The sequence below is a fragment of the Lentzea flava genome (assembly GCF_014648475.1).
GTDB classification, from domain to species: Bacteria; Actinomycetota; Actinomycetes; order Mycobacteriales; family Pseudonocardiaceae; genus Lentzea; species Lentzea flava.
Map to the genome: position 1 here is coordinate 1 of NZ_BMRE01000054.1, position 50,909 is coordinate 50,909.

Consider the following 50,909-nt stretch of genomic DNA (forward strand, 5'->3'; position numbering starts at 1 on the left):
CCAGGGTGTGTCACTTGCTCCGCGACACGAACTGTGTCAACTCAGCTGAGACTGAAGACGTCGAGCCTGGTCAAGACCGCGCCCCGCGAGGACGGTTAGTCAGGGACTGACGCGAGCACGCATCAGGAACGCCACGCCCGCCGCCAGCGTGGTGAGACCGCGCTGGTCGTCCTCGGTCACGGGCAGGCCGCTGCGCTTGCTCAGTTCCGCCGCGTAGGCCTGGAAGTCGATGGAGTCGAGGTCGAGCTCCTCGCGCAGGTCCGCGTCCGGGGTGACGTCGCCGAGCTCCGCGTCCGGCGCGACGGTCAGCAGGGCGGCCTGGATCATGTCGCGGGCTTCGTCGGGTGTCATGGCTCCTCCGGTGTGGTCAGCAGTTTCTCGACGATCTCCAGGTAGCGGGCGCCGGTGTGCCCGTCGGTGGCGCGGTGGTCGGCCGACAGCGTCACGGTGACGACGGGACGCACGCCGAGCAGTCCGTCGACGGCCCAGGGGCGTTCGAGCACCTTGCCGACGCCGACGAGGGCGACCTGGGGCGGGTGGATCACGCCGAAGACGGACTCGACGCCCCGGTCGCCGAGGTTGGTGACCGTGATGGTCGCCTCGGTCAGTTCGCTGCCGCGCAGCCGTCCACCGCGGGCGCGGGTGACGAGGTCGCGCACCCGGTCCATCATCTCGACCGGCCCGAGGCTGGTGGCGTCCGCGATCACCGGGACGATCAGCCCGCCACCGCGCAGCGACACGGCCATCCCGAGGCGCACGCCGTCGCCGGGCTCGAACCCGTCGCTGTTCCAGAACCCGTTGAGCTGCGGCACTTTCTCCGCCGCTCGCGCGCACGCTCGCAGCACCAGGGCGACCGGCAGGACACGGCGTTCGACCGGCAGGTCGCGGTTCAGCTCGGCCAGCCGCGCCATCGCGGTGGTCATGTCGATCGTGGTGCTCAGGTAGTAGTGCGGGATCTCGCGCTTCGACCGCGCCATCAGCTTCGCGGTGGCCAGCCGCGTGGTCGCGGCTCGATCGACGACGGGCGTGGCCGGTTTCTCGGCCTGCGGTGCGGGTTTCACCGCACGGACGTCGGCCGCGCGAACGACGCCGTCGCGCGTCGAGACATGGGTGAGGTCGACACCGAGCTCCTTCGCGAGACGCCGTGCGTAGGGCGTCACCGCGGCGCGCGCGGGCCGCGGGGCCACAGGTCGTGGCCGAGCGTCGCGTTGCACGTCGGCTCGGGTGATCGCGCCGCTTCTGCCGGTGTCGTGCACGGTCGTCAGATCGACCCCGAGCTCCGCGGCCAGTTTGCGCACCATCGGCCCGACGACGGGAGGCCGCGGTTTCGGTGTCGGCGCGGGTGCCGCCGGGACGGGAGCGGGCGCTCCCTGCTTCTGCTCCGGCACGGGCTTGGGCTGCGCGCCGTCCGCGGTCCCGATGGTGGCGAGCGGCGTGCCGACCGGCACCGTCTTTCCCTCCGGCACCAGGATGTCCTCGATCACGCCGCTGTCGAAGCACTCGACGTCGACCGCCGATTTCGCGGTGTCCACGACCGCGACGACGTCGCCTCGCGCGACGGTGTCCCCCGGCTTCACCAGCCACTCGATCACCGTGCCCTCGTCCATGTCCGCACCGAGCGAGGGCATCCTGAACTCAGCCACCGCGCACCACCTCACGCGCCGCGGCGGCGATCGACCCCGGTTGCGGCAGTGCCGCTTCCTCCAGGTGCTTGGCGTACGGGATCGGCACCTCCGCGCTGCACACCCTCCGCACCGGGGCATCGAGGTCGTACAGCGCCTCTTCGGCGATGCGCGCGGCGATCTCGGCCGACAGGCTCCCGCTGCGCCATCCCTCGTCGACGACCACGGCATGGTGCGTGCGCCGTACGGAGTCGAGGAACGTGTCCGCGTCCAGCGGGCGCAGCGTGCGCAGGTCGATCACCTCGGCGTCGATGCCCTCGGCGGCGAGGTCGTCGGCCGCCGCGAGGGTCTTGGCGAGGCTGCCGCCGTAGGTGATGAGCGTGACGTCCTTGCCGGGCCTGCGCACCGCGGCGCGGGTGATGTCGACCGGGCCGGCGTCGTCGGCCAGCTCACCGGACAGGTTGTAGAGGGCGTTGTGCTCGAAGATCAGCACCGGGTCGGGGTCGCACAGCGCGGGCCACAGCATGCCGCGCGCGTCCTCCAGCGTCGCGGGCGCCAGCACCCGCAGGCCGGGGATGTGCGCGTACCAGCCCTCCAGGCTGTGCGAGTGCTGTGCGGCGAGCTGCCGCCCGGCACCCGTGGTCATCCTGATCACGAGAGGCACCGGGAACTGGCCGCCGGACATGTGCAGCAGCGTGGCGGCGTTGTTGAGGATCTGGTCGAGCGCGAGCAGGCTGAAGTTGACCGTCATGATCTCGACGATCGGCCGCATGCCGTTCAGTGCCGCGCCGATTCCCGCGCCCACGAACGCCGACTCCGACAGCGGGGTGTCGCGGATCCGCTCCTGGCCGAACTCCTCCAGCAACCCGAGGCTGACCGCGTAGCAGCCGCCGTAGCTGCCGACGTCCTCGCCCATCAGGAACACGCGGTCGTCGCGGTTCATCGCGTCGCGGATCGCCTCCCGCAGGGCCTCGCGGTAGGTGGTTTTCACGTGGTCACCTCCGAGGTGACGAACCGGGTGAGGTCCGCGACCGGCTCGAGATCCGCGGCGTCGGCGGTGGCCACGGCCTGGTCGATCTCCACCGACACCTCCGACTCCAGCGCCGCCCGGTCGTCGTCGGTGAACTCCGGCCGCATCACCTCGACGAGCCGGTCGATCGGGTCGAGATGGCGCCACTGGGTCACCTCCGCCTTGTCCCGGTAGCGCTCCGGGTCGTACATCGAGTGCGCGCGGAACCGGTACGTGCGCAGCTCCAGCAGGCAAGGGCCGCCGCCGGCCCGGATCGACTCGGTGGCGCGGCGGGCCGACTCCTTCACGGCGAGCACGTCCATGCCGTCCACCGACCAGGCCGCCAGTCCGTACGACGAAGCGCGCAGCGCGAGGTCACCGGCGGCGTGCTCCTTGGCGAACGCCGTGCCCATCGCGTACAGGTTGTTCTCGCAGCAGAACAACACCGGCAGCCGCCACAGCGCGGCGAGGTTCAGCACCTCGTGGAACTCGCCTTCCGCGGCCGCGCCCTCACCGAAGAAGCACGCCACGACACGGGGTTCGCCCCGCAACACGTGCGCCAGCGCGAGTCCCGCCGCGACGGGCAGCCCGCCGCCGACGATCGCGTTGCCGCCGAAGAACCGGTGGGTCGCGTCGAACAGGTGCATCGAACCGCCCCGTCCCCGGCTGCACCCTGTCGCCTTGCCGAACATCTCGGCCATCACGGCGTCCATGGGCACCCCGCGGGCGAGCGCGTGCCCGTGGTCGCGGTAGGTGGACACGACCGCGTCCTGCGGGTCCAGTTCGGACAGGACACCGGCCGCCACGGCCTCCTCGCCCACGTACAGGTGCAGGAAGCCGCGGATCTGACCGGAGCTGTACAGCTCGGCGCACCGCTCCTCGAACCGCCGGATGCGCACCATCTCGCGCAGCAGGTCCAGATGCTCTTTCACCGTCCCACCTCCAGCGTGGACGTGTCGCCTTCCGGCAGTCCCAGTTCGCGTGCCTTCAGCAGCCTGCGCATGACCTTGCCGCTGCGGGTGTGCGGCAGGTGCTGGTCGAACGCGATCTCCTTGGGCGCCACCGCACCCAGCCGCCTGCGGCCGAACGCGGTCAGCTCGGAGCGCAGATCCTCTGTCGGTTCGTGACCGGGGCGCAGCGTGACGAACGCCTTCACGACCTCGCCGACGACCTCGTCCGGTTTGCCGATCACTCCCGCCTCGGCGACCGCCGGATGTTCCATCAGCGCGCTCTCCACCTCGAACGGCCCGACCAGGTGACCTGCCGACTTGATCACGTCGTCGGCACGGCCGACGAACCAGTAGTAGCCCTCCGCGTCGCGCCGAGCGAGATCACCACTGAGGTACCAGCCGTCCACAAAGGACTTGGCGTAGCGCGCCTCGTCGTGCAGATAACCGCGGAACATCGACGGCCAGCCCGGCCGCAACGCGAGCTCACCGACCGCCTCCGGATCGGTGACCTCGACGAGACGGCCGTTCTCGGTGGCGACGATCCCTGCCTCGACGCCGGGCATCGGCCGGCCCATCGAACCGGGCAGGACGTCCTCCGCGGCGTAGTTGCTGATCATGATGGCGCCGGTCTCCGTCTGCCACCAGTTGTCGTGCACCGGCAGGCCGAGCGCTTCCTGGCCCCACACCACGACTTCCGGGTTCAGCGGCTCACCGACGCTGGCGACGAACCGCAACGCCGACAGGTCGTACCGCTTGGCCAGCTCCGCACCTGACCGCATCAGCATGCGCAGCGCGGTCGGCGCCGTGTACCAGACCGTGACGTGTTCGTCCTGCAACACCTCGTACCAACCGTGCGCGTCGAAGTCCGACGCGTCCACGACCATCGTCACACCGTGCGTGAGCGGCGCGATGATGCCGTACGACGTTCCCGTCACCCAGCCTGGATCGGCTGTGCACCAATACACGTCGTCGGTGTGCAGGTCGAGCGCGTACGCGGCCGTGACGTGGTGTGCCAGCACGGCGCCGTGCACGTGCACCGCGCCTTTGGGCTTTCCCGTGGTGCCACTGGTGAAATGCAGCAGCGCCATGTCGTCCGGTGATGTCGGCGGAATCGTGAACTCGTCATCAGCCGTTGCCATCGCCTCGGAGAAAGACCGCGTGCCGGGCAGCGCGTCACCGATCACCAGCACGTGTTCCAGCGCCGGCAACGACTCCCGCAGCTGCTCGACCCGTTTCCGGTACAACTGTGGCGTCGTGACCAGCACCCGCACGTCGCCCAGACGCAGGCGTTCCCGCACCGGCTCCGGACCGAACGCGGAGAACAACGGCGCGTACACGCTCGTGTTCTTCACCGTGCCGATCGCCGTGACATACAGCTCCGGCACCCGGCCGAGCAGCGTCGCCACCCGATCACCCTTGCCGACCCCCAGTGACCGCAACACGTTCGCAAATCTGTTGGTGGCCCGCCTGAGTTCGTCGTAGGTCAGCTCCGCGGTGTGCCCTGCGCGATCCCGGCAGCGCAACGCGACCTTGTCCCGCAACGGACCGGCCGCGTGCCGATCCACCGCCTCGAACGCCATGTTGAGCCCGCCACCGGGCAACCCGGTGAGCTGCCGCCGCGCGCTCTCCCAGCTGAAGTCCGCGCGCGTTCGCTCGTAGTCCAGCAGGTTCGGCGTGACAGTCCCGGCGGGACGTTTCCTGATCGGATCCCAACCCATACCTCCAGGCTGGAGCGGCACGGGTCAGGGCAGCAGGGACGAAGGTCCTCGGTGTGCCTGACATCGGTCCGCGGAACCCCGCACCCGCGTCCGGCGGTCCCGGCGAGACAGGGACGTACGACCCACTCCACGCGCGATCACCCGAACCACCATGACCACCGCAGGTGTTGCCGCCGAGCCAGCCGAATCGGCGGGCTTGCTCAGCGACAGGAGCCTGCGTCGGTACCGTTCCCCTCGGCGCAGCAATCAAGGCTCTCGTGCTCCGGCTCGCGTCCGAGAATCCAGTGTGGGGACATCGACGGATCCAAGGTGAGCTGGCCCGGCGCGGCCACCCCATCTCATCTGAGCGGCCCACGAACCAGGCAAACGGTCGATCTGGGCGGGATTGGCCCCTTGGGCAGCCACCCGAGCACTCGCCACACTCGATCCGCACGGGAACACCCGCCCGGGCACTGAGGCATTGACACGATCGCGACCGCCTCGTCTCCTGCTCGCAATGGCGAGATCCTTCCCACCGCCGACACCCGGAGTGCGTAGCTGTGGCCTGCGCGCGACGGGAAGGTGTTCCGCGAGGTACGAAGGTCGACCGCGACGCGATGTCCAGATTCGTGCAACACCCAGATCACGAGCAGCGTGCACTCAGCGACGTCACAGGTCACATGGTGGGCACGCGCAACGTCGAAAGCCCTCAGCCGAGTGTTTCGGTACCGGCCAGGTCTTCCGCGACCTCCTTCGCCCACGTAGCTGTCGCCCCCAGTGACGGAGCTCGCCGAACCGGGCACCCATCGCGCGCAACACCCGTGTACGACCTTGCCGAAAGCCTCGGCCGCTCGAACGCATCCCTCTTGTGGCGGGGGTTGATTCCCAAATGGTGAGCACGATGATGAGAACAGCGGCCGCACTGACCACGGACAGCTCGACGCCGGAGCCCGACTATCGGCCAACCACGAGGCCAACGCGGAGACAATGCGGTTGGCCGAGTCGTTTTTCGGCACCGTCAAGGCCGAGCTGTTACACCGGCATACCTGGTCCACCAGGGCCAAATCGCACGTGATCTTCGAATACATCGAGAACCGGTACAACATGCGCCGCAGACGCTCGACCGGCCGAGCCCAGCCCCGCCCGACTACGCGGCTAACTGCGATTCCTCGTGCCTCAGGGCCCTTGTCGACGACGCCCTGCCGAACAGGGCAAGGCCGGATTGAGCGGAATCGATCTCGGTTCTGTGCAGCAATCGGCAGACGCTCCAGTTGTTCTGGAAGAAATGTTGCACACAAGACTTGATGGCCCCTCCCGCAGCGCTCAGCCGCTTGTAACGTGGCGACTATCCCGGAAAGCGCGGTCACTCGAATCGTCAACGTGGCCGTGGGGTCACGAACAATTCGTGGCGAAACCGCTCAAAGGAGGCACGAGATGTTCGTGAACCGCGGCACCCTCGGCGGCGATGGCGCGTCGGACACCGAGCAGGCCCTCACCGAGATCCTGACGGACGTCCTGCGCGTCGAACAGGTCGCGGCGGACAGCCACTTCTTCGACGACCTCGGCGCCGACTCGATGGTGATGGCCCAATTCTGCGCGAGGGTGAGGAAACGACCGAACCTGCCGTCGATTTCCATCAAGGACACGTACCAGCACCCGACGATCGGGAGTCTCACCGGCGCGCTCGCGCTGCGGAGCCGTACCTGCGTCGAACAGGTGGCGGCGCCGGTGCAGGCGGCCCCGCGGGTCGGCACGCCTCAGTACGTCTTCTGCGGAATCCTGCAGGTCCTGATCCTCCTCGGGTACGTGAGCCTCGCCGCGTTCGCCATCGAGCACGGCATCGAGTGGGTTGTCGCCGGGGCGACCCCGCTCGACGTCTATCTGCGCACGGTGCTGGCCGGCGGGGCGGGACTGCTCGGCGTGTGCGCACTCCCGGTCGTGGCGAAGTGGCTGCTGATCGGGCGGTGGCGGCCCCAGCGGATCCGCATCTGGAGCCTCTCCTACGTCCGCTTCTGGATGGTCAAAACGCTCGTCACGCTGAGCCCGCTGGTCCTGTTCGCCGGTTCGCCGCTCTACGTGTGCTACCTGAGGGCACTCGGAGCGAGGATCGGACGCGGCGTCGTGGTCTTCTCGCGGCATGCACCTGTGTGCACCGATCTGCTCACCGTCGGCGACGGCACGGTCGTCCGCAAGGACGCGTTTCTCACCTGCTACCGAGCCTGCGCCGGGTGGATCGAGACCGGTCCGGTCACCCTTGGACGGGACACGTTCGTCGGCGAGAAGTCGGTGCTCGACATCGGGACTTCGCTCGGCGACTCGGCCCAGCTCGGCCACAGCTCCTCGCTGCACGCGGGTCAGACCGTGCCCGGCGGCGAGCGCTGGCACGGGTCCCCGGCGCAACCGGGCGCGGCGGACTACCGGGGAATCGGACCGGCCCGCTGCGGTACCGGCAGAAGGGCCATCTACACCGTCCTGCAGCTGGCGAGCCTGCTGCTGGCCTACATTCCTCTGACCTACGGCGGCGTTGAACTGTTGCTCGCCGCGTTCCCGCAGGTCACCGTTTTCGCCGGCCCGCAGACCGCGGCCTTCACGAGTTGGACCTTCTACGGCATCGCGCTGGTGACCTCACTCGTGCTGTTCTTCGGCTCCATGCTGGTCGGGTTCATCGTCGTGGTGACCGTCCCGCAGGTGCTCAACCGTTTCGTCAAGCCGGGCGAGGTCTATCCGCTGTACGGGATCCGCTACGCCGCCCAACGGGCGATCACGCGCCTGACCAACAGGAAGTTCTTCGTCGAGCTGCTCGGCGACAGCTCCTACGTCGTGGGATATCTGCGTGGCCTGGGGTATCGGCTGGCTCCGGTCGTGCAGACCGGCGCGAACTTCGGCAAGCAGGTGAAGCACGACACCCCGTACCTTGTCTCCGTCGGCAGTGGCACGGTGATCGCCGACGGGTTGTCGATCGCCAACGCCGAGTTCTCCAGCACTTCGTTCCGGGTGACGCGGGCCGCAATCGGGCCACGCAGCTTCCTCGGCAACGACATCGTGTACCCCTCACAGGCCAGGATCGGCGACAACTGCCTGCTCGCCACCAAGGTCCTCGTGCCGATCGACGGAAAGATCCGGGAGGGCGTCGGGCTGCTGGGCTCACCCAGCTTCGAGATCCCGCGCACGGTCGAGCGGGACAGCAGGTTCCATCACATGGCAACAGGCGACGAACAGCCGGCCCGGCTGGCTGCCAAGAACAAGCACAACGCCCGCACCATCGGATGGCTCCTGCTGTCACGGTGGTGCTACGCGTTCGCGCTCACGATGCTCGGTTTCTGGGTCTCGGATCTGTACGACTCGTGGGGAGCGATGGCGATCGCGCTGTTCTCTGTCCTGTCCCTGCTGTTCGGTGTCGTGTACTTCGCGTTCGTCGAACGTGCTGCCACGGCATTCCGGGGCACGCGGCCGACGTCCTGCTCGCTCTACGAGCCCGACTGCTGGCGGCGAGAGCGCTTCCTCAAGCTCACCGGGCACATGCACAGGGTTCTCGACGGCACCCCGCTCAAGGGTGTGGCCTGGCGGCTTCTGGGTGTCCGGCTCGGCCGGCGGCTCTTCGACGACGGCTGCACCTTGGCGGAGAAGGACATGGTGACGATCGGCGACGACTGCACCCTCAATGCGGGGAGCTCGATCCAGTGCCACTCGCTGGAGGACTTCGCCCTCAAGTCCGACCGGATCACGATCGGATCCGGCTGCACGGTCGGAATCGGGGCCCTCGTCCACTACGGCGTGACGATGGGTGACGGCGCGGTGCTGGCGCCGGATTCCTTCCTGATGAAGGGCGAGGAAATGCCGCCGAACGCATGGTGGGGCGGCAACCCGGCCAGGGAAATGCAGGATGGCACCGCCGGCGCCACCGTGATCACGTCCGCAGCTCGCTGATCGGCACGTCAACGAATCAGCGGGCGAACGGGGAGGAGAGCTCTGTGGAAACACCAGCGCACGCGAGCCGGGACTTCTGGCGGGACAAGCTCCTCGGCGGCGGATTCACCGAGATTCCACGGTGGACACTCGATCAGGTCGAGGCGGTGGCCGAACACGAGGAGCTGATCCCCGACGACCATCTCGCGGCAGTGCGGCGGCTGGCGGACGCGCTGGAGGTACCACTCAGCTCGGTACTGCTGGCGGCACACGCCAAGGTGCTGGCCGCGCTGACCGGGGAGCGCGAAGTCGTGACCGGGTACGTGGCCGTGGCGGGCGAGCCGCCGTTGCCCTGCAGGCTGAGCACCGAACCGGATTCGTGGCGGGATCTGATCTCGCACACCCGTCGAGCCGAGTCGGAACTGCTGGCATACAAGGATTTCCCGGTCGATGACCTGCGGCACGAGCTGGGGCTGACGGAACCGCTGTTCGAGACCGTCGCCGATCTGACGGGTGCCGGCCGCGACCCGGTACCGGACGGGAACACCGTGCTGTCGCTGGGAATCTCCTGGCGCGGTGGCCAGCTCGTGCTGCGGCTGCGGTATCGAGCCTGCGCGATCGACGCGCACCACGCCGGCCGGATCGGCGGTTACCACCGCACCGCGCTCGCACTGATTGCGGCCGACCCGGATGCCGAGCACGGCAGGCAGAGCTTGCTGTCAGGCGAGGAGCTCCGCTTCCAGCTCGACCAGCTCGCCGGTGCCCGCCGGGAGCTGCCGGACCAGCGGATCCACGAACTCTTCGAACAGCGGGTGGAGGCACACCCGAACGCCGTCGCGGCCGTGCACCGTGGCCGGGAATGGACGTACCGGGAGCTCAACGCGCGCGCCAACCGGTTGGGACGAGCTCTCCTGGCACGCGGCTTGCGCCAGGAAGACGTTGTCGCGGTGGTGATGGAACGCGACCTGGACTGGATGGCCTCCGTCCTCGCGATCTTCAAGGCCGGTGGTGCGTACCTGCCGCTGGAGCCGCACTTCCCGGCCGGCCGCATCGCGACCGCCTTGTCCCGCGCCGAATGCACGCTCGTGCTGACCGAACGCGGCAGTACCACCACGCTCGAGCGCGCCCTTGACTCGCTGCCCGGAGTCCGGAAGCTCCTCGTGGACGCCGCCTACGCCGAAGACCACGCCGACGGGAATCTTGGTGTCGACGTCGCGCCGAATGACCTCGCCTACGTCCTTTTCACCTCCGGTTCCACCGGCGAACCCAAGGGCGTGATGTGCGAGCACGCGGGCATGCTCAACCACATCTACGCCAAGATCGCCGACCTGGAGATCCGCGAGGGCGAGGTGATCCCCCAGACCGGACCCCAATGCTTCGACATCTCCATCTGGCAGCTGGTCGCCGCGCTACTGGTCGGCGGGCGCACCGTGCTGGTCGAGCAGGAAGTGATCATGGACATCGAGCGGCTGGTCGACACCGTGGTCGACAGCCAGTGCGGTGTCCTCCAACTCGTGCCTTCATACCTCGACCTCGTCCTGTCCTTTTTGGAGCGACACCCTCGCGACCTGCCACATCTGCACACCGTGTCACCCACCGGCGACTTCCTGAAGAAAGAGCTCGTCCAGCGCTGGTTCGCGGCCCAGCCCACGATCAAACTGGTCAACACGTACGGGCTCACCGAAACGTCGGACGACGCCGTGCACGAGATCATGGACCGGGTCCCGGACGCCGACCGGGTCCCGCTCGGACGCCCCATCACCAACGTGACCGTCTACGTCCTCGACGAGAACCTGTCCCCGGTGCCGCTGGGCGCGCCCGGCGTGATCGCCTTCTCCGGGATCTGCGTCGGTCGCGGCTACATCAACGACGCCGAACGCACTCGCCAGGTCTTCATGGCCGATCCGCACCGTCCTGACCGCCGGCTCTGCCGGACCGGGGACTACGGTCGCTGGCGGCCGGACGGCAAGCTGGAGTTCCTCGGCCGCCGGGACGACCAGGTCAAAATCCGGGGCTTCCGGGTCGAGATCAGTGAGATCGAGAACGCCCTGCTGCGGGTGCCCGGTCTCCAGGACGGCGCGGTGGTGGTCGCCGGCGACGCCGATCGGGGCAAGCGCCTCGTGGCCTTCTACTCGGGCGTGCGACCGCTCGACTCCGCCGTCGTGCGGGACCGGTTGGGCGAGTCGCTGCCCGAGTACATGGTCCCGGCTGCCTTCCACTGGCAGGAGAGGCTGCCGCTGACCGCCAACGGCAAGATCGACAGGAGGACGCTGACCGCGCTCGCCGGGGAACTCGGCGTCATCGAGGACGGCTTCCAGCCACCGAGCACGCTGACCGAGCGGCGCCTGGCAGCCGCGTGGTCCACCGTGCTCGGCATTCCCGGGGACCAGATCGACCGGCGGGACCACTTCTTCGACCGCGGAGGCACCTCGCTGTCGGCGGTGACGCTGGCGATCACCCTGGACCGTGCGGTGTCCGTCACCGACATCACCCGTCACGCGGTCCTCGCCGACCTCGCCCACGTCCTCGACCGCGGATCCGGGCAGGACGTCGCCACGTCACCGGCCCGCACTTCCAGCAGCAACTGAAAGGAACCCGAGATGCCATGCTCATCCCCGCCGCCGCCCGGTGTGGAGCTGTGTCCCGGCAAACCTCCGATACTGCGGGTCGAGCCCACAGGCGACGCGCCGAGCTGGGCGGCCGAGCACTCCGAGGCGCTGCGGGCTGTCGTCGCGGAGCACGGTGCGGCCCTGGTCCGCGGCCTCGGACTGCAGCACGCGGCCGAAGTACGTGCGGTGTTCGAGCGGCTGGCCACCTGGCTGATGGTCGAGAAGGAGGCCTTCGCGCCCCGGCGCGTCTACTCCGGCGGCGTCTACTCGACGTCGAAGTGGCCTGCCAACCAACAGATGTGCATGCACCATGAACTGAGTTACCGGCTCGAGTTCCCCGGCCTGATGCTGTTCGCGTGCCTCGACGCGCCCACCAGGGGCAGTGCGACCGTGCTGGCCGACTCACAGGTCGTTCTCGATGCGCTGCCGGCCGAGTTGACCGAGCGGTTCGAGCGGGAAGGCTGGCTGCTCACCCGCACCTACAACGACGAGATCGGGGCGTCCCTGGCCGAAGCGTTCGGTACCGAGAACCGCCGTGCCATCGAGAACTACTGCCGAGCCAACGCCATCGAGTTCGAGTGGCGTCCCGGCCGCGGACTGCGCACCAGGCAACGCCGTAGCGCCGTGGTCCGCCACCCGGACACCGGCCGGCGCTGCTGGTTCAATCAGATCGCGTTCCTCAACGAGTGGACGATGGCGCCCGAGGTACGGGAGTACCTGGTGGAGGTCTACGGCGCCGATGCGCTGCCGTTCAACACCAGTTTCGGCAACGGTGACCCCATCGGCGAGGACGTCGTGCAGTTGATCAACAGGGTTTACGAGGACAACACCGCACGCGAGCCGTGGCAGGCCGGCGACCTGATGCTCGTCGACAACATCCGCACCGCGCACGGCCGGGATCCTTTCGAGGGACCACGTGAAGTGCTCGTCGCGATGGCCGACACCGTGTCCCTGTCCGACTGCTCACCGACCATCCAGGTGATCGCCGGATGACCACGATCCGTTCCACCGCAACGAGGTCCGCGATGCCAGAACCAAGCCCCACGTCGTCGACCACCGTGCCGCCGTTCGCAGTGATCTCCGGTGTGCAGGTGCAGCGCGCGCTGCAGAAGCGCGAGAACTCGATCGTGCAGCTGGTCGAGGCCACCTACCGCCAGCACAGCGCCGGTGATTCGGTGAACCCGCCGTCCTACTTCCTGCGTTTTCCAGGTCGTCCTCTCGCCCGGATCATCGCGCTGCCCGCAGCGATCGGTGGGCAGGTGCGGGTGGCCGGCCTGAAGTGGATCTCCAGTTTCCCGGAGAACGTGGCGGCCGGTATCCCGAGGGCTTCAGCAGTGCTGATCCTCAACGACCCCGACACCGGCTATCCCTTCGCCTGCTTGGAAAGCTCGATCATCAGCGCCACGAGAACGGCCGCGATGGCGGCGTCGGCGGCCGACTGGCTGTCCCGCGGCCGGCTGCGCCCGAAGCGCGTCGGGTTCTTCGGCGCGGGCCTCATCGCCCGCTACATCCACACGTTCCTGGCTGGCACCGGTTGGTCGTTCGACGAGATCGGGGTACACGACCTGAACGCCGACAGCGCCGCCGGCTTCCGCGGATATCTGGAGCAGTCCGGCGCCGTCGGCCCGATCACCGTGCACGACAGCGCCGAACAGCTGATCCGTTCCAGCGACCTCGTGGTCTTCGCCACCGTCGCCGGCGAGCCGCATGTCAGCGACGTGACGTGGTTCGCGCACAATCCGTTGGTGCTGCACGTGTCGCTGCGTGACCTCACTCCGGAGATCGTGCTCGCCTCGACCAACATCGTCGACGACATCGAGCACTGCCTGAAGGCCGACACCTCGCCGCATCTGGCCGAACAGCTCGCCGGTGACCGTGACTTCGTGCACGGCACGCTGGCCGACGTGATGGCTGGGCGAGTGGGCGTTCCATCGAACCGGCCGGTGGTGTTCTCACCGTTCGGACTCGGAGTGCTCGACCTCGCGGTGGGCAAGTACGTCTACGACGAGGTGGTCCGCTCCGGCGAGTTGCACGTCATCGACGGCTTCTTCCACGAGCTGCGCCGGTACGGGTGAGCGGCCGAGTCACCGCCGCACAACAGAAGGGGGTAGCAGTGCACGTCATCTCCGCTCCGCAGGACTTCAACGCCGAGGAACTCTACGTCGACCTCTGGCCGATCATCGGGCACTCGCTCTACCTGAAGTGTGAGGGGTTCAACTTCGCCGGCTCGATCAAGCTGAAGGCCGCGGCGGAAATGGTGGCGGCCGCCGAACAGGACGGAGTCCTGACGCCGGGATCGATCATGGTCGAGTCATCGTCCGGGAACCTGGGCGTGGCATTGAGCATGATCGCGGCGAGCAAGGGCTACCGGCTGCTCTGCGTGACCGACACCCGCTGCAACCTGTCGACCAGAAGGCAGATGGAGGCGTTCGGGAGCCAAGTGCACGTCATCGTCGAGCCGGATGCCCAAGGTGGCTTTCTCGGCGCACGGATCGCACACGTCCATTCGCTGTGCGCCTCCGACAACCGGTACGTGTGGCTGAACCAGTACACCAACCCGAGCAACTGGAAGGCGCACTACCACCGGACAGCACCAGCCATCGCGGCCGCGTTCCCGCGCCTGGACGTGCTGTTCGTCGGGGTGGGAACCACCGGGACCCTCATGGGCTGCGCACGATACTTCTGGGAACGGTGCCGCCGTGTGCGGGTCGTCGCGGTGGACAGCGTCGGCTCGGTGGCCTTCGGCGGTGCGTCGGCTCCCCGGATGATTCCCGGTCTGGGTACGAGCATCCGCCCACCACTGCTGGACGAGTCCTATGTGGACGAAGTGGTGCACGTTGCCGAGGCGGACACCGTCCGCGCCTGCCATCGGCTGGCCAGAAGCGGATTCCTGTTCGGCGGATCGACCGGCACGGTGGTCAGTGGCGCCATGAACTGGCTGGCCCAGCACGACGAACGCCAACTCACCGCGGTCGCGATCGCACCAGACCTCGGCGAACGCTATCTCGACACCATCTACCAAACCAACTGGCTGCAGGGCGTCTACGGCGAAGACGTGCTCAGCTCCGGCGAACTGACCGCGGGTTCCCGATCGGCCTGAGACATGGGGGCAGAGCATGGGCAGCGTGACCGGATCGGTCGACCTCGCGGGGTGCGAGCGGCTGCAGTACGACTACGGTCCTGATCGGATGCCGAAGAACCGGCCGGTCCTGTTCACCATGTGGCGTTACCGGGAGTTGCTGCCGATCCCCGACGGCCCGGTGCGGTATCCGGTCCCGATCGGCGGCACACCGCTGCTCCACGCGCCCGCGCTGAGGCATGCGCTGAGAACACCGCACCTGTGGCTGAAAGACGAGACGCGCAACCCGAGTGCGTCCAACAAGGACCGCGCCACCGCACTCGTGATCGAAGACGGGCTGCGGCACGGACTGAGGACGATCACGACCGCCTCCACCGGCAATGCGGCCGTGTCCACCGCCTTCGGCGCCGCGGCGGCCGGGATGCGGGCCGTCATCTTCGTGTCCACCGACTGCTCGCCGGAGAAACTCGCCCTCATGACACAGGCGGGAGCGTGGGTCTTCCAGGCGCGCGGGGGCTACGCAGCAGCAGTCGACCTCTCCCGGACCGCCGCTCGCACGTTCGGCTGGCTCGACCGCAACACCGGTGTCAACCCCGTCACCATCGAGGCGAAGAAGACGGTGGCGTTCGAGGTGTGGGAACAACTCGGCCGCCGGCTCCCGGACGTGGTGATCGTCCCGGTCGGTGATGGTCCGACCCTGGTCGCGCTCGAGAAGGGTTTCGCCGAACTCGTCAGCTGTGGCCTCACCACGCGGCAACCACGCCTGATCGGCGTACAGGCCGATCGCTGCCAGCCACTGGTTCGAGCCTGGCTCGGCGAACCCGTCCGACCGGCTGAGCTGGATCCCGCCGCCACCCTCGCCGGCGGAATCGCGGTGGTGCGCCCGGCCATCGGTGACGCCGTGCTGGACGCGGTACGCCGGACCGGCGGAGGAATGGTCCCGGTCACCGATGACGCGATGCTGAGTGCGGCCGCCGCTTTGGCAGGGCGAGCCGGCGTGGGCGCCGAGCCCGCCGGCGCGGCAGCCCTGGCAGGGCTGGAAGCCGCGGTCGAACGGGGACTGGCGGATCGGTCGGAAACCTTGGCTCTCCTGGTCACCGGGCGGGAGCTGAAAGCAAGCGACGCCACGTACGACCCGCGCCGGGTAACCGTCGCCGAGTCACTCGACGACGTCGAGCGCGCACTGTCGAGCCGACGGGGGACGACTTCAGGCTTCAGCTGCTCAGCCTGATCATCGATCGCAAGCCCAGCGACACAACCGCCGATGTCTCGTTGCTACTCGAGGTCCTGGGGAGTCGGGCTTGGAACGGCCGCTGGTGGTGGACTACGTGCGCCCGCAGAACTCCCGCCCGGAGGGTGTGGCGTTCGTCTTCGACGGTGGTGTCCTGGACGAGACCGACCTGGTGGGCATGGTGTTTCCCGACGGCGAGATCCTCTCCGCCGGGTTCCACACCCTCGCCGAAGTCCGCGGCAAGGTGAAGCCGCTGCTGGCTGACCGCCTGGCCGCGGCGCTGCAGGCTGCAGAGCAGGGCGCGACCGCGTTGTGCGAGCAGGGACAGCGCATCGCCTGATCTGAGCGCGCCGTCCGTGTCGCATCGGTTACGCGGTCATCGGGACGGACTCCAGCCGACTCCGTGGCACAGGAAGCGTGGCGTTCTCGCGGGCGGTGTGGTCTTTGCCGGCCGTCCGGTACAGGCTGTCGTGGGTGGCATCGGCGTAGAGCAAGCCACTCAGGTCGCGGCGGGTCTTCGCGGTCTGACAATCGGAGCTTCCCGAGAACGGGAAGCGTGCGCTGAAGGCCATCGAGGAGCAGCTCGCTCAGGAGGATCCAGCGTTCGCCGCGCGGCTGGCCAGACGACCGCGTCCGTACCGTCGGCTGCCGGGCCGGGTGTTGTTCGCCGGTCTGCTCCTCCTCACCTACACAGCGGGCCTGACTCTGCTGGTCGGCGGTGTCGCTCTGGCTTCCTTCGCGCTGATCGTGCTCGAGATCGGCGTGACCGCGGTCTTTCCGGTTCTCGTCACGTTTCGCGCATGGCAGAGGATGCGACGCCGATCAGACGACGACTGAACAGGCGAGTCAGGTCAGCGGTCGTGGTCGGCCTGCCGCCACCACAGCGCCGTTCCCACCACGCCTGCCACACCGGTCAGCACCACCAGGGCAACACCGAGCGCGCCAGGCGGCGGCTGGTCCGGACCGGCGAGGCCGCTGAACAACGCCGGTACCGACCAGGGGAAGTACTGGCCGTAGCCACTTCCTCACCGGGCTGGACTGGACGACATCGTTCCTGATCGGCGCGATCCTCTCCCCCACCGACCCGGTCTTCGCCTCGGCGATCGTCGGCCGCACCGACGTACCCATGCGGTTGCGGCGGCTGCTGAACGTGGAGTCCGGCCTCAACGACGGGCTGGCGCTGCCGTTCGTGCTGATCTTCCTGCCACCGCGGCGAACAGGAACACCGACTTCGGCACCATCGCCATCGAGCTCGTGCTCGGCCTTGCCGTCGGTATCGCGATCCCCGCGGTCATCACCTTGGCCTGGCGGTTGAAGGTGCTCACCGCCGAGCCGCGCCTGCAAGCGCTCGGACCACTGGCGATCGCGGTGATCCTCTACCCCACCTGCCACCTCACCCACGCCAACCCCTACCTCGCCGCGTTCGCCGCCGGGTCCACACTGGCCACATTGGACCGGGTGTCGGCCGAGCACTTCGAACACTTCGGCGACCTGCTGCCGGAAACGACGAAGTTCGCCGCGCTGCTCGTGTTCGGCGAGCTCATCACGCCCGAGCGGATCTCGCACCTGACCGTCGGCGACTGGGTCGTCGCGATCATCGCGATCCTGCTGGTGCGGCCGGCCACCATGATGCTCTCGCTGATCCGCACCCCCTTGCCCGCACGCGAACGCTCCGCCGCCGCGTGGTTCGGCCCCAAGGGATTCGCGTCAGTGGTCTACGGACTGCTCGCCCTGCAGGCAGGGATACCGCAGGGCGAGCACGTCTTCGACCTCGTCGCCATCACCATCGCCCTGTCGATCGTCCTGCACTCCTCCACCGACGTACCGGTGGCCAAGGCGCTGCGGGTGGAACCGCCGGACAACCTGCCCACCGGCCGGCCGGACGCCGAATCGCACCGGGAGCAGCAATGATCGAGTTCTCTCCCGCACTGGTGTTCGCGGTGCTGGCCCTCAGCTGCGCCACGACCAGCAAGGTCGTGCCGAACACCGTGGGCCACACCTCCAGCCGGACCAGCCCCCAGGTCATCAGCCCGAACCCGGCCAGCCCCAGCACCATCAGAATCCGCAGCACGATGAGGTGGTTGGGCGGCACCAGCGACTTGTCCCGCACCCACGCGTGCCCGCCGTAGATCCCGCGGGCCGCTCATCCGCGCGGCTCGACCGGCGGGAACGCCGACGGGTTCACGAACAACCAGACGACCACGACGGCGACAGGCAGCAGGCACCACCAACCGATCCAGTCGCGGCTCCAGATCGCGAGCAGCATCAACGGAATCGCATTACAGGCAAACGGGGGTGGTCGTGGAGGACGTGGAGCAGCGTCTCCTCGCACTCGAGGAACGGGTCGCCGCGTTGGAGGCCGGCCGTACGCTGGTCGATCACCTGCGTGAACGCGTGGGTGACGGGGAGATCAGCTACGCCGGGTCGGTCGGATTCGACGACCGCGAGTACGCGTGGGCCAAGGACCACACGTACGCCGAGGTTGTCGCCGGCGACTGGAATCGCGCGGCCACGACGTTGGAGTCGCTCGGCAGCCCGGCCCGCCTGGCGTTGCTCGGCGAGCTGCTGCGGGCGCCACGCAACCGAGGGCAGCTGCAGGAGGCGCTTGGCGACTCCTCGACCTCCAACAACAATGATCACGGCGGCCGTCTCACGCCTTGCTTAACCGGTGTCGAAAGCCCTCGGGCTACTACGAGTTCTCAGACGCACGCTTCTCTTCACACTTACGCCGATCGGTCGTCGGCGGGGAACCGGCGGGGGTCCTAGGTTGCTGGTGTGGCCGGGCAGGGGGATCCTCACTTACCGCGTTTGTTTGCACCGGGCGTCGCCGTGCTGCTCGGCTACGTCCTGCTGGTTGGCAACCCGTGGTTGAACCGGGATCTCACCATCGCGCTGTCCAGCGCCGACTCGGCCGCTCGCCTCGTCAACGTGATGCTCTCCTATCCGAGTTGGCACGTTGATGTCGACCGCGTCGGCCCGTTCGTGTTCTGGTTCGCGAATCTGCGGACGGTGCTGTTCGTGGCGTTGGCCGTCGCAGGACTGAACAGGGTGTCGCGCTGGGTCAGCGACACCGCGGGCGGTACGGGGCGGTTCGTCACCACGGCCGGAGTGACGACGCTCGGCGCGGTGGTCGCCGGGCTGGCCTCCGCGGCTGCCGCGGTGGCGCTGGTGGACCCGCGATCGGCATTTCCGTACATCCCGCCCGACCGGCCGGAGGAGTTCCTCCTGAGCGAGCTGGGCGTGTCGGCCTCGTTCGGTGTGCTGTTCGGCTTGGTGCTCGGTGGCGTCGTGGCCGGGCAGCGCCGGGCGCCCGCGAGCGAGGAACGTCGTGTCGACGCACCGAAGTCGTTGTGGTGAAAGGGGATCGATGAGCGAGCCGACCGCCTTCTCCCCCGACGACACGACTCGCTATCTGTGCGTGGCGGCCAGGACCGACGAGCGCTTCGCCGAGCGGATGACCAAGGCGCTGCTGAACGACGACCTGCACGCCGTGGCGCCGTCGGTCGGGTTCTCGTTGCGCCCGGTGCTGCTGCACGCCCTGGCCGGGGTCCGGCAACGGCGGATGCGGGACTGGTGCCTGCTCGTGGCGACCGCGCTCGCGCTGATTCTCTCTCCACTGTGGACTCTCCTCGCCCTGCTGGTGATCCTTCCGGTCGGCGGCGGCCTCGCTCGGCGGGCCGGAGAGTCCCGCAGGCTGCGCGACGTCGTGTTCGCCCTGGGCGCCCTGGCGATCCTGCTGTTGCTGTCGGTGTCGATCGTGTCCGCGCTCGGCGTCGCCCCGGAACCGACGCGGAGAAGTCCGGCGCCGGAGCCGCCGGTCGCGGAGTGGCTGGTCGGCGTGCCGTGGCTCGCGCTGCTGACGGGTCTGGTGATGTACGGGCTGGTGGTGTGGAGCGAGTGGCAGACCCGGCAGACGTTGCTGGGTGAGCTGACCCGAGCCGCGTTCCGGCCCGATGAGGCGCCGCCGTTGCCGTCCGGTCAGGCGTGGTTGTCCGACCGGCTGGCGGCGATCGACGAAGCCGAGCGCGGCAACGTGACGATCTACTCCGGCTTCACCCCGTTCATCGGCCACGGCCCGCTCGTGTCGACGTGGTCGTTCGCCCTGCCGTTGCAACGACGTGACGCCGCCGAGGACGAGGAAAGCGTGGTGCGGCTCGACACCGTCGATCTCGTCACGCACGTCCGGGACCGGCTGGCCGGCATCGGCGTCGAGCCCGACGAGCTGCCCGGCCTGCTGCTCGCCGAGCGGGCCTTCGTCAGCGGCAACGCGCTCACCATGCACCCGGCCCTGCTGCCCGAACGCGACCAGACACCTCGGCAGCATCTGGCCGGCGAGGACCTGGCCCGGCTCGCCGCACGTCCGCACGGCTCTGCGCGGCACTACCTGTGCGCGCAGGTCCCGTCCTGGGGCGGTGAGGTGGTGGCCAGCACGTTCCTGCACTTCTCCACCGACGGGCGGCTGCTCCACCTGCAGTGCGACCGGACCGTGCTGGGCCCGTTGTGGCGGCAGTACCACGACGTGGACCGGATCAGCCCGGTGCTGACCGCGGGCGCGATCGGTCGTCTCCTGGCGAGGGCGGCGAGCGGCTTGGCGAGCGCGGTGCCACGCGCGCCTGCCCGGGTGTTGCGTGACGCCACGTTCCACTGGCGCTGTCAACGACACCGCGCCGTGGAGCGGGCGATCGCCCTGCAGGACCTCAGCTACGACTACGGTGCCCGGTTCAGCGTCCGCGAGCAGGCCACGGACGCCAACTACCACAACTACTTCCAGAAGACCGACGCCGCCAAGCACCTCAAGCTGATCGAACGGCACGTGCTGGCCGCGCTGCTGGACTTCCTCGACGAGCACGGCGTGGACACCACCGAGTTCCGCAACCGCCAGATGACGATCCTCAACCAGGGCATCATCCAGACCGGCGGCGTCAGCAACATCGGCAACCAGGCCGTCGGCCAGAACGCCCGCGCGGTCAGCCACGGCCTGAGCTTCACCGCCGCACCGGCCAACACCGAGCTGATGACCCAGCTGATGGCGTTGCTGGAACGTCATAGCGCGGAAGTCCCGGAAGAGACCGTCGAAGTCGCCGAGGAGCTGCAGGACGAGCTGGACGCGCCGGAGCCCGATCGCGGTGTGATCGCACGGATGCTCGAGCGGCTCACCAACCTGGTCAAGCCCGTCGCCCCGCTGGTCGAGGCGGTCGGTGAGCTGACCAAGTCGGTCAACTCGGCGTTCGGCGAATAACACCGGCACGGTCTCCCACCAGTCCATGACGCCGATACATGCTCGGCGCGTACTTCCTTGCGCGCCACCGAGAGCAGCGGCATCAGCGCCAGAGCCGCCAGCACGAGGCCACTGACGGCACCCCAGGGCCATCAAGGCGTGCTCGAGGCGCGAACGCAAAGCGACTCAGTCCCGACCGCATGAAAGCTCGGGATTCAAGGACAAATCAAGGCCAATTCCTGAGTGCGCCGTTCAGCACGGCTCACCAGCCGATGAAGAATTCCACCAAACCAGGAATGGCGCATTCAAGCGACCGGAACCAGACATCGCCAAGTGGGTGTTTCAACTGACTTCGCACGATCCCGACGTTGCCCATCAGCAGGTGGCTCACCCCGCGCAATCAACCATCCAACCGTCGTCACGTCACCCGCATGACCTCGTCAGCCCGGTAAGGTAAGCACTGGTCAGGCACGTCTCTCGTGAGTTGAAGGCTCCGAGTGCTGGACACCCTCTGACACTTCCATCGCCGGTCGAGCTTCACCGAGCTGCTGTTTCCCCAGTGCTGGTTCGCGCAATCGAGAGGAAACGGCCTGATGTTCCTCCGCACGGGAAAGTGTGCTCCAATCGTGGCTGGGTGGCCTTGTAAGGTACGAGGGAAGCTCACTCGGAACACGACTCACTTGAAAGGTGGACCGTGCTCGACGCGCGCAACCACCAGGGGAAGTTCGGCGCCGATTACATCCGGGTGCTGGCTTCCAGCGCGGGCCTGATCTGGTCTGAGGACGACGTCGACCTGGACGGGATCGACCTCTGCATCAAGCTGCCCGGTCGCACTCCGCGGGGTTTCTCGCCCCGGATCGACGTGCAGATCAAGACCGTCTCGAAGCTGGAACCTCGGCACGGTGTGATCGACTTCCGCGGACTGGACGAGAGGCAGTTCTCCAAGCTGGCGGGCAAGGAGTTCCTCGTGCCCCGTTACCTGTTCGTCGTCCACGTGCCGCCGAGCGCGGACCTGTACGCGGACCTCAGCACATCCGGCTTGTTGCTGCGGCACATCGGCTACTACGTGTCTTTGCGGGACCGGCTCCCGATTGAGGCCCCTGACCACCGCCGGCGTACGAAGGTCGAAGTGCCTGTGGGCAACGTTCTCACGGCGAGGAGCCTCCGCGACCTCGTTACCCACAACGCGCTCCTGCCAGCGGCGACATGACGGCCTTCCCACGCGTCGAGCAGATCGTCGGCTACCTGACCGCCAAGGGATGGAAGATCACGGGTCACTGGCGCGGCGCCGATGTCTGGACCCGACACGAGTTCGACGTTCTGCTACCTCCTGGCGGAGGTACCGCCGACACCGCGTCACGAATGCGTGACCTGATCATCTGTGTGGCCGACGCCGAGGAGCGCTCTCCCCGTTCCGTGGCAAGAGAGATGGCGCTGCCGGAGTCCGACGTGGTGTCTTATCGCGTCGCGCTGCCCGAGTTCGCCGCCGTTTCACTCGGAGCAGGTCTTCGGGCGGTGAGGGCAGTCAGGGACCTGATCACCACATGTGCCCGCGCGGCGATCGACGACGTGCCCGGCACGGACAGCCGGACGCCTGGTCGGCTGGTCGAGCGGACCTCCGTCTCCACCGCCGACGAAGGCTTCGGACTCGATTTGCTCATCCCGGTCCACCACGAGACCGCCCCACACTTTGGTCGAGCGACCACGACACGCCTGTTGCGCGCATCGAATGCCGCCTTGGCAGCTGATGGGCCGGACGCTGCCGGTCTGGACGTGTTCTCAGCTCTGGCGGACCTGGCGGGTGAACGCCGTGGCTCGCCGTTTGACCTGGTCTTCCGCTGGGCTACCGCACTGCCCACCGAGTGGGCGGAAACCTCTCTGCACTTTCCGCGGGACTTCGGCGCGGACGTCAGTGCAAGCCGGTCAAAAGCAGTGCCGGCCGCAGCCCGAGGCATCGTCCAGGGCCGGGTCACACGGCTGGCCCACGACGGTCCACGCCGTGTGGTCACGGTGCGAGGTGCACTGCTGCTGGACGGGCGACCGATCGGCCGAGAACGTGCCGTCCGGGTGCGGGTTGAGGATCAGCAGACCTATCTCGCCGCTGTCGAGGCGCACGCCGCCGAACTCCTCGTCCGAGTGGAGGGTGGCGCTGAGATCACTGGCGCGAAGTACGGCATCGTGGTGGAACCGGGAGGCTTCACCGTTGTCGATGGAGAACGCGGATGACCGCGGGAACGGAAACGGGGATGCCCGAAGAACAGCTGACCATTCGCGAGCGCGCCGCATTGCTGGTGCTGATGGCTGAGGCCCGCGAGTTGACCAACGCGGAGCTGCGCGACCTGGCCGGCTTGACCATCGACGGTGATTGCCGTCGCCGCCTCAACGATCTCGGGCTGGTAGCGAGCAACCTGGTCGGCCGCGCTTACGTGCACGACCTCACCGACCAAGGCGCCTTGTGGTGCAAGGCCGAACTGTCCGCGCCGCGACCTCCCCGGGCCGGATACCTGGGTGGTGCCCTCTACGTCGTGCTGGCCGGCGTGCGACGCCATCTGGAGACCGACGGCCGGGTCCTCGGCGAGTTCTTCACTCCTGACTTGGGACGTCGGATCGAGACCTCCTACCGCGCACTGGCAACCAGGCCCGGCGGCACGGTGTCCCTGCGGGCGCTGCGTGAACACCTCGATGACGTGCCGGCCGACCGGCTCGACCTGGCGCTGACGGCCCTTGCGGAACGCCCTGACGTCCACCTGTGGGCCGAAGCCGACCAGAAGTCGCTGACCGATCCGGACAGGCAGGCCGCCCTCGTGCTCGGCGGCAGCCCTCGTCACACCTTGGTGATCGAGGCAGTCCGGTGAAGGAGGATCAGCGTCACGCACTGACTTCAGTGCAGTGCAGCTGGGCGATGACGCCGGACGACATCTGGAGTCCCATGCATCACCACGTCGATGGCCTGCACCCGCGCGCCGTCAACGAGATCACCCAGGCCGTCGCCGCCGCGGGAAGACGCCCGCAAGCCAGTCCTATGGACATCGTGCTGCGAGGAGAACGCGGCGTGGGCAAAACGCACATGCTCGGCTGGCTCCGGCAGCACGTACAGCAGCAAGGCGGGTCGTTCTTCCTGCTCAAGCTCCTCGACCGCGACACGTTCTGGGCAGGAGCGGTGCACGGCGTGGTCAGCGGCCTACTCGACCGCCAAGGAGGCCAGCTCGGGCGTCTGCTCGGTGAGCTCGCCCGCCTCACCGAGCAGGACCGCGAAACGAGCATGCGCCTCACGGGCACCCTTCCGGTTCGCAGGCACGACATCGACGCCCTGATCCACGGACTGCGCTCGCTCGACGCCCAGGTCGCCATCGAATGCCAGGACACACTGCGGGCCCTTGTCCTGTATCGAGCACAAGGCAAGCCGTCGGAAGCGGGTAACGCCTACCTCGTCCTGCCGGATGGTGTGGAGGCCGCGGACCGGGCGGAATGGGGATTTCGCGCCCAGTCCCGTTCTCCGCAGCTCCTGCTCGGTGACTTGTCCAAGATCTTCGCGCTGACCGGTCCGGTCGTCATGGCCGTCGACCAGATCGACAGCGTCATCAGCCAGGCCGCCGACTCACCGGGAGAGCAAGCCCTGGTCGACCGTCTGGCCGACGGGCTCATGCGGCTGCGAGAGGAGACCAGGCGCACCATCGTGGTGGCGACCTGTCTGCCCCGCTCGTGGGAGCTCATCGAGCATCACGCCGTCAACTCCGCGGCCGGCCGGTTCCGCGTACTCGACCTGCGCACCGCCATGCCCAGCACCGCCGTGGCCACCGCGATCGTGGAGCGGCACCTTGCCAGTCTCTATGGCGAGATCGGCTTTCCGCCCCCGCACGCCACCTGGCCCGTACACCCGTCCGCGTTCACAGGCCGAGACGTGGCCCACTGGACACCTCGACGACTTCTGCAACGCGTGGACGAGCACATTCGCTGGTGTCTCACCCACGACACCGTCGAGGAACTGCAGGACTTCGCCGCCGCTGTGGCCGACTCCGCGATCCAGCCGGCCGCGGACTCACAGGAAGCGAACGAAGTCGACGCCCTGTTCCAACGCCTGTACGACACCGCCGACATTCTTTCTCCTCTGGACCACCAGCAGGAGGACGAACGCATGCAGGCGTTGGTTGGCGCCGCGCTACATTGCTTCGTGCTCGAACAGGGCACCAACGGCCCCGCGCTGACCGTCGACGCACCGCGTGGCGGCAAGCCGCCACTGCACGCCCGGCTGCGCCTCACCATCGACGAAGCCAGCGAAGACGAAGTCCACTGGAGCTTCCGCGCCATCGCCCACCCCAGCAGCGCCACGGCTGTGCTGACCCGGCTCAAGTCCGCGAAACTGGAGGCCGAGCTCCGCCGCGGAAACGACAAGCGTCATCTGGTGGTGCTGCGCAACATCGCCTTCTCCGATGGGCCCGTCACCAAGGCGGCGCTGAAAGAGTTTCGCTCTGACGGAGGCCTGGACCTGCCGATCGCCGAGAGCGATCTGCGCCTGTTCAGCGCATTGGAGAAGTTGCGCGATCAGCCACCGCCAGGATTCCTGCAGTGGTTGCTCACCCGCCGCCCTGCGACCTCCTCGCAGCTGCTGACGAGAGCACTGGCCGACCTCGACCACTTCACGGCATCGCCGGACCCGCAAGTTCGCCACGACGTCCCCGATCCGGTGCCGGAGTGGCCGGGGGTCAGCGGCACACTTGCCGACACCCACGGCGACCACCCCGCTACCGCGTCCGAGAAGGAAACCGACGCGCTGAGGGAGGCCACTGCCGCAGCACTGCCATCAACCAACGACGAGCCGAGCGTGCACCTGGGCATCAGTGTCGTGACCAACACGCCGTTCACCGTCCCGCTCGCCTTGCTGCGCAAGCACACCGTCGTCTTCGCCGGCAGCGGCTCGGGTAAGACCGTGCTACTGCGCCGCTTGGTCGAGGAAGCCGCTCTGCACGGGGTTTCCTCGATTCTCATCGACACCAACAACGACCTCGCCCGGCTGGGCGATCCCTGGCCTTCCCCGCCCGATCTTTGGGGTCCCGGCGACGCCGAGCGCGCCGCTCGCTACCTGCGTGAAACCGACGTGGTGATCTGGACACCACGACGCGAGGCCGGCAGACCGCTCACCCTCGACCCGTTGCCCGGCTTCGACCGCGAACCCGATGATCCGGACGAGTTCCGCACCGCGATCGACGCTGCCGTGGCCGGGCTGATGCCCCGCACCAACCTCGGAGGCCGCAAAGCCACCACCGGCAAGGCCGTCCTCACCCAAGGCTTGACGCACTTCGTCCGCGGCGGAGGTGGGGAACTGCGGGACTTCCTCGCGTTCCTGGCCGACCTGCCGCCTGGGGTCAGCACCGTGCGCGACGCCGCCCGGCTCGCTTCCGACATGGCGGACGGCCTCAACGCCGAGATGATCAACGACCCCGTGTTCGGCGGGGCAGGGGAACGGCTCGACCCCGGTGTGCTGCTCACACCTCAGGCAGGCAAGCGGGCCAGGGTGTCCGTGATCAGCTGCATCGGCCTGCCCAACGACGATCAGCGCCAGACCTTCGTCAACCAGCTCCAGCTCGCTCTGTTCTCGTGGGTCAAGCGCAATCCCGCCAGGGACCGCCCGCTCGGCGGGCTCTTCGTGCTGGACGAAGCCCAGACGTTCGCGTCCTCCCGCACCATGACGGCCTCCACGCAGAGCACACTCACCCTGGCGTCGCAGGCGCGCAAGTACGGGCTGGGCATGGTCTACGCGACACAGGCGCCCAAAGCGCTGCACAACGTGGTCTCCGGTAACGCCGCAACCCAATTCTTCGGACTGCTCAACGCACCCGTTCAGATCCGAGCCGCAACCGAGCTGGCGCGTGCCAAAGGCGGCCACATCGACGACGTCTCCCGCCTGCCCGCCGGCCAGTTCTACGGCGCCACCGAGGGCACCGGCCTCTCGAAGATCCAGGTGCCGATGTGCTTGAGCCACCACCCGCCGACCGCATTGACAGAGGAGGACGTCTTGAAGCGCGCCCAGGCATCCTCGGCGGAGTTGCCCAACAGCGAGAGTGACTTGGCCTGACTGGCGACTTCACAGACCTCAGACACCTTGTGACACAACGCTATTCGAGTTTGGTACAGGTTAGCCCGAGGCCCGTGCGCAGCAACCACGCGACTCCTTCGGAGTTCAGAGGAGGGCCGAAGAACTCGCCCTGGCCGAACTCGCAACCGATGTCCTGCAAGCGCACAGCCTGCGAGGGAGTGTCGACGCCAACCGCAGTCACCGCCAACGACATGGAATGTGCGAACTCCACGAGCGCAGAAACGATCGACGCGTCGGCCGGGCGTTCGTCGCTCGTCGAGCACAGGCTGTGCACCAGAAGCTCGCTGATCTTCACCTCGCGCACGGGCAGTCGCCGCAGGAATTCCCTGCTGGAGTAGCCGGTGCCGAAGTCATCGATCGCGAGTCGAATGCCTCGATCCGACAAGGCGCGCAGGTAGTGCAGCGAGACGTCTGCCGCACTCGTGACAGCGTCCTCCGTGAACTCGAGCTGAAGATGCTGATCAGGTAGATGAGACTCACTGAGTATGCGGGCCACGTCACGCACGAGGGACGGATCGCGCAGCATGCGCGCGGAGATGTTCACAGAAACGACAGGAGCCGCATCCCCGAACATGCCCCGCCACCAACGCGCATCACGACAGGCCGTCCGGAGCAACCAGCGATCGAGTTTCAGCGCCAAGCCGGTCTCCTCAGCCAGCTCGATGAAGCGATCCCGTCCCAGGACTCCGAAATCCGGATGTTCCCAGAAGATCAAGGCTTCGACGCCGACCACTGCCGAGTTGTCGAACCGCGCCAAAGGTTGGTACATCACATAGAACTCGTCCAGTTCCAAGGCCAGAGACATTCTGGCAGACATCGTGAACCGGGCCACGTCGCGAGCATCGCGCTCGGCGTCGTACAGGGCCCAACGAGCCTTACCGTCGTCCTTGGCCCAACGAAGCGCGATGTCCGCTTCACGCATGAGATCGGAGGCCGTACCACTTTGGATCGACCGTTCCACGATGCCGGCAGAGACCGAAACGGACAGAGCGTGGTCGCCGATCAGCACGGGCGGCTCCAGCTCCTGCATGACTCGTTCAACGACATCTACGGCGTTCTGAGCTTCTTTCGAACCCTCGACGAGGATGGCGAACTCGTCACTGCCCATGTGGGCGACGTGCCTGCCCGCCCCTGCAACCGAATGATGGAGTCGACGGCCCACCTCGACGAGCACCTGGTCGCCGATGTCGTGGCCCAGTGACTCATTGACGACCTTGAACCCGTCGATCCCGAGGTAGCAGATAGCAACCCTTCCGCGTCCCCCGCCCTCACCGACCACTCCCCTGAGCCGGTCCAAAAACGCCGCGCGGTTCGGCAGACCGGTCAACCAGTCATGCAGCACCTGGTAGCGAAGGCGGCTCTGCACCAAGTACTGCTCGCTGACATCCTCGAAAGTCGCAACTTGATACTGCGGCTCGCCACGATCATCGCGAGCCAGCGACAACGTGCACCTCGTGCGAACGTTCTCGCCATCCGCCCTGTGAATCACCCCTTCAAACCGGAACTGATCGACCTCTTCCCCGATCAGATCCAGGTGAAATCGCCAGTCACCTGCCCCCACAGGGCTCACAAAATCCCGAACGTCGTGCTCACACAGCTCGTCCTCGTCGAACGCGATCATCTTCTGCAACGCCGGGTTCACCTCGAGGATCCGTCCTTCCAGATCCAGAATGGCGATACCCGTCATGGAGTCGGCGAACGCGCTGCGATATCGGGCTCCGGCATCCGACAGCACATCATCGGCCGCAGATTCAACCGTCGGACGCTCCGCCTCAAGTCGACTCAGGTCACTGTCCTGCTCATCCAGAAGACGCTGCACGCGGTCAAGCCCGGCGGTCATGTCGAGCAGCATGTCGTCCGGAGAAGGTGCCATCGGCTCGGTGACAAGACCAGCAATCTCGACACCGTCCAACGCTTCAGGCTCGTCGGCGTCTACCAGCCTGGTCTCGAGCAGACGGATCTTCGCGCGCGATTCCTCCGTCAACACGCTCGCCCGACGGCGCTCCTCCTTGGCTTGACCGAGCTGGGTTTCCGCCCTGCCGCGCTCACGTTCGGCGTTGTCGAGCCGGCCCTGCGCAGCTTCAAGCTCCTCTCGGAAGCCCGCAGCCTCGGCTCGGTAACGATCACGGTCTCGGGTGAGGCCGGAGATCAGGCGTGACAGCCTTGTCAGGACGATCTGCAGCACGAGAATCACTTGTGACGCTTGAAATTCTACCTGAGCGCACTTCGCGAGCTGCTTGTGCGCCCTGCTCAGCTCCTCGGTGACCTTGAGGAGCTGCCGCTGGGCCGAGATCGTCTCAGCCTGCGCTTCCAAGATCATGGCTCGCGGATCGTCCGACGACCCGGACGGCCGACGATAGAGCGAGTGCGCTGCGCGATCCCACGCGGCTCGCACGGCGCGTTTGCGGTCTTCCGCCCGATGTTCTCCAACAGTGCACGCGTCGATCACGGCTACGACGAACTGCCATTCGGGCAGCTGGTCACCACCCAACCGCTTCGACACCGTCGAATCACTGCAACCGCAGCGGCTACCCACTTCCTTCGAAGTAAGGGTCGACTCGTCCACGACACCACGCAGGTATCGCGCCAAGTCGTGCAGTGCCGGGTCCACACCTTTCAACGGACCCCAAGGCCGACCAGACCGCATGACCACCGTTCCTGTCATCCAGGCGTCCTGGACAACCCGTTCACCTACGTCGACGCTGCTCACCCGCACCTGTTGATCACCATTGGTGGAATGCGGCGAGGTAGATCAGGCACATCACGACCCCGATGACACACAACCGGAACGTGTGGTGCCACGTGGCAAGCGCAAGTCGGACAGTACGGCAAATCTCCCTGAGCACAGTTCCCACAGCGTCCCTCTCAGCACCGGTTCTTGTGCCGAGGAGGCTTGCACAGCGTCGTTCCGCCAGCCGCCTGTCCACGAGAAACAAGCTGGCCACCGCGGACAACCGGCTGTTGTCCGCGGACAACAGCCGGACGCATCGGTGCTGCTGCGGTGGTGCACTTGGCGTGCGAGGGCTTGGTGGTGCGCCACGCGACGCCTGGACCCAAGAGCTGCGTGGACCTGTGCGTGGATCACGATGATCCGCGTAGTGCAGATGCGGCTCGTCGGGCTGATGGTCCCGAAGTTCAGGACAAGGCAGCCGTACTTTTCGGCAGCGCGGATTCCGCTCCGTTGTCGGACGTGCGTCCGCGCTGTGGGCCCTTCCGACCACCGAACTGAGCAGCGCGAAAACGAGCGAACCCTCCGCGCTTGCACAGTACCTGCTACGGCTCATACCCGATCGCTGCCAAGGTGTGGCGCAGCGAATCATCGTCCTGCCCAACAGATCTGCCCTCGTCGGGCAACACTGCGGAGAGCGGTGCCAGCCCGGGTTCGACCAGTTCGAGACCGCTCAGCCATGAGCTGAGCACCTCGCGGTCGCGTGGAACGACGCGACCGAAAAGTGCGCTGTGGGCCGCGTTGAAGGACTCGTACTGGGGCGCAAGGCCTGAAGCGACGTGGCTCAGCGCCAGCCCGCTACCTGAGCAGAGCCTCTTGCGATACGCGTTGACCAGCCGATCTGGGCGGGCTTCGTCCGGCACCGTCTGCAGCACTTCGATCATCAGCAGGCCCACGGGTTCGGCCGGGTCGATCAGCCTTCTGGTTTCCTCGTGGTCGAGAACGGCGTGCGGTTGGAGAAGATCAGCGTGGACGAAGGCTGCACCTCTGACGCCGCGCAGCGCGCTCTCACCGAGTGCGACGACCGCGGGATCTCGATCGACGTACACCACAGCGGCGTCGAGCTGTCGTTCTTGGATCAGCTGGTGGACCTGGCCCGCCATGGGAAAGCCGGGCCCCAGCTCGAGGAACTGCCTGATTCCGCATTCGAGCATGTGGGCGACGGCAAGCCGGAGAAATGCCCGTCCGGCGTGGAGAAGCTGGCGGATCGATGGCAGGACGTTCTCGATCTGCCTGCCAACGAACCGGTCGATCGGCGTATTGAGGGTGCCTCCGAGCAGCCAGTCGCGCACCCGTGCGGCGCTTGCCCGTGTGAGGTCGCCATCGGACTGTCCGGCCACGGCCACTCCCTCGTCCGTCGATGATGATCATATCGGGCCGGGCAGGTTCCGCGTTCCGCTGGACGGGCGGGATTCCATCGATCGGACGTGAGGCAGACGTGAATTCCATACATGATGGAACTCCTCCAAGATGTCACACGATCGAGTGAACTACGCCTTCGTAGCATGAATTTCCCAGGGGGCTCCTCCGTGAGGTGGTGAGGACGGGCTCCAAGGTCGAGCCCGCGGACCAATCAGCACCAAGGGGGTTCGGCGTTGGCAGACCTGAGCACAGCCACCACCGCCGTCGTGGCCGATGTCCACGGCAGGCGGTCGGCCGGTACCAGGCCTGGAGGGGGAATCGGTGTGCACCTGTCCCGCAGTTGCGAGCCAGGTGAGGACGACGGGGCGTGACCGATGGCCGTCGCCTGGGCCGAGATGACCGCGCCCAGATCGAGTTCGAAGAGTTCTACCGCGAGCACTATCGCGGCCTGCGTCGCTACGTTCACTCCCGCTGGCCCCAGTCCGACTCGGATTCCATCGCGAACGAAGCCTTCGCACGGGTCTGGCGCGACTGGGAGAAGATCAGAGGCGAGAAGATCGCCTGGGCGAAGGTCGCGGCTGGACGCCTGGCGGTCGACGCATTTCGCGCACAGCACGAGCTTCTGTTGGAACCGACAGAGATGCACGCGCGGATGTCCAGCGCAGGCACCACGAGCGGCTCGGACCACGCGACGATCTGGCAAGCCCTCGAGTCCCTTCCGCCACGCTTCCGGAAGGCCGTGACCATGCGCATGTTGGGTTACCCCAACGAGGACATAGCCCGTGCACTCGGCTGCAAGACCGAGTCAGTCTCGAGTTACGTCTCTGAGGCTCGAAAGCTGCTGGCGAAGCAACTCGGCCGACGGCCCCGGCGACGTCAACGCCGAACTCGAACAGGAAATTCGGACAGTGCTGGAGACCAGGGCGCCGGCCCGCCCGCCGCAGATCGGCTGCCGAGAAATCACCACGACGACGAGGAGGACTGACGCATGGATCTCATCGGATGGCTTCTGCGGTGGATTCCGGGCACGCAAGCGCACGCACTCCGCGAGGTCGACAAGCGGCTGGCGGCCTACACGGAGTGGTTGCGCGAGGTGACTTGGCAACCGATCGACGAGGCCGAGGAACAGCGCGTGCTCGATGCGATCCTCTCAGGGAATCTAGCCCCGAGCGACGACGAATGTCACGGTGCCGCTCCACCACCGGTACTCGATCCGAGCGATGAGCGCATCGTGCACACGGCGGAGGCCTGGCTGGATGGGCTCTTGCGGAGCAGTGTCATCTCAGCCAACCGAACCTGGTTGCGGAGCCGGCTCACGGAGTTCACCCACGAGCTTGCCAGATGGCTCGTGGACCCGGTCAGCGCTCGTCTCTCTCCAGAACTGATCGGCAGAGAGCTGGCCTACGACCTGGAGCTCACGACACCGGCGCTGCGTCACACGATGGAAGTGCTGACCCCGTTCACCGAGGAGCTGCTTGCGTTCAGCGGTGCGGAACCCGAACGGCGGGCGCGTCTGCTCGGAGGTCTCGCCGAAGGGTTCACCGATGGCGCACGTCAGCGAGTGCTCGACGAGCAGATGTCGCTGGCCGAAGCCGTGGACCGCGCCCACCGGAACCAGAACGAGGCGCTCGCTGCTGACGCCGGCCAGTTCGCGTCGTCCTTCGACGACTCGGATCTCGGCATGTGTCTGGTGGACTCGCAGGGAGTGATCACGCGCGCGAACTCGGCGCTGCAGTTCCTCGTCGGACGCTCGGACGGCCCGGTGATCGGTCAGCCGCTCGCGACGTTCGTGCTGAACGAGGAGCACGCGAGGCAGGTCGAGCAGGCGTGCCAGGAGGTGGCAGCCCACCGCCACACCGCCGTGTTGGACGCGATCGAGGTGGGCCACCGCGACAATCCCGAACCGCGGTGGGCCAGCCTGACCATCACCTGGGTCTCCGAACCGGGTGGGGCCGGTCGCGCCAGAGTGGTGATGGCAGACGTGACGGACGTGCAGCGGTGGCACTCAAGGCTCGATCATGCGGCGGAGCGTGACGACACCACCGACCTGCCCAACCGGCAGTGCCTGAAACGCCGGCTCGACGACGCGCTGCACGAGGCGATCCCGCTGGACGCCGTGGGATTGTGTGTGGTCGGACTCGACGGGCTCGACATGATCACCGAGGAGCTGGGGTCGGAGGTCGGGGAGAACTTCGTGCGCCTGCTCGCAGATCGGCTCCGGGGAGCGGTCGGCGGAGCGGTGGACATGGTGGCACGCCACGACCGCGCGACGTTCTGCGCGTTGATCACCGACCCCGCCGTGTGGAGCCGCATCGACGAACTCGTCGCGCACGTGATCGCCTGGCTGGGCGAGACCGTCCACATGGGAGCCTACAAGCTGGTGGTCAAGCCGCGCATCAGCGTCGTCCGCGCGACCGACATCGACGACACCGCGGATCAGTTGCTCGCACGGGCGGAGCTGATGCTGCAGCAGTCGACCCCGCCGACTCGGCGCAGAGCCCTGGTCGAAGCCCGACGTGGGACAGGCGAGTCCTGGGACAGCCGTCTGCTCGCCGACCTTCCCGCAGGCATCGACAACAACGAACTCGAACTGGCCTACGCACCGCTCGTCGACTTCGACACAGGAACGCTGGTGGGAGCGGAGGCAGGTTTGCACTGGCGGCACCCGGATCACGGTCGACTTCCCATCGATCATCTGCTGACTCTGGCCGACGAGATCGGACTCGATCTGGACCTCACTCCGTGGATCCTGCGCACCGCGGCCGAACAGGCCAAGGCCTGGAGGGACTCGTTGGGCTCACGAGCACCCTTCATCACCATCAACGTGCCACGGCGCCTCGTTCGCGGAGATCGGCTCGTGGAGAACGTCCGCCGCGTGCTCATCACCAGCCGGGTCCAGCCCGACCTGCTGCGGCTGGGACTCAGCATGGCGGGCTCGCCGCTGTGGCACGGCATCCGCACAGAACATCTCGTAAAGCTGAGCACACTCGGAATACCGTTGCGCCTCAACGACTTCGGTAGTGAGTTCGAACGGTTCGACCTGCTCCCCCAGGTGACGTTCGAGGGCATCGCGATCCCGCCTGGACTGACCTCCCGCCTCGGCGGAACGGAACCTCAACACCAATGTTCGCTCGCCATCACCTCCGCTCTCGCCGACATGGCGCGAACGCTGGAGTTGACCGTCACTCTGCAGGGAGTCGACTCTCCAGAGCAGCTGAAAGCCGCACAGCACCTGCGAGCACAACTCATCCAGGGGAAGCTCGCCGGCCCTTCACAGTCACCGCACGACATTCACCGTCACGTTCAACTGAACGCACAGGCGAACGTCCAGACCTTGATTGAGGCGTCTTGAACATTCAGGCGGTGCACCCACGGCAAAGCCTCGACACACGTTTCCACCAGGAGCAGCCAGTGCGGCCGCAACGAGTGTTCATCTCGTACGCGCACGAATCGGACAGGCACAGCGACCAGGTCCGCGCGCTGTGGTATTTCCTGCGCGCCAACGGAATCGACGCCCGGCTGGATCGCTCGGCCGCGAGTCAGCCGCAGGACTGGGCGTTGTGGATGGCCGAGGAGATCCGGCTGGCCGACCGCGTGCTGGTAGTGGCATCGGCTACCTACCGCAGGCGGGCTGAGGGGCGCAGCGGCCCGCATGACGGCCGAGGAGTGCAGTGGGAGGCACGGCTGATCCGAAGCGCCTTCTACGCGGAGCCGCACAACCTCGGCCGGTTCGTCGCGGTGGTGTTGCCGGGGCAGTCGACCGCAAGCGTACCGGACTTTCTGGCTCCAGCCACGTCGACCGTGTACCACGTCCGTGACTTCACCATGACTGGCGCCGAGGAGTTGTTGCGCCTGCTGACCGGCCAGCCGGCGGAGCCCGAACCAGCGCTGGGCAAGATTCCGGTGTTCAAGAAGCTCAACCCGCTGCCACCCGCCCCGGTGGCAGCGCCCCTGAGAGCAGACCCGCCTTCCGGCAACGCGGTGTACCGCACGGTCAACGCCCAGCTCCGCAACCGGCGAGTCCGTACGCGTCTGTGCGAAGACCTCCGAACAAGCGTCGAGTTCGCTCTCAAGTCCGAACTGGCTCCGAATGAACTGGCAGCGCTGACGCACTACCTCGAGTCGCCCGACTTCGAGGAGATCCGCCTTCAGGTCCTGCTGTGGAGACTCTTCGACCACAACGACGAAAACATCGCCGCGGTCCTGCGCATGCAGATCTTCCACGGGCTTCGCCACCACCTCGACCTGCCCGAGAGGCTGCGGAACCAGGGTGCGCTCACCGTGCTCAGCGCGCTGGTCGACTGCGCCGAGACCTGCGTCGCCGAACTGCTGCTTCCGGTGGTCACCACCGAGGTCGCGACGTGGCTCAGCCACCAGGCGGCGAAGTCCGCGACGAGCAACGTGGTGCTGCTCGGAGACATCGACGGTCTGGCCGAGATTCACGGCTTCGCGCAACGGATGCGAAGCAGAGTCGCCGCGCTGCACGCCGTCATGCGACTTCCCCATCTGCGCGTCACAGGTATGAGCGCGGCAGTCGCGTACGACGATCTCTACGTCACACCGACGCTTCAGGGTGCCACTGCGAGCGTCCAAGTCGGCAGCCGGTCGGTCCTCCTCGGAGATCCCGGTGCCGGCAAGTCGACCATGATGGCCAAGCTCGCTTGGGAGATCGCCTGCGACAGCAGCGATCGAGTGCCGTTTCTCCTTGTTCTGCGCAATGTCGCGGCCTCTCTGAGGGAAGGCGGACGTGGACTCGTCGCATACCTCGAAGCGCTGTGCCGGGAGCCGTACAACCTCGATCCTCCGCCCAACGCCGTGGAGTACTTGCTGCGCAACGGAAGAGCGGTCGTTCTTCTCGACGGTGTGGACGAGCTCGTGGACACCGATCTTCGGGACCGGTTCGCCCGCCTCGTCGAGTCCTTCGCCGACGAGTTCATGTCGGTACCGATCATCGTGACCGCCAGAAAGGTCGGCTACGAGACGGCCGCACTGAACCCGAAGCAGTTCGACGTGGGCACCATCAAGGAGTTCGACGATCACCAGGTTGCGACGTACGTTCGACGCTGGTTCGCGCTGGACGTGAACACCTCGGAACACGACCGGACGGCGCTTGCCGACGCGTTCCTGCAACACGGTGACACCGTCGGCGAACTGCGCAGCAACCCGCTGTTGCTCGCCTTGCTGTGTTCGATGTACGCCAGCGAACACTACCTGCCCACAAACCTCGCACAGGTCTACGAGAAGTGCGCGTTGATGCTCTTCGAGCAGTGGGATCAGATGCGCGGTGTGCCGCTGCCGGCCAGGTTCGAAGGCAGACTGCGAGGAGCGGTGGGCTACCTCGCCTGGAGCCAGCTGACCTCCTGTGACGACATGAGCACGTCCTGGCCCCGCGTGAAGATCATGGCGGTCCTGATGAAGTACTTGGAGGAAAAGGGGTTCGATCACGACGAAGCCGAGGAGCACGCCGCCGCCTTCGTCGACTTCTGCACCGGCCGCCCCTGGGTGCTGAGCGACGGCGGCTCGAACCGCGGCAAGCCCACCTACGGCTTCACCCACCGCACGTTCCTGGAGTTCTTCGCAGCCGACTACCTGGTCCGCAGCAACAACAACGCCGAGTCCCTCTGGCTGGCGATCCACGCCCGCAGCCGCGACATCCGCTGGGGACCAGTCGCACGCATCGCACTGCAGCTCTACGACCAGAAGCACGACGACGGCGCCAGCGAGATGCTCCAGCTCGTCACGGCAGAAGACCACCCTCTCGCGCTGGAGTTCAGCACGGACGCCCTCAGACACGTTCAGCCCGCACCGGGAATCATCAGGAGGATCGTCAGTGCCGAACTGCACGCCGCCGCGGCCACCGATCCGTGGAGCGAGGAGACCTGGAACTCGCGGAACGCCCGGCTGCACCGCTCGTCGGTCGAAGAGCGGTTGAGCAACCTCATCAGCACTGCCTCCCCCGCGAACAAGAGCATCGTGTGCAAGTCGATCGACACGCTTCTCAACGAGTTCGCGGCGAAAGGCCTGCACGGCAGGATGGCGCAACACCTGCTCGGCGCGATGGCAGGCAAACTCGCTCCGCAGCCGTGATCACCGAGGCCCCGGAAGAACGCGGTGGCGTGTCTACAGCACGGGCTCCAAGCTGATGCTGCGCAACATGACGATGCCCGGGATCCTCTGCACACGTTGTATCGCCCGCCTGCCTTCGGACGATCACCCTGGGAGTAGCAGTTCAGCGCGCGGAAAGGGTGATGATGAGCGACGGTTCCGTCCAATTCGGTCACTTCCAGCGGCCGGAACACGACGCGCCGATCAGCCACGACCACTAGTCTGTTCCAGCCCGCTCGCGTCGAAATGCCGGTCGAGGGGATGCCGGATCCCGGCAACCCAAAGTGGGTATCGACGACGTCATCAGGGTCAGCTTCCGGCAATCGGTGATCCCGGCACACTCCTCGGCCGGATGAACGCCACCCTGTGATCATGCTCAACGGCGCTTTGTCCGTCGTGCCGCACTCGCCGGGCTGCTCGGCAAACTGACGAGTCGTCGGGCAGCGTTCTGGGCCGGTTGCCATCTGCCTGGCCCTGGTATGGAGGCCGATCTACCTCTCACCGATGCAGACCATGCGCCACCCGATCAACAACCCGCAGGTCGCACCCGAGGCCGTCGAGCTAAACTCGCGACCCAGTTGCGTTCTAGGCGGCCAGTGCGAACAACTGGGTCAGCAATCCGGTACCTGGATCGACCGGCGCTCTTCGAGAACCGCGCGAGCTATCGCCTGCTGAGTGCAGATCTCCGTGACGACTCGCCGCAGTTGGGCTTCGGCCTCGGCACATACTCCGACAAGCTGGACGCGTCGGAGGCTGCAGCGCACGAGCTTGCTGCGGTTGAGCGATCCGGGCCCGCCGACGAGGTGCCCGATTGGTCGGCTCTGCCCCTGCGTGGACTGATCGGAGATCCATTCGACCTCCGCCGGCGTGCGGTGATGCCCGCGATCGAGACGCTCACGTTGCGCCGTCAGCGCGAGACCGGCCGTGCGACGTTCCTACTGCATTGGCGTGATCCTACGAAGGTTGCCACCGCGGCCGGCATCTACGGCCTCATCCCCGCGGGCGAGTTCCAGCCGTCCAGCGTCGCGTCATGGGACACGAAGAACGACTTCGACCTGTGGCGCAACATGGTCCGCGAGTACTCCGAGGAGCTGCTCGGCGAACCAGAGCGCGACGGCAGTCAAGGTGTGCCGATCCAGTACGACGAATGGCCGTTCTACGGGTCGCTGGAGAAGGCCCGGTCTCAGAGCAAAGTGAACGCCTACTGCCTCGGAATCGGGCTCGACACGCTCACACTGACCGCCACGTTGCTGACAGCCGTTGTGATCGACGACGACGTGTTCGACGATATTTTTGGGAACACAGTGCAGATTAATGCCGAGGGAGCGTTGGTGACGGCGATCGAGTCGACATCAGTGTCGGAAGGCGTTCCGTTCACCGAGGAGACCGTCAAGCGCATGTTGACGTCGGAACCGATGGCCTCGCCGGGAGCCTGCATCCTTGCGCGCTCCTGGCAGTTCCGAGACCACATCCTCAGCAGGTGACGACCTGTGCTGCGCTAGCCGAAGGGCAGGCGAGTTGGTGCCAACGAACCCCGACCGGAAGCTGCTGTCAGTAAACGAAGTCTGCGAGGAACTACAGATCTCGCGGTCAACCTTGTATGAGTGGCGCATGGGTCTGCTGCACGGATAGGTGACATCTGAGTTGGCTTGCCGTGATGGTGAGCTGGGAGGATGTCGCTGTGCCCAAGCCCTACCCCCAGGAGTTCCGCGACGATGTCGTGCGGGTCGCCCGTGACCGCGAGCCCGGCGTGACCGTCGAGCAGATCGCGAAGGACTTCGGGGTCCACCCGATGACGCTGTTCAAGTGGCTGCGCCAGGCCGAGACCGACGAGGGCACCAAATCCGGTGTGAGCCGCAGTGACTCGGCAGAGCTGCGCGAGGCCCGCAAGCGGATAAAGCTGCTCGAGCAGGAGAACGAGGTCCTGCGCCGCGCGACCGCGTACTTGTCGCAGGCGAACCTGCCGGGAAAAGGCTCTACCCGCTCGTGAACGAGCTCGCCGCCGACGGGATTCCCGTCGCGGTGACGTGCCGGGTGTTGAACATCGCTCGACAGCCGTACTACCGGTGGCGGGCCCGGCCGGTCACCGGGACAGAACTCGAGCGGGCTCATCAGGCGAACGCGTTGTTCGACGCGCACCGCGACGATCCGGAGTTCGGCTACCGATTCCTCGCCGACGAGGCCCCGCGACGCCGGTGTGTCGATGGCGGACCGGACCGCGTGGCGGATCTGCTCGTCCATGGGCTGGTGGAGCGCGTTCGGCAAGAAACGCGGCCGCAACGGCAAGAAGACCGGCCCGCCGGTGCACGACGACCTGGTCCGCCGCGACTTCACCGCCACCGCGCCGAACCGGCTCTGGCTGGCCGACATCACCGAACACCGCACCACAGAAGGAAAGCTGTATCTCTGCGCGGTCAAGGACGCCTGCTCCAACCGGATCGTCGGCTACTCCATCGACTCCCGGATGAAGTCCCGCCTCGCCGTCACCGCGCTCACCAACGCCCTCACCCGCCGCGGTGAAACCGCCGGCTGCGTGGTGCACACCGACCGCGGATCACAATTTCGATCCAGGAAATTCGTCCGCGCGCTCGCGCGCCACGGCCTGTCCGGGTCGATGGGCCGGGTGGGTGCGGCGGGTGACAACGCCGCCATGGAAAGCTTCTTCGCGTTGCTGCAGAACAACGTTCTCGACCGGCGTTCCTGGTCGACTCGCGAGGAACTGCGGATCGCGATCGTCACCTGGATCGAACGCACCTACCACCGTCGCAGACGCCAGGCCGCCCTCGGCCGGTTGACCCCCATCGAATACGAGACAATCATGGCCACGCCAGCCAGTCAGGCTGCGTGACTACCGCTGTCACCTACTCGTGCAGCAGACCCCATGAAGAATCGGGCGCCACGCTGCATCAAGCTACCGAATGGCGAACTGCGGGTGCGACGTGCTGATCTGGACGCCTGGCTAGAACAATGTGAAGAGTGAACTCGCCAGCGACAGCAGCCAGATCCAGCCGCTCATCGCTACGGTGCCAAGGTGAGCGACCACGCAGACAGCGACACCAGCGCCACGTACCGGCAGCAAGGCGAGCAGTGCATCGCCGATGCGATCGACCATCTGAGCTATGCCGACGAGACACCTACCGAACCGACCGAGCTCACCCATATCGGCTGGGCGCAAGTTCTGACATTGAGGGCGATCTACTTCGAGCTACGCCACGGGCATGATCTGGCGGCCCAGAACGCTGCTGCCATCGCAGCAAACACCGATGCGCTCTCTGAGCACTCGGACGGCATGGATGATCTCAGGAAGGCACTGCTCTACGAGGCTGACATGCGAGGACTGCGCAAGTAAGCCACCAGGATGAGACAGGCGGCCCCCTGCGGGGCCGCTCGGGTCGCCGCTCCATCCCCGTTCGGCAGGGCTTCACGGCCTCATCTCTTTGTCGCTCGGGCAAGCGGGCGGGACCCGGCCTCCGGCCGCGCCCGGCGACGGAGGCAGGCCTACCCCGACCGGACGGGACAGCGACCGCCCGGCCTCGCAGCTGCGCAAGTGGCCTGTTTGCCTCGTGAGGTCTTCGCGCCCGTGTCCCACCATCGTTTAACGCGTGGACGCCATCGCCAAGAGCACTGCGCGATGGCTCACGGCCACTCTTGACACCACCGTCCACGCGCTAAGCGCAGCAGCGACAAGGGAACGGGGGCGGTGTGGGCGGCATTGTGAGCTCGATTCCACGGTTCGGCGTGACGATCCGACTCCGTTCGGCGATAGAACCAAGACATGACGTCGGGGGCGCCGAGCGCAGGAGGAGGCCCAATGGGCGAAGAACGGGCCCGCAAGATCATGCATGCGATGTTCGATGGCAACTACCGACCGCGTCCCCATGTTGTACGGCGCATCGAGGCTCTGATGGGAAGCGAGGAAGCGCAGTACGTCGACATCAAACACACGCCGCACGACAAATCCATGAGCGGGCAATGCGTCATCCTGACAGCAACGCGCGTAATCCACGCGACGTGGTCGACACCAAATGACAACCCCGGCAACACTGGAACGGCCCTCGTCACGACCTGGGCACGACGGAGCTTGATCAAGATGGAGATCAAGGCTGGCGGCACCAACGCCGACGAGGACTGGTCCTATGCCGAAGACACCGAGTGGCCGCGCGGCGGAATCCTAACCCTCGAGTACGAGGGGCGTCAGAGGGCGATCGAGCTGCCTCTCGGGCAGGATGGAAGGACCAGGCAGCAGTTCCATGATCTTGTTCCTGAGCTGCTAACCGACCTTGTCGCCTAGCTTCTCGTACAGCAGAGAAGTACAGCAACCCCGGTGATCGAGTGCACCCGCGAGCGACCAGCACAGACCCTCTGACCTCAGCAAAGGCCACAGTCGACCTTAATGCCGAGAGTTCACACCGAAGAGGTCACTGGTTCGATCCCAGTATCGCCCACACAACCCGGAAGCCTCTAACCTGCGAAGGTCGGGGGCTTCCGGGTTTCTCGGGCACTCGCAGACCCCTCGTTTCGGGGCCACGGTAGTAAAAGTGGTAGTAAACCTGCGTCGTTCCACCTCAGACCAGCCCCTTCTGCGAGGGCGGCAGGAACAGACCAATCACTGCCTCGGCGGCGTCGCGATCAAGGTCCTCGATGTCCGCGGAGTAGGTGTCGAGGGTGAACGCCACGGTCGCGTGCCCCAGGCGAGAGCTGACAATCTTCGGGTGCACACCCGTGCGCAGTGAGATCGTCGCGTAGGTGTGCCGGAGTCGTGGAACCGAATCTTCGGCAACCCGAGGAAATCGACGATCTTGTTGAACTCCTCCGTGATGGTGTCCGGATAGATCGGCCGACCGTCTTCCCAGCAGAACGCCAGCCCGTGGTCCTGATAGGCGTCGCCCCAGTCCTGCTTCTCCTTCTCCAATTGCTGGAAGTGCACGGTCAGCACGCCGGTGGTGAAGCTGTCCAGCGCGAGCAACCGACGACTCTTCTGGCTCTTGCCCGAACCCTTCACCGCCTTTCCCGCAGCGATGACCCGTGTAGTGGCAGCCATACGGACGACCTTCTTCGAGAGACCGAAGGCCGCGATCTCCACGCCGCACAGCTCCGAACGGCGAACTCCCGTCGACGCCTCAAGGACCCACAACGCGTACCAGCGGTGGTGCCGCACGTGCTCGAGGAAAAGCATCATCTGTTCGGGAGTCCAGGTGCTGTGGTTCCGCCTCGGAACCGACGGAGCCTTCACGCTCCGGATCGGGTTCAGGCTGATGTACTTCCACAACACCGCCACATTCATCGCAGAGCTGAGCATGATATGCACGCTCGTGACCGTCTTCGGCGCGAGCCCCGGCTCATACGGCTTGGGATCCGCCCCACCTCGTAACGCCGCACCGCACGGCGCGCAGCGGCGTAAGTCACACCGACCTTGTCGGCGATCTTCCGCGGCCGAATCTCCCGATTCGCCTCGCGAGCCGCCTTCCACAGCTCGTACATCTCACCGTTGGTGTTGCGCTTCTGACGCCCCTCGGTGAGCAGGTGCTCGTAGAGCGCAGCGACCATCGACGGCACGAAGTCCTGTATGAGGCGACGCCCCACGATGGGCATCACATAGGTCCGCGCCAAACGTCTCGTAGTTGGCCGCCGTCGTCGCTTCGACGGTAAGGCGTGCGTAAGTACTGCTCGAAGAAGTCGTTGACCGTGGCGCGATGAGGTTCACCCCGAACGATGGACAGGGGCGTAAGAAGTTCAGGCGGCTGCTCGGAGTGACTTCTCATAGTCGCTGGGACTGCGCATCCCGAGCTTGGAGTGCCGCCGCGTGCTGTTGTAGAAACGGATCCAATTGTCAACTGCGGCAACGAGTTCCGTCTTCGTGGCGTAGACGTGCCGGTAGTAGTGCTCGTGTTTGAACGTCGACCAGAACGACTCCGCGGGGCTGTTGTCCCAGCAGATCCCGGTCGCGCCCATCGACCGGCGCAGCCCGTGCCGAAAGCAGGCCTGTGCGGTCAGATTCGCCGTGTACTCGCCGCCGCGGTCGGAATGCAGGACCGTGCCACGACAGTCACGGCCGCGGGCGGCCACCGCGGCCTCGATGGCGGTGGTGACCATCTCGGCACCGATGTGGTCGGCGACGCTTTAGCCGAGCACCCTGCGCGAGTGCCCGTCCCGGATGGCGCACAGGAACAACTCGCCCTCACCACAAGACTCGACCTCACTACAAGACAAGTACGTGATGTCGGTCAGCCACGCGGTGCCGGGGTGGCCCCGGTCGAACTCGCGCTCGATGAGGTCCGGTGGGAACGACGCGGCTGGGTCGATCACGGTCGTTCGCACCTTGAAGGTGCGGGGGCTGATGCCCTCGATCCCGATGTCGGCCATGACCTTGGCGACGGTCTTGGCGCTGATCACCTCGCCCTGATCCCGCAGCTCCGCGGTGGTCCGTGGCGACCCGTAGGTGCCGTCGGAGTCCTTGTGCGCCTGGATGATCTTCACCTCACAGGTCCGCGCGGCGCTGCTGACGAGGCGTCAACTTCGTTGCGGCGCACCGCTTCACATGCGGGTAGTAGCCGGAGGCCGAGACGCTCAGCAGGCGTGCCATACGCCGGACCGCGAACCTGTCACCCTCGGGTGCGGCGATGCCGGTCACGCCGGCGACGTCATCGGGGCCGGCGTACTTGGCTATCAGAGCGAACCGGGCCGGTTCTTCTGCATCGCGGCAAAGTACGCCGAGGCTTTTACCAGGAACGCGTTGTCCTTCTCGATGCGCAGCCTCGACCTTGTACTCAGCCGTGTACGACCGGCGCTTACGAGGAGGCATACGGACATCCTTTCACCAGGACCGCTGATCCTGCTAACTCGGTGTCCACTGCCTGGGGTGAACCTCAAGGCACGAGTTCCACCCCATCGTGCTCGACCCGCTCGGTCGGGACAGCGCTCGTCATCTGCTCACCCGCTCGCTCGACCTCGTGGGCTCCGCCGCCGAACAGGCCGCGCTCGAGGACCTGATCGCGTTGTGCGCCGGCATTCGCTTTTGCTCAGACTCGTCGCAGCGAGGCTGAACGGCCGCGGCCGATCCCTGCCGATCGTGGTGCGCAAGATCCTGTCAGGCCGGTCGCTCGACCTGCGCGCCAACGATGATGACGACGAGTTGCCTGTCGAGGCGATATTCGACATGTCCTACCTGGAACTCGCTGCGGACGAGGCACGTGCGTACCGATTGCTACCGCTCCACACCGGACCCGAGTTCGGCGTGCCCGCCGTGGCGGCGCTGCTGAACGTGGACGAGGAGGCCGCAGTCGACCTGCTCGACGCCCGCTTCGAGGCGAATCTGCTCGAGCAGGTGGGCGGCGATCGCTTCCGCTTCCACGCCGTGGCGCGTGAACACGCGCAGGACCGAGCCCGCCGCGACTCGACAGAGGCAGAGCGTACCGAAGCGCGGTTGCGGATCATGCTCTGGTACGCCCGCCGGGCCACGGCGCTGTGCAAGGCCCACTGGCCACGCTGGTGGTCGACCACGGTGTTCGCCGATGTGGAGCCTGCGGTCGAGCGTGGTGCGCTCGCGTGGGAGAACTCGAACTCGAGCAGACCAATCTCGTGGAGGCGTTCCGCACCGCCGACGAACTGGAGCTCGACGAGGTGCTGCCCGCGTTCTGCGAAGCCCTGCAGCCGTGACTGTACAACAGCAACCGGGCCGAGCTGCTGGTCGAGATCAGCGAGATCGGGCTTGCCGCCGCGACCCGATCGGGCGATCAGCCCGCATTGTCGCGGATGCGCAACCAGCTCGGCACCGGTCACGAGCTGGCGGGACGGTTCGATCTTGCGCTGGAACATTTCGCGACCTCGCTGGAGATCGCGAAGGCGTGCGGTCATGTTCTGTGTGAACAGAGCGCGCTGGAGTGGCATGGCATAACTCACGGAGGCAAGGGCGACCTCGAACTCGCACTGCGCTACCTGAACCTCTCGTTCGAGATGACGGAACGCGTGCATGACCCCGTGCATCGCGGGCGGGCGCGCATCCTCATCACGATGTATGTGAACCGGTTGCTGGCCAACCGCGACTGCACGACGTCGGTCGACGAGCTCAACCGTGCGTTGAGCTACCTCCACGTCAACGGCGAGGACATCAACGGGGCGCGAGTCCTGATGCAGCTGGCGTCCGCCCACGTTGCCGCCGGGCAGCAGCGGCTCGCCGCGTCGGCGCAGGAACGAGTTGTGGCGCTGTTCGCCCGGCACAACGCAACCGCACTGCAAATCGGGGCTTTGCGTGCGCTCGCGGACACGGAGGATCTTCTCGGCGAGCGCGAAGCGGCACAAGAGCATCGCCTCGAAGCCTACCGCCTCACACACCCTGACTGAAACGTCCTCCGTGGACTGTCCTCTGTGAACGGTCATGGTTCGTGGCAGGTCCTCGACGCGACGACCTTCGGCGAGCCACACGTACACCAGCGACGCACAGCCGTCCGGGGCGTTCCTGGACAGCTCTACATGCTGTCCGTCCTGGGTCCGCGTGAGCACCTTGTCCTCACCGATGACGGCGATCAGTTCGCAGTCGGGGTGGCGCAGAGCTGTTTCCCGGAGCCAGTCATCCGCAGGCTCTTCGAGTTCGTCCTCGTAAGACAAGAGGACGTCGGCGATCGAGCGCAATGCTCGGCCTGGGTGATCGACGTGGCTCACGACGTGGGCATCGTCGGTGTCCGGAGGCACCACGCCGTGCACTCGGACTTCGGCCGGATAGCGAACGAGTTCGGCGCTGTGGTCGCGGAAGCGCACCGTCACCAGCGTTGCGCTCGGCCTCGGGCGCTGGTCTGAGAGCCCGTGGCTGGGAATCTTCCACAGCACCGGTTCGCCGATCGGTTCTGGCAGCCGCATGACCTCGTAGAACAAGGCGCGGAGTCGCTTGGCGGACTCGTCCGGCACCGAGGTGACGAGCTCCGACACGCCGTCGTAACGGCTCGGATCGTGGGCGTCGATGGTCTGCTCGATCTGCGATCGGAGGGATCGGCGGGACTTCAGCCTCGGTGCGATTTGCCCGAGCAGGTCAACCGGTGACCCGGCCGCGACATTTCCGTCGGGAAACCCTGCCAGCAGCGTGGGCCGGCCGAGCACAGCTCCGTAGCAGGTGGTGGCACCGTTGTCGCCGATGACGGAGTCCGCAGCGATGAGTGCTGCGCGCCGGCCCTCCAGTGGTGGAACGAGGACAAGCCCGGCTCTGGGACAGTCCGCCAGCCACGTGCGCACCTGCCAGGCGCCGTGGCCCTGCCGGGTGTTCGGGTGGGCGATCGACTCCCCCACACTCCCCTGGACGACCCGAGACGAGGCACGATCCGACGTCTTCGCTTACCTGCGCTACTACAACCACGACCGTCTACATTCGACCATCGGTCACCGAATCCCCGCCGAAACACGCGCCGCTCACGCCGCGTGAAAACCAGGTGTTCGGCAAACGGGACAACCCCAGCGCAGCACTGGCATGCTCTGAGGGCGAGAACGAACAGTGGCGGCGAAGCGCGCCGAGGGCGGTGGCTGATCACGCGATCACTGCCATGTCGGATTCTTCGCGCAAGACGACCGGCAACGTCAACGGTTGATGATTGAAAAGGAGGGGCGACCACGTCGGCTCCGCAGCTACGGCGAGCCCAGGGAACCGGTTGACGACTTGCCTCAACGCGGTGGCCATCTGCAGACGAGCGAGGCTAGCGCCAGGACAGAAGTTGGGGCCGAGTCCGAAACTGAGCACGCCCCGGTTGTCACGAGTCGGGTCGAATATGTCTGGCGCGGTGAACATTTCGGGATCTCGGTTCGCGGCGCCAATCACAACCCGAACCCCTGATCCAGATCGCAGCATTATCCCTTCGCCGAGATCGACGTCACGAACGGCGATGCGCAGCAGAGGGGTGATCAACAGAGCGGGGTTGTACCTCAGCGTTTCATTGACAAACGACGACACCGATACGTCATCTGTCATCCATCTGCGCAGACCCCGATCGCTCAGGAGATGCCTGATGCCGTGACTGATCGACGCGGAAGCGTTATGAAAGCCTCCCACCCAAAGGATCCACAACGTCGCAATGACTTCGTCCTCACTGATTTCTTCGATCCCGTCATCCAACATCCGCGCGAAGAAGCTGGTGAGATCGTCGCGGGGTTCGGCTTTTCGCTGACTGATCAGATGCACGAGATAAGAATCTATCTTTTTGCTGTGCTCGTCCGCAAGCGCGAGCGTTTCGGACGAAGCCTCCGGAGCTGCCCTCAAAGCTGCGTAGGCGGACGTGACGAGCCGCGCTCTATCCTCCTCGGGCACTCCAACAAAGTCGCCGACCGTGGCTATCGTTAATGCTTCGGAAAAACCTCTGTGGAAATCAACTTCTTCCCCGTCTCGCAGACGGGCCGCAACATCATTTAGCAGGCCTGCACATCTCCTTTCCATTGACTCCTGAATTTTCGAAGGGGACCAGGTTGTGAAATACCGGGCAAGGATTCTGCGCAACCGAGTATGATCAGGTGGGTTAACCGATGTCAGCGCGGTTGAGAACCTTTTCAGCGAGTGGTGACTGTAATAGTCGGGAAAACGGCTCTCCAGCCACGCTCGGTCCGGTTTCACAAATTCGGCTCTAGCGTTTCGGAGTATTTTCGAGGCGTGCTCGTGTCGGCCGATCAGATAGAAGCCCTCTACTGTCCGATGCACCGGATCACTCTCGCGCAGCCGATTCAGCAGGGGGTATGGATTCCCGCGGTACTGCGGCTTCGCCAACTCTTGCATGAAGTTGAAACTTGTGTTCATCGACTCGCTCACTGTACTCGGTCCTTATTTCGGTCGACTCGGGTGGATGCAGGACATGGCTAGTTGCGATTAACGTCTGAGGCCGTGGCGAAACTGGGCTTACGTCCAACGGTTATTGCGAATCCGAACCCGAGGTCCCGGAATTCAGGGTAAAGCAATTGTGGGAGAACCGTACCAAACGTTGCATCTTGCATTCCGCACGCTTTCAACGCCGACGGCAAGGGGGTCAGATTTTTCGAGAGCATCGTCGCGTGCAAGCCTGCGCCGTGCACTATAGGGACGTCGATCGCAAGTCGAATGCCGACAAGCCCGCGCCGCTGGAGTGGCTTGGGATGGCATCGCCTCCCCGGTCAGACCGAGTAGCCGTTTTCAATTCCAACATGCGATAGACTTCGGTATAGACTTGCGCATACTCTGGATGCGCGACGCTCCCCTTGGCGAGATCGAACCCGTCGGACACGACGAGCCACCCGCCAAGCGCCAACCAGGAAACCATGTGGTCAAGAACCTGGTCACGATTGGAGGGACGCTGTAAAAGCAGTCGCGCGTGTATCAGTTCGAAGCTTTCCGGTTTGAAATCCGCCGCGCCAATGTCACACTCCGGCGTTCGCAACGAAGACGACGGTGCCCCTGCCAGGCGAATCTCCACTTCACACGCTGTAGTCTGCCCACGATATGCCTTCTGGGCAAGCCAGGTCGCAATGGACCCGCGACCGCAACCCGCATCGAGGCATCGCCAGTCCAGTTCGATGTCCAGAGACTCGAGAACCTGTACACGTGCCGGGTCAAACACCTGGGCAAGATCATCGAATGAGGAATCGGTCCTGGGCTGGGATCGCTGAAACCAGAACTCTCGATCATGCGTTCGACCATCATGATCATGGACATTCGTCATGGCGCAAAGGTACGCGGCACCATAGGACGCGGCAACAAGAGAGGCTAGGTTGAGCCGAACAGATCTCCAAACATATCCAACTAGCTACCATCTTTCAAGATCTTGAGTGCGAATACCGCGGGCGGGTGCGCGCCCGTGGCCAGGCGTGAGCGGCGTCAGGTGGTGGACGTGCGCTCCTGCCCGTCACCAGAGGTGATCGAGTACCCGCGGGTGTCGAAAACCTCCCCGTTCTGTGGTCGGTGACCACGCCGGGGCGGGACGCAGTGGCGGCGGACAACCCGCACCGGGAGGTGGTGGCCGCCCTGGGGTCGCCGGTGCGGATCAGCCCGGAGACTCTGGTCCGCTGTGCCCTGTTGACCTGCGGACATTTCCTGCCCCGGACGGGCGCCGGCGTTGCTGGAAGCCTTGACCGGCATCGATGTCTCCACCGGGTTTCTTGCCGGCATTCGAGGCCGCGCTGGACGCCGACTGGAGAAACCATTCTCGATCATATGAAGACGTTGCTGGCTGGCGCGCCGGTGTTGCACGCCGACTAGACCACGGGTCGCGCCGTTGGTGCCTTGTCGTACGTACATGTCGCGTGCACCGAGTATCTGACCCTGATGCACGTTGGGGGCCGATCGGCCCCCGATATCGACGCCGGGAGTGTGCTGCCGACGTTCTTCGGGGTGCTGGTGCGCGATGGCTACGCCGGCCACGAGCACCCCACTGGCGCGCTGCTCGCCTGCTGCGGGGCGCATCTGCTGCGTGACCTACGGTCGATCTCCGACGCTCACCCAGGCAGCCAGATCTGGGCGAATGCGATGGCCGACACTCTGCTGAGGTCCGCCACGCCGCCCACTCCACCCGCGACGCAGGCTTCGGCGCCCTCGACGTGGCCACCCTGGCTCGTCTGCGCAACCACTATCTCGGCGCGCTCGCCAAAGGAGGTGTGACAACCACGGCCGCGAAGTGGGACTGGTCAAACTCGACGCCCTCCGGGGGCGTTCACCACCGGCGCGTGGTTGCCCTCAGCACTCACCCGAGCTGAACAGCTACGTCCATCTGGCCGATCGCTCAGGTTGGAGTCGCAGCGACCACGACTTTCGACGCCTATGCCAGGGGCTCCACACCGACCAGCTGGCCATGCTGCGCGCGGATCCAACGCTGATCGACAGCGCATTGAACGAGGTACTGCGTTTCAGCGGTCCGTTGCTAACACCGATGTTCAGGTTCACCATCGAGCAGGTCAACATCGGTGGCACCGTCATTCCAAGCCGCGAGATCGTGCTGATCTCCCTGGCTGCCGCTAACTGCGATCCCGCCAAGTTTCCAGAACCCGACCGTTTCCGAATCGACCGCTCCGCGCAGTGCCATCTCTGCTTCGGTCACGGCATGGACGCCATCTGATCGTGGACAGCGTATCCCCCGCTTGAGCAGTGAGCTCCCTGCCAGGCCTGGGTCCGAGCGGTGCTCGCAGATCGAGGCAGCACAGAGGGAATCCGCCAGCGAACCATGGATGACGTGCGGTGTGCGGCGACCATGGACATGGGTCTCCGCACACCGCACGCGGGAGGGACTGCGCAGGTGATCTTAATGATCAGCTACCGGTCACGGTGGGTCAGCGGGTGGCGGATGGCCTGTTCGTGCTCTCGATGCC

At 66.3% G+C, this 50,909-nt stretch carries 44 protein-coding genes and 3 pseudogenes; 30 read left to right on the forward strand and 17 right to left on the reverse strand.

The annotated features are described in order from the left end of the window. Window positions 1-99: 99 nt before the first annotated feature. The 5 genes from IEZ09_RS37905 to acsA are packed head-to-tail and all read right to left on the reverse strand — an operon-like array spanning window position 100 to window position 5,299. Window positions 100-351 carry a phosphopantetheine-binding protein gene (locus IEZ09_RS37905; protein ID WP_189258667.1) on the reverse strand — a complete coding sequence of 84 codons (252 nt, stop codon included), beginning with the start codon at window positions 349-351 and terminating at the stop codon, window positions 100-102. Further along, window positions 348-1,643: a dihydrolipoamide acetyltransferase family protein gene (locus IEZ09_RS37910; protein WP_189258668.1), complete on the reverse strand. Its 1,296-nt coding sequence runs from the start codon at window positions 1,641-1,643 to the stop codon at window positions 348-350. The genes IEZ09_RS37905 and IEZ09_RS37910 overlap by 4 nt, the downstream gene beginning before the upstream one ends. Beyond that, window positions 1,636-2,613 (reverse strand): alpha-ketoacid dehydrogenase subunit beta, encoded by a 978-nt coding sequence (locus IEZ09_RS37915; protein ID WP_189258669.1) that lies wholly within the window; start codon window positions 2,611-2,613, stop codon window positions 1,636-1,638. The genes IEZ09_RS37910 and IEZ09_RS37915 overlap by 8 nt, the downstream gene beginning before the upstream one ends. After that, window positions 2,610-3,563 (reverse strand): pyruvate dehydrogenase (acetyl-transferring) E1 component subunit alpha, encoded by a 954-nt coding sequence (gene pdhA, locus IEZ09_RS37920; protein ID WP_229813315.1) that lies wholly within the window; start codon window positions 3,561-3,563, stop codon window positions 2,610-2,612. The genes IEZ09_RS37915 and pdhA overlap by 4 nt, the downstream gene beginning before the upstream one ends. After that, window positions 3,560-5,299 (reverse strand): acetate--CoA ligase, encoded by a 1,740-nt coding sequence (gene acsA / locus IEZ09_RS37925; RefSeq protein WP_189258670.1) that lies wholly within the window; start codon window positions 5,297-5,299, stop codon window positions 3,560-3,562. The genes pdhA and acsA overlap by 4 nt, the downstream gene beginning before the upstream one ends. Before the next feature lie 966 nt (window positions 5,300-6,265). Between acsA and IEZ09_RS48180 the strand changes: the two genes are divergently transcribed. From IEZ09_RS48180 to IEZ09_RS37970, 9 genes and pseudogenes are all read left to right on the forward strand, one after another. Then, window positions 6,266-6,583, forward strand: a complete 318-nt coding sequence (locus IEZ09_RS48180) for an IS3 family transposase (RefSeq protein ID WP_189258671.1) — start codon at window positions 6,266-6,268, stop codon at window positions 6,581-6,583. A 129-nt stretch (window positions 6,584-6,712) separates the two neighbouring features. Then, complete coding sequence (locus tag IEZ09_RS37935; RefSeq protein WP_189258672.1) at window positions 6,713-9,205, forward strand: Pls/PosA family non-ribosomal peptide synthetase; 2,493 nt, start codon at window positions 6,713-6,715, stop codon at window positions 9,203-9,205. A 44-nt stretch (window positions 9,206-9,249) separates the two neighbouring features. Further along, entirely contained in the window at window positions 9,250-11,772 is a 2,523-nt protein-coding gene (locus tag IEZ09_RS37940; RefSeq protein ID WP_229813316.1) for a non-ribosomal peptide synthetase, read from the forward strand. Between the two features lie 12 nt (window positions 11,773-11,784). After that, window positions 11,785-12,786, forward strand: coding sequence for a TauD/TfdA family dioxygenase (locus IEZ09_RS37945; RefSeq protein WP_189258674.1), 1,002 nt, complete (start codon window positions 11,785-11,787; stop codon window positions 12,784-12,786). A gap of 32 nt (window positions 12,787-12,818) precedes the next feature. Beyond that, window positions 12,819-13,868 carry a 2,3-diaminopropionate biosynthesis protein SbnB gene (gene sbnB / locus IEZ09_RS37950; protein ID WP_229813317.1) on the forward strand — a complete coding sequence of 350 codons (1,050 nt, stop codon included), beginning with the start codon at window positions 12,819-12,821 and terminating at the stop codon, window positions 13,866-13,868. Window positions 13,869-13,906: 38 nt separating this feature from the next. Beyond that, on the forward strand, window positions 13,907-14,893 hold the full coding sequence (sbnA, locus tag IEZ09_RS37955; protein WP_189258676.1) for a 2,3-diaminopropionate biosynthesis protein SbnA: 987 nt from the start codon (window positions 13,907-13,909) through the stop codon (window positions 14,891-14,893). Window positions 14,894-14,918: 25 nt separating this feature from the next. Further along, the gene (locus IEZ09_RS37960) at window positions 14,919-16,103 is read left to right on the forward strand and encodes a threonine synthase (RefSeq protein ID WP_229813318.1); all 1,185 of its coding nucleotides are present in this window, start codon (window positions 14,919-14,921) and stop codon (window positions 16,101-16,103) included. Window positions 16,104-16,173: 70 nt separating this feature from the next. Beyond that, a complete protein-coding gene (locus tag IEZ09_RS37965; RefSeq protein WP_189258678.1) occupies window positions 16,174-16,443 on the forward strand; it encodes an NUDIX hydrolase in 270 nt (89 codons plus the stop codon). Between the two features lie 209 nt (window positions 16,444-16,652). After that, a pseudogene (locus IEZ09_RS37970) lies at window positions 16,653-16,940 on the forward strand (DUF3040 domain-containing protein); the annotation flags it as partial. 14 nt (window positions 16,941-16,954) lie between these two features. Here the strand turns inward: IEZ09_RS37970 and IEZ09_RS47565 are convergent. Continuing rightward, a complete protein-coding gene (locus tag IEZ09_RS47565; protein ID WP_268247675.1) occupies window positions 16,955-17,086 on the reverse strand; it encodes a hypothetical protein in 132 nt (43 codons plus the stop codon). 83 nt (window positions 17,087-17,169) lie between these two features. Between IEZ09_RS47565 and IEZ09_RS47570 the strand changes: the two genes are divergently transcribed. The 3 genes from IEZ09_RS47570 to IEZ09_RS37980 are packed head-to-tail and all read left to right on the forward strand — an operon-like array spanning window position 17,170 to window position 18,232. Beyond that, on the forward strand, window positions 17,170-17,418 hold the full coding sequence (locus IEZ09_RS47570; protein WP_253730480.1) for a cation:proton antiporter domain-containing protein: 249 nt from the start codon (window positions 17,170-17,172) through the stop codon (window positions 17,416-17,418). Next, on the forward strand, window positions 17,358-18,014 hold the full coding sequence (locus IEZ09_RS37975) for a cation:proton antiporter domain-containing protein (RefSeq protein WP_253730478.1): 657 nt from the start codon (window positions 17,358-17,360) through the stop codon (window positions 18,012-18,014). Before IEZ09_RS47570 ends, IEZ09_RS37975 begins: the two co-directional genes overlap by 61 nt. Next, entirely contained in the window at window positions 18,011-18,232 is a 222-nt protein-coding gene (locus IEZ09_RS37980; RefSeq protein ID WP_189258679.1) for a hypothetical protein, read from the forward strand. Before IEZ09_RS37975 ends, IEZ09_RS37980 begins: the two co-directional genes overlap by 4 nt. Window positions 18,233-18,246: 14 nt before the next feature. On the opposite strand, the gene IEZ09_RS48310 is transcribed toward IEZ09_RS37980, so the two are convergent. After that, on the reverse strand, window positions 18,247-18,369 hold the full coding sequence (locus tag IEZ09_RS48310) for a DUF6653 family protein (protein WP_268247676.1): 123 nt from the start codon (window positions 18,367-18,369) through the stop codon (window positions 18,247-18,249). A 44-nt stretch (window positions 18,370-18,413) separates the two neighbouring features. On the opposite strand from IEZ09_RS48310, the gene IEZ09_RS37985 reads away from it, so the two are divergent. From IEZ09_RS37985 to IEZ09_RS37995, 3 genes are read left to right on the forward strand one after another with little or no spacing between them, the layout of a single operon-like run. After that, window positions 18,414-18,869, forward strand: coding sequence for a hypothetical protein (locus tag IEZ09_RS37985; RefSeq protein ID WP_189258680.1), 456 nt, complete (start codon window positions 18,414-18,416; stop codon window positions 18,867-18,869). Window positions 18,870-18,911: 42 nt separating this feature from the next. Further along, the gene (locus IEZ09_RS37990; protein WP_189258681.1) at window positions 18,912-19,460 is read left to right on the forward strand and encodes a hypothetical protein; all 549 of its coding nucleotides are present in this window, start codon (window positions 18,912-18,914) and stop codon (window positions 19,458-19,460) included. A gap of 10 nt (window positions 19,461-19,470) precedes the next feature. After that, entirely contained in the window at window positions 19,471-21,342 is a 1,872-nt protein-coding gene (locus IEZ09_RS37995) for an AbeC-like domain-containing protein (protein ID WP_189258682.1), read from the forward strand. Between the two features lie 241 nt (window positions 21,343-21,583). Here the strand turns inward: IEZ09_RS37995 and IEZ09_RS47580 are convergent, their stop codons facing one another. Continuing rightward, complete coding sequence (locus IEZ09_RS47580) at window positions 21,584-21,712, reverse strand: hypothetical protein (protein WP_268247677.1); 129 nt, start codon at window positions 21,710-21,712, stop codon at window positions 21,584-21,586. 303 nt (window positions 21,713-22,015) lie between these two features. On the opposite strand from IEZ09_RS47580, the gene IEZ09_RS38000 reads away from it, so the two are divergent. From IEZ09_RS38000 to IEZ09_RS38015, 4 genes are all read left to right on the forward strand, one after another. After that, window positions 22,016-22,531, forward strand: coding sequence for a DUF4365 domain-containing protein (locus IEZ09_RS38000; protein WP_189258683.1), 516 nt, complete (start codon window positions 22,016-22,018; stop codon window positions 22,529-22,531). Beyond that, window positions 22,528-23,547: a hypothetical protein gene (locus tag IEZ09_RS38005; protein ID WP_189258684.1), complete on the forward strand. Its 1,020-nt coding sequence runs from the start codon at window positions 22,528-22,530 to the stop codon at window positions 23,545-23,547. Before IEZ09_RS38000 ends, IEZ09_RS38005 begins: the two co-directional genes overlap by 4 nt. After that, window positions 23,544-24,176: a hypothetical protein gene (locus IEZ09_RS38010; RefSeq protein ID WP_229813319.1), complete on the forward strand. Its 633-nt coding sequence runs from the start codon at window positions 23,544-23,546 to the stop codon at window positions 24,174-24,176. The genes IEZ09_RS38005 and IEZ09_RS38010 overlap by 4 nt, the downstream gene beginning before the upstream one ends. A 74-nt stretch (window positions 24,177-24,250) precedes the next feature. Beyond that, window positions 24,251-27,394, forward strand: a complete 3,144-nt coding sequence (locus IEZ09_RS38015; RefSeq protein WP_189258685.1) for a helicase HerA domain-containing protein — start codon at window positions 24,251-24,253, stop codon at window positions 27,392-27,394. Window positions 27,395-27,434: 40 nt separating this feature from the next. On the opposite strand, the gene IEZ09_RS38020 is transcribed toward IEZ09_RS38015, so the two are convergent. Both IEZ09_RS38020 and IEZ09_RS38025 read right to left on the reverse strand, forming a co-directional pair. Further along, window positions 27,435-30,026 (reverse strand): bifunctional diguanylate cyclase/phosphodiesterase, encoded by a 2,592-nt coding sequence (locus tag IEZ09_RS38020; RefSeq protein WP_189258686.1) that lies wholly within the window; start codon window positions 30,024-30,026, stop codon window positions 27,435-27,437. Between the two features lie 662 nt (window positions 30,027-30,688). After that, the gene (locus tag IEZ09_RS38025; protein ID WP_189258687.1) at window positions 30,689-31,483 is read right to left on the reverse strand and encodes an SAM-dependent methyltransferase; all 795 of its coding nucleotides are present in this window, start codon (window positions 31,481-31,483) and stop codon (window positions 30,689-30,691) included. Window positions 31,484-31,872: 389 nt separating this feature from the next. Here IEZ09_RS38025 and IEZ09_RS38030 point away from each other — a divergent pair, with 389 nt between their 5' ends. The 7 genes and pseudogenes from IEZ09_RS38030 to IEZ09_RS38065 all read left to right on the forward strand — a co-directional run bounded on the left by IEZ09_RS38030 (window position 31,873) and on the right by IEZ09_RS38065 (window position 41,901). Then, window positions 31,873-32,490 (forward strand): RNA polymerase sigma factor, encoded by a 618-nt coding sequence (locus IEZ09_RS38030; protein ID WP_189258688.1) that lies wholly within the window; start codon window positions 31,873-31,875, stop codon window positions 32,488-32,490. A gap of 3 nt (window positions 32,491-32,493) precedes the next feature. After that, window positions 32,494-34,857 (forward strand): EAL domain-containing protein, encoded by a 2,364-nt coding sequence (locus tag IEZ09_RS38035; RefSeq protein WP_189258689.1) that lies wholly within the window; start codon window positions 32,494-32,496, stop codon window positions 34,855-34,857. Window positions 34,858-34,916: 59 nt separating this feature from the next. Continuing rightward, window positions 34,917-37,592 carry a TIR domain-containing protein gene (locus IEZ09_RS38040; protein WP_189258690.1) on the forward strand — a complete coding sequence of 892 codons (2,676 nt, stop codon included), beginning with the start codon at window positions 34,917-34,919 and terminating at the stop codon, window positions 37,590-37,592. 722 nt (window positions 37,593-38,314) lie between these two features. Continuing rightward, window positions 38,315-39,094: a hypothetical protein gene (locus IEZ09_RS38045; RefSeq protein WP_189258691.1), complete on the forward strand. Its 780-nt coding sequence runs from the start codon at window positions 38,315-38,317 to the stop codon at window positions 39,092-39,094. A gap of 197 nt (window positions 39,095-39,291) precedes the next feature. Then, window positions 39,292-40,458, forward strand: a pseudogene (locus IEZ09_RS38055) (IS3 family transposase). 183 nt (window positions 40,459-40,641) lie between these two features. Continuing rightward, the gene (locus IEZ09_RS38060; RefSeq protein WP_189258693.1) at window positions 40,642-40,959 is read left to right on the forward strand and encodes a hypothetical protein; all 318 of its coding nucleotides are present in this window, start codon (window positions 40,642-40,644) and stop codon (window positions 40,957-40,959) included. Window positions 40,960-41,421: 462 nt separating this feature from the next. Then, on the forward strand, window positions 41,422-41,901 hold the full coding sequence (locus IEZ09_RS38065) for a hypothetical protein (RefSeq protein ID WP_189258694.1): 480 nt from the start codon (window positions 41,422-41,424) through the stop codon (window positions 41,899-41,901). A 315-nt stretch (window positions 41,902-42,216) separates the two neighbouring features. Here the strand turns inward: IEZ09_RS38065 and IEZ09_RS38070 are convergent, their stop codons facing one another. The 4 genes from IEZ09_RS38070 to IEZ09_RS38085 form a co-directional block, all read right to left on the reverse strand. After that, a complete protein-coding gene (locus tag IEZ09_RS38070; protein WP_189258695.1) occupies window positions 42,217-43,080 on the reverse strand; it encodes a tyrosine-type recombinase/integrase in 864 nt (287 codons plus the stop codon). A gap of 263 nt (window positions 43,081-43,343) precedes the next feature. Next, window positions 43,344-43,703, reverse strand: a complete 360-nt coding sequence (locus tag IEZ09_RS38075) for an integrase core domain-containing protein (RefSeq protein WP_189258696.1) — start codon at window positions 43,701-43,703, stop codon at window positions 43,344-43,346. 27 nt (window positions 43,704-43,730) lie between these two features. Next, window positions 43,731-44,087 carry an IS3 family transposase gene (locus IEZ09_RS38080; RefSeq protein WP_189258697.1) on the reverse strand — a complete coding sequence of 119 codons (357 nt, stop codon included), beginning with the start codon at window positions 44,085-44,087 and terminating at the stop codon, window positions 43,731-43,733. Between the two features lies 1 nt (window position 44,088). After that, a complete protein-coding gene (locus IEZ09_RS38085) occupies window positions 44,089-44,412 on the reverse strand; it encodes a hypothetical protein (RefSeq protein ID WP_189258698.1) in 324 nt (107 codons plus the stop codon). A gap of 88 nt (window positions 44,413-44,500) precedes the next feature. Here IEZ09_RS38085 and IEZ09_RS38090 point away from each other — a divergent pair, with 88 nt between their 5' ends. Further along, window positions 44,501-44,653, forward strand: a complete 153-nt coding sequence (locus tag IEZ09_RS38090; RefSeq protein WP_189258699.1) for a hypothetical protein — start codon at window positions 44,501-44,503, stop codon at window positions 44,651-44,653. Between the two features lie 161 nt (window positions 44,654-44,814). On the opposite strand, the gene IEZ09_RS38095 is transcribed toward IEZ09_RS38090, so the two are convergent. Then, a complete protein-coding gene (locus tag IEZ09_RS38095; protein ID WP_189258700.1) occupies window positions 44,815-44,979 on the reverse strand; it encodes a hypothetical protein in 165 nt (54 codons plus the stop codon). 383 nt (window positions 44,980-45,362) lie between these two features. Here IEZ09_RS38095 and IEZ09_RS38100 point away from each other — a divergent pair, with 383 nt between their 5' ends. Continuing rightward, on the forward strand, window positions 45,363-45,950 hold the full coding sequence (locus tag IEZ09_RS38100; protein WP_189258701.1) for a hypothetical protein: 588 nt from the start codon (window positions 45,363-45,365) through the stop codon (window positions 45,948-45,950). A 1,171-nt stretch (window positions 45,951-47,121) separates the two neighbouring features. Here the strand turns inward: IEZ09_RS38100 and IEZ09_RS38105 are convergent. Together IEZ09_RS38105 and IEZ09_RS38110 are read right to left on the reverse strand one after the other, a co-directional pair. Continuing rightward, entirely contained in the window at window positions 47,122-48,387 is a 1,266-nt protein-coding gene (locus IEZ09_RS38105; RefSeq protein WP_189258702.1) for a cytochrome P450, read from the reverse strand. Between the two features lie 259 nt (window positions 48,388-48,646). After that, window positions 48,647-49,270 (reverse strand): class I SAM-dependent methyltransferase, encoded by a 624-nt coding sequence (locus IEZ09_RS38110; RefSeq protein ID WP_189258703.1) that lies wholly within the window; start codon window positions 49,268-49,270, stop codon window positions 48,647-48,649. 554 nt (window positions 49,271-49,824) lie between these two features. On the opposite strand from IEZ09_RS38110, the pseudogene IEZ09_RS48025 reads away from it, so the two are divergent. Further along, window positions 49,825-50,205, forward strand: a pseudogene (locus IEZ09_RS48025) (IS66 family transposase); the annotation flags it as partial. 190 nt (window positions 50,206-50,395) lie between these two features. Beyond that, window positions 50,396-50,659 (forward strand): cytochrome P450, encoded by a 264-nt coding sequence (locus tag IEZ09_RS38120; RefSeq protein WP_189258705.1) that lies wholly within the window; start codon window positions 50,396-50,398, stop codon window positions 50,657-50,659. Window positions 50,660-50,909 lie beyond the last annotated feature (250 nt).

Excerpts from the sequence above, each read along its gene's own strand:
- IEZ09_RS37905 (WP_189258667.1), bottom strand. The coding sequence starts at position 351 with ATGACACCCGACGAAGCCCGCGACATGATCCAGGCCGCCCTGCTGACC.
- acsA (WP_189258670.1), bottom strand. The coding sequence starts at position 5,299 with ATGGGTTGGGATCCGATCAGGAAACGTCCCGCCGGGACTGTCACGCCG.
- IEZ09_RS48180 (WP_189258671.1), top strand. The coding sequence starts at position 6,266 with ATGCGGTTGGCCGAGTCGTTTTTCGGCACCGTCAAGGCCGAGCTGTTA.
- IEZ09_RS37935 (WP_189258672.1), top strand. The coding sequence starts at position 6,713 with ATGTTCGTGAACCGCGGCACCCTCGGCGGCGATGGCGCGTCGGACACC.
- IEZ09_RS37945 (WP_189258674.1), top strand. The coding sequence starts at position 11,785 with ATGCCATGCTCATCCCCGCCGCCGCCCGGTGTGGAGCTGTGTCCCGGC.
- sbnB (WP_229813317.1), top strand. The coding sequence starts at position 12,819 with ATGCCAGAACCAAGCCCCACGTCGTCGACCACCGTGCCGCCGTTCGCA.
- IEZ09_RS37980 (WP_189258679.1), top strand. The coding sequence starts at position 18,011 with ATGATCGAGTTCTCTCCCGCACTGGTGTTCGCGGTGCTGGCCCTCAGC.
- IEZ09_RS48310 (WP_268247676.1), bottom strand. The coding sequence starts at position 18,369 with ATGCTGCTCGCGATCTGGAGCCGCGACTGGATCGGTTGGTGGTGCCTG.
- IEZ09_RS37995 (WP_189258682.1), top strand. The coding sequence starts at position 19,471 with ATGAGCGAGCCGACCGCCTTCTCCCCCGACGACACGACTCGCTATCTG.
- IEZ09_RS38005 (WP_189258684.1), top strand. The coding sequence starts at position 22,528 with ATGACGGCCTTCCCACGCGTCGAGCAGATCGTCGGCTACCTGACCGCC.
- IEZ09_RS38010 (WP_229813319.1), top strand. The coding sequence starts at position 23,544 with ATGACCGCGGGAACGGAAACGGGGATGCCCGAAGAACAGCTGACCATT.
- IEZ09_RS38015 (WP_189258685.1), top strand. The coding sequence starts at position 24,251 with ATGCATCACCACGTCGATGGCCTGCACCCGCGCGCCGTCAACGAGATC.
- IEZ09_RS38035 (WP_189258689.1), top strand. The coding sequence starts at position 32,494 with ATGGATCTCATCGGATGGCTTCTGCGGTGGATTCCGGGCACGCAAGCG.
- IEZ09_RS38065 (WP_189258694.1), top strand. The coding sequence starts at position 41,422 with ATGGGCGAAGAACGGGCCCGCAAGATCATGCATGCGATGTTCGATGGC.
- IEZ09_RS38075 (WP_189258696.1), bottom strand. The coding sequence starts at position 43,703 with ATGGTCACCACCGCCATCGAGGCCGCGGTGGCCGCCCGCGGCCGTGAC.
- IEZ09_RS38085 (WP_189258698.1), bottom strand. The coding sequence starts at position 44,412 with ATGCCTCCTCGTAAGCGCCGGTCGTACACGGCTGAGTACAAGGTCGAG.
- IEZ09_RS38100 (WP_189258701.1), top strand. The coding sequence starts at position 45,363 with ATGCGCAACCAGCTCGGCACCGGTCACGAGCTGGCGGGACGGTTCGAT.
- IEZ09_RS38110 (WP_189258703.1), bottom strand. The coding sequence starts at position 49,270 with ATGACGAATGTCCATGATCATGATGGTCGAACGCATGATCGAGAGTTC.
- IEZ09_RS38120 (WP_189258705.1), top strand. The coding sequence starts at position 50,396 with ATGCTGCGCGCGGATCCAACGCTGATCGACAGCGCATTGAACGAGGTA.